52 protein-coding genes and 1 pseudogene (2 of these 53 only partly in view) are annotated in these 55,599 nt (G+C 62.4%); 28 read left to right on the forward strand and 25 right to left on the reverse strand.

Going from position 1 to position 55,599, the window contains the following annotated elements; genetic code table 11:
- On the reverse strand, window positions 1-669 hold the 5' portion of the coding sequence (gene desA / locus BFQ04_RS05755) for a delta-9 fatty acid desaturase DesA (protein WP_057725344.1). 516 nt of this gene lie to the left of the window's left edge; only the first 669 of its 1,185 coding nucleotides appear in the window; the start codon lies at window positions 667-669; its stop codon lies off the left edge, out of view.
- 166 nt (window positions 670-835) lie between these two features.
- On the opposite strand from desA, the gene dibA reads away from it, so the two are divergent.
- The 3 genes from dibA to BFQ04_RS05770 all read left to right on the forward strand — a co-directional run bounded on the left by dibA (window position 836) and on the right by BFQ04_RS05770 (window position 4,389).
- Entirely contained in the window at window positions 836-2,749 is a 1,914-nt protein-coding gene (dibA, locus tag BFQ04_RS05760; protein WP_065949974.1) for a phosphodiesterase DibA, read from the forward strand.
- 300 nt (window positions 2,750-3,049) lie between these two features.
- Window positions 3,050-3,232 carry a sulfur starvation response protein OscA gene (gene oscA, locus BFQ04_RS05765; RefSeq protein WP_010565387.1) on the forward strand — a complete coding sequence of 61 codons (183 nt, stop codon included), beginning with the start codon at window positions 3,050-3,052 and terminating at the stop codon, window positions 3,230-3,232.
- Between the two features lie 146 nt (window positions 3,233-3,378).
- Entirely contained in the window at window positions 3,379-4,389 is a 1,011-nt protein-coding gene (locus tag BFQ04_RS05770) for a sulfate ABC transporter substrate-binding protein (RefSeq protein WP_065949975.1), read from the forward strand.
- Between the two features lie 30 nt (window positions 4,390-4,419).
- Here BFQ04_RS05770 and BFQ04_RS29920 read toward each other — a convergent pair.
- Window positions 4,420-4,536: pseudogene (locus BFQ04_RS29920) on the reverse strand (outer membrane lipoprotein carrier protein LolA); the annotation flags it as partial.
- Window positions 4,537-4,581: 45 nt separating this feature from the next.
- Between BFQ04_RS29920 and cysT the strand changes: the two are divergent.
- Genes cysT through BFQ04_RS05785 form a run of 3 tightly spaced genes read left to right on the forward strand, consistent with a single transcriptional unit; the run spans window position 4,582 to window position 7,270 of the window.
- Entirely contained in the window at window positions 4,582-5,400 is an 819-nt protein-coding gene (cysT, locus tag BFQ04_RS05775) for a sulfate ABC transporter permease subunit CysT (RefSeq protein ID WP_065949976.1), read from the forward strand.
- A 13-nt stretch (window positions 5,401-5,413) separates the two neighbouring features.
- Window positions 5,414-6,286 carry a sulfate ABC transporter permease subunit CysW gene (gene cysW, locus BFQ04_RS05780; RefSeq protein WP_065949977.1) on the forward strand — a complete coding sequence of 291 codons (873 nt, stop codon included), beginning with the start codon at window positions 5,414-5,416 and terminating at the stop codon, window positions 6,284-6,286.
- 3 nt (window positions 6,287-6,289) lie between these two features.
- On the forward strand, window positions 6,290-7,270 hold the full coding sequence (locus tag BFQ04_RS05785) for a sulfate/molybdate ABC transporter ATP-binding protein (protein WP_065949978.1): 981 nt from the start codon (window positions 6,290-6,292) through the stop codon (window positions 7,268-7,270).
- Between the two features lie 125 nt (window positions 7,271-7,395).
- Here BFQ04_RS05785 and BFQ04_RS05790 read toward each other — a convergent pair whose 3' ends face one another.
- Window positions 7,396-7,923 (reverse strand): Mpo1 family 2-hydroxy fatty acid dioxygenase, encoded by a 528-nt coding sequence (locus BFQ04_RS05790; protein ID WP_065949979.1) that lies wholly within the window; start codon window positions 7,921-7,923, stop codon window positions 7,396-7,398.
- An 83-nt stretch (window positions 7,924-8,006) separates the two neighbouring features.
- Here BFQ04_RS05790 and BFQ04_RS05795 point away from each other — a divergent pair, with 83 nt between their 5' ends.
- The gene (locus tag BFQ04_RS05795; RefSeq protein WP_065949980.1) at window positions 8,007-8,693 is read left to right on the forward strand and encodes a Crp/Fnr family transcriptional regulator; all 687 of its coding nucleotides are present in this window, start codon (window positions 8,007-8,009) and stop codon (window positions 8,691-8,693) included.
- On the opposite strand, the gene uraH is transcribed toward BFQ04_RS05795, so the two are convergent.
- Complete coding sequence (gene uraH / locus BFQ04_RS05800) at window positions 8,688-9,098, reverse strand: hydroxyisourate hydrolase (RefSeq protein ID WP_065949981.1); 411 nt, start codon at window positions 9,096-9,098, stop codon at window positions 8,688-8,690. The two genes, BFQ04_RS05795 and uraH, sit on opposite strands and share 6 nt — an antisense overlap.
- 29 nt (window positions 9,099-9,127) lie before the next feature.
- Window positions 9,128-9,601 carry a GlcG/HbpS family heme-binding protein gene (locus BFQ04_RS05805; protein WP_057725353.1) on the reverse strand — a complete coding sequence of 158 codons (474 nt, stop codon included), beginning with the start codon at window positions 9,599-9,601 and terminating at the stop codon, window positions 9,128-9,130.
- A 100-nt stretch (window positions 9,602-9,701) separates the two neighbouring features.
- Here BFQ04_RS05805 and BFQ04_RS05810 point away from each other — a divergent pair, with 100 nt between their 5' ends.
- Window positions 9,702-10,067, forward strand: coding sequence for a response regulator (locus BFQ04_RS05810; protein WP_065949982.1), 366 nt, complete (start codon window positions 9,702-9,704; stop codon window positions 10,065-10,067).
- A gap of 116 nt (window positions 10,068-10,183) precedes the next feature.
- Here the strand turns inward: BFQ04_RS05810 and BFQ04_RS05815 are convergent, their stop codons facing one another.
- Entirely contained in the window at window positions 10,184-11,188 is a 1,005-nt protein-coding gene (locus tag BFQ04_RS05815; protein ID WP_065949983.1) for an AraC family transcriptional regulator, read from the reverse strand.
- 101 nt (window positions 11,189-11,289) lie between these two features.
- Here BFQ04_RS05815 and BFQ04_RS05820 point away from each other — a divergent pair, with 101 nt between their 5' ends.
- Window positions 11,290-12,360, forward strand: a complete 1,071-nt coding sequence (locus tag BFQ04_RS05820; protein ID WP_065949984.1) for a fatty acid desaturase — start codon at window positions 11,290-11,292, stop codon at window positions 12,358-12,360.
- Here the strand turns inward: BFQ04_RS05820 and BFQ04_RS05825 are convergent.
- Together BFQ04_RS05825 and BFQ04_RS05830 are read right to left on the reverse strand one after the other, a co-directional pair.
- Window positions 12,347-13,162, reverse strand: coding sequence for an ABC transporter ATP-binding protein (locus tag BFQ04_RS05825; protein WP_065949985.1), 816 nt, complete (start codon window positions 13,160-13,162; stop codon window positions 12,347-12,349). The genes BFQ04_RS05820 and BFQ04_RS05825 overlap by 14 nt on opposite strands.
- Entirely contained in the window at window positions 13,159-14,733 is a 1,575-nt protein-coding gene (locus tag BFQ04_RS05830) for an ABC transporter permease (protein ID WP_065949986.1), read from the reverse strand. The genes BFQ04_RS05825 and BFQ04_RS05830 overlap by 4 nt, the downstream gene beginning before the upstream one ends.
- A 278-nt stretch (window positions 14,734-15,011) precedes the next feature.
- Here BFQ04_RS05830 and BFQ04_RS05835 point away from each other — a divergent pair, with 278 nt between their 5' ends.
- Window positions 15,012-16,013, forward strand: coding sequence for an ABC transporter substrate-binding protein (locus BFQ04_RS05835; protein ID WP_065949987.1), 1,002 nt, complete (start codon window positions 15,012-15,014; stop codon window positions 16,011-16,013).
- Between the two features lie 104 nt (window positions 16,014-16,117).
- On the opposite strand, the gene BFQ04_RS05840 is transcribed toward BFQ04_RS05835, so the two are convergent.
- Entirely contained in the window at window positions 16,118-17,038 is a 921-nt protein-coding gene (locus BFQ04_RS05840; protein ID WP_065949988.1) for a LysR family transcriptional regulator, read from the reverse strand.
- 181 nt (window positions 17,039-17,219) lie between these two features.
- Between BFQ04_RS05840 and BFQ04_RS05845 the strand changes: the two genes are divergently transcribed.
- Window positions 17,220-18,125, forward strand: a complete 906-nt coding sequence (locus tag BFQ04_RS05845) for a TauD/TfdA dioxygenase family protein (RefSeq protein WP_065949989.1) — start codon at window positions 17,220-17,222, stop codon at window positions 18,123-18,125.
- Window positions 18,126-18,245: 120 nt separating this feature from the next.
- Here the strand turns inward: BFQ04_RS05845 and BFQ04_RS05850 are convergent, their stop codons facing one another.
- Both BFQ04_RS05850 and BFQ04_RS05855 read right to left on the reverse strand, forming a co-directional pair.
- A complete protein-coding gene (locus BFQ04_RS05850; RefSeq protein WP_065949990.1) occupies window positions 18,246-19,853 on the reverse strand; it encodes an alkaline phosphatase family protein in 1,608 nt (535 codons plus the stop codon).
- 183 nt (window positions 19,854-20,036) lie between these two features.
- Window positions 20,037-20,981: a LysR family transcriptional regulator gene (locus BFQ04_RS05855; protein WP_065949991.1), complete on the reverse strand. Its 945-nt coding sequence runs from the start codon at window positions 20,979-20,981 to the stop codon at window positions 20,037-20,039.
- Between the two features lie 155 nt (window positions 20,982-21,136).
- On the opposite strand from BFQ04_RS05855, the gene BFQ04_RS05860 reads away from it, so the two are divergent.
- Window positions 21,137-23,461, forward strand: a complete 2,325-nt coding sequence (locus BFQ04_RS05860) for a TonB-dependent receptor (protein ID WP_065893825.1) — start codon at window positions 21,137-21,139, stop codon at window positions 23,459-23,461.
- Here the strand turns inward: BFQ04_RS05860 and BFQ04_RS05865 are convergent.
- Complete coding sequence (locus BFQ04_RS05865; RefSeq protein ID WP_065949992.1) at window positions 23,432-24,619, reverse strand: CynX/NimT family MFS transporter; 1,188 nt, start codon at window positions 24,617-24,619, stop codon at window positions 23,432-23,434. The genes BFQ04_RS05860 and BFQ04_RS05865 overlap by 30 nt on opposite strands.
- A gap of 102 nt (window positions 24,620-24,721) precedes the next feature.
- On the opposite strand from BFQ04_RS05865, the gene BFQ04_RS05870 reads away from it, so the two are divergent.
- The 11 genes from BFQ04_RS05870 (at window position 24,722) to BFQ04_RS05920 (ending at window position 33,648) form a co-directional block, all read left to right on the forward strand.
- Window positions 24,722-25,588 (forward strand): LysR family transcriptional regulator, encoded by an 867-nt coding sequence (locus BFQ04_RS05870; protein ID WP_065949993.1) that lies wholly within the window; start codon window positions 24,722-24,724, stop codon window positions 25,586-25,588.
- Window positions 25,589-25,810: 222 nt separating this feature from the next.
- Window positions 25,811-26,617, forward strand: a complete 807-nt coding sequence (locus tag BFQ04_RS05875; protein WP_065949994.1) for an energy transducer TonB — start codon at window positions 25,811-25,813, stop codon at window positions 26,615-26,617.
- Window positions 26,618-26,645: 28 nt separating this feature from the next.
- A complete protein-coding gene (locus tag BFQ04_RS05880) occupies window positions 26,646-27,365 on the forward strand; it encodes a MotA/TolQ/ExbB proton channel family protein (RefSeq protein WP_065949995.1) in 720 nt (239 codons plus the stop codon).
- 1 nt (window position 27,366) lies between these two features.
- Entirely contained in the window at window positions 27,367-27,768 is a 402-nt protein-coding gene (locus tag BFQ04_RS05885; RefSeq protein ID WP_065949996.1) for an ExbD/TolR family protein, read from the forward strand.
- 243 nt (window positions 27,769-28,011) lie between these two features.
- Complete coding sequence (locus tag BFQ04_RS05890; RefSeq protein ID WP_065949997.1) at window positions 28,012-28,593, forward strand: alpha/beta hydrolase; 582 nt, start codon at window positions 28,012-28,014, stop codon at window positions 28,591-28,593.
- Between the two features lie 47 nt (window positions 28,594-28,640).
- Window positions 28,641-29,567, forward strand: a complete 927-nt coding sequence (locus BFQ04_RS05895) for a sigma 54-interacting transcriptional regulator (protein WP_065949998.1) — start codon at window positions 28,641-28,643, stop codon at window positions 29,565-29,567.
- Window positions 29,568-29,673: 106 nt separating this feature from the next.
- Window positions 29,674-30,456, forward strand: coding sequence for a MetQ/NlpA family ABC transporter substrate-binding protein (locus tag BFQ04_RS05900; protein ID WP_065949999.1), 783 nt, complete (start codon window positions 29,674-29,676; stop codon window positions 30,454-30,456).
- Between the two features lie 268 nt (window positions 30,457-30,724).
- Entirely contained in the window at window positions 30,725-31,390 is a 666-nt protein-coding gene (locus tag BFQ04_RS05905; RefSeq protein ID WP_065950000.1) for an amino acid ABC transporter permease, read from the forward strand.
- Complete coding sequence (locus BFQ04_RS05910) at window positions 31,371-32,030, forward strand: amino acid ABC transporter permease (RefSeq protein ID WP_065950001.1); 660 nt, start codon at window positions 31,371-31,373, stop codon at window positions 32,028-32,030. The genes BFQ04_RS05905 and BFQ04_RS05910 overlap by 20 nt, the downstream gene beginning before the upstream one ends.
- Entirely contained in the window at window positions 32,027-32,803 is a 777-nt protein-coding gene (locus BFQ04_RS05915; protein WP_065950002.1) for an amino acid ABC transporter ATP-binding protein, read from the forward strand. Before BFQ04_RS05910 ends, BFQ04_RS05915 begins: the two co-directional genes overlap by 4 nt.
- Window positions 32,800-33,648: a transporter substrate-binding domain-containing protein gene (locus BFQ04_RS05920; protein ID WP_065950003.1), complete on the forward strand. Its 849-nt coding sequence runs from the start codon at window positions 32,800-32,802 to the stop codon at window positions 33,646-33,648. The genes BFQ04_RS05915 and BFQ04_RS05920 overlap by 4 nt, the downstream gene beginning before the upstream one ends.
- 141 nt (window positions 33,649-33,789) lie before the next feature.
- Here the strand turns inward: BFQ04_RS05920 and BFQ04_RS05925 are convergent, their stop codons facing one another.
- The gene (locus tag BFQ04_RS05925; RefSeq protein WP_065950180.1) at window positions 33,790-34,950 is read right to left on the reverse strand and encodes an AAA family ATPase; all 1,161 of its coding nucleotides are present in this window, start codon (window positions 34,948-34,950) and stop codon (window positions 33,790-33,792) included.
- A 121-nt stretch (window positions 34,951-35,071) separates the two neighbouring features.
- On the opposite strand from BFQ04_RS05925, the gene BFQ04_RS05930 reads away from it, so the two are divergent.
- The 4 genes from BFQ04_RS05930 to BFQ04_RS05945 all read left to right on the forward strand — a co-directional run bounded on the left by BFQ04_RS05930 (window position 35,072) and on the right by BFQ04_RS05945 (window position 42,694).
- The gene (locus BFQ04_RS05930; protein WP_065950004.1) at window positions 35,072-36,154 is read left to right on the forward strand and encodes an efflux RND transporter periplasmic adaptor subunit; all 1,083 of its coding nucleotides are present in this window, start codon (window positions 35,072-35,074) and stop codon (window positions 36,152-36,154) included.
- Entirely contained in the window at window positions 36,151-37,221 is a 1,071-nt protein-coding gene (locus tag BFQ04_RS05935) for an efflux RND transporter periplasmic adaptor subunit (RefSeq protein ID WP_065950005.1), read from the forward strand. The genes BFQ04_RS05930 and BFQ04_RS05935 overlap by 4 nt, the downstream gene beginning before the upstream one ends.
- Window positions 37,218-40,283 (forward strand): efflux RND transporter permease subunit, encoded by a 3,066-nt coding sequence (locus BFQ04_RS05940; RefSeq protein ID WP_065950006.1) that lies wholly within the window; start codon window positions 37,218-37,220, stop codon window positions 40,281-40,283. The genes BFQ04_RS05935 and BFQ04_RS05940 overlap by 4 nt, the downstream gene beginning before the upstream one ends.
- Window positions 40,284-40,492: 209 nt before the next feature.
- Window positions 40,493-42,694, forward strand: a complete 2,202-nt coding sequence (locus BFQ04_RS05945; protein WP_065950007.1) for a glycoside hydrolase — start codon at window positions 40,493-40,495, stop codon at window positions 42,692-42,694.
- A gap of 109 nt (window positions 42,695-42,803) precedes the next feature.
- On the opposite strand, the gene BFQ04_RS05950 is transcribed toward BFQ04_RS05945, so the two are convergent.
- From BFQ04_RS05950 to BFQ04_RS06005, 12 genes are all read right to left on the reverse strand, one after another.
- Window positions 42,804-43,430 carry a class I SAM-dependent methyltransferase gene (locus tag BFQ04_RS05950; RefSeq protein WP_065950008.1) on the reverse strand — a complete coding sequence of 209 codons (627 nt, stop codon included), beginning with the start codon at window positions 43,428-43,430 and terminating at the stop codon, window positions 42,804-42,806.
- A 38-nt stretch (window positions 43,431-43,468) separates the two neighbouring features.
- A complete protein-coding gene (locus tag BFQ04_RS05955) occupies window positions 43,469-44,113 on the reverse strand; it encodes a methionine ABC transporter permease (protein WP_065893807.1) in 645 nt (214 codons plus the stop codon).
- Window positions 44,103-45,218 carry a methionine ABC transporter ATP-binding protein gene (locus tag BFQ04_RS05960; RefSeq protein WP_065950009.1) on the reverse strand — a complete coding sequence of 372 codons (1,116 nt, stop codon included), beginning with the start codon at window positions 45,216-45,218 and terminating at the stop codon, window positions 44,103-44,105. The genes BFQ04_RS05955 and BFQ04_RS05960 overlap by 11 nt, the downstream gene beginning before the upstream one ends.
- On the reverse strand, window positions 45,215-46,030 hold the full coding sequence (locus BFQ04_RS05965; RefSeq protein ID WP_065950010.1) for a MetQ/NlpA family ABC transporter substrate-binding protein: 816 nt from the start codon (window positions 46,028-46,030) through the stop codon (window positions 45,215-45,217). Before BFQ04_RS05965 ends, BFQ04_RS05960 begins: the two co-directional genes overlap by 4 nt.
- Before the next feature lie 145 nt (window positions 46,031-46,175).
- Window positions 46,176-47,528 (reverse strand): LLM class flavin-dependent oxidoreductase, encoded by a 1,353-nt coding sequence (locus tag BFQ04_RS05970; RefSeq protein ID WP_065950011.1) that lies wholly within the window; start codon window positions 47,526-47,528, stop codon window positions 46,176-46,178.
- The gene (locus tag BFQ04_RS05975) at window positions 47,528-48,721 is read right to left on the reverse strand and encodes an SfnB family sulfur acquisition oxidoreductase (protein ID WP_065950012.1); all 1,194 of its coding nucleotides are present in this window, start codon (window positions 48,719-48,721) and stop codon (window positions 47,528-47,530) included. The genes BFQ04_RS05970 and BFQ04_RS05975 overlap by 1 nt, the downstream gene beginning before the upstream one ends.
- A gap of 39 nt (window positions 48,722-48,760) precedes the next feature.
- A complete protein-coding gene (locus BFQ04_RS05980; RefSeq protein ID WP_065950013.1) occupies window positions 48,761-50,002 on the reverse strand; it encodes an SfnB family sulfur acquisition oxidoreductase in 1,242 nt (413 codons plus the stop codon).
- Between the two features lie 187 nt (window positions 50,003-50,189).
- The gene (locus tag BFQ04_RS05985) at window positions 50,190-50,966 is read right to left on the reverse strand and encodes a hypothetical protein (protein ID WP_065950014.1); all 777 of its coding nucleotides are present in this window, start codon (window positions 50,964-50,966) and stop codon (window positions 50,190-50,192) included.
- 314 nt (window positions 50,967-51,280) lie between these two features.
- Window positions 51,281-52,027, reverse strand: coding sequence for an L-cystine ABC transporter ATP-binding protein TcyN (tcyN, locus tag BFQ04_RS05990; RefSeq protein ID WP_065950015.1), 747 nt, complete (start codon window positions 52,025-52,027; stop codon window positions 51,281-51,283).
- Between the two features lie 3 nt (window positions 52,028-52,030).
- On the reverse strand, window positions 52,031-52,696 hold the full coding sequence (gene tcyL / locus BFQ04_RS05995) for a cystine ABC transporter permease (RefSeq protein WP_032878420.1): 666 nt from the start codon (window positions 52,694-52,696) through the stop codon (window positions 52,031-52,033).
- A complete protein-coding gene (gene tcyJ, locus BFQ04_RS06000) occupies window positions 52,696-53,490 on the reverse strand; it encodes a cystine ABC transporter substrate-binding protein (protein ID WP_065950016.1) in 795 nt (264 codons plus the stop codon). The genes tcyL and tcyJ overlap by 1 nt, the downstream gene beginning before the upstream one ends.
- Before the next feature lie 280 nt (window positions 53,491-53,770).
- A complete protein-coding gene (locus tag BFQ04_RS06005) occupies window positions 53,771-54,766 on the reverse strand; it encodes a D-cysteine desulfhydrase (RefSeq protein WP_065950017.1) in 996 nt (331 codons plus the stop codon).
- Window positions 54,767-54,932: 166 nt separating this feature from the next.
- Here BFQ04_RS06005 and epsC point away from each other — a divergent pair, with 166 nt between their 5' ends.
- Window positions 54,933-55,599: the 5' portion of a serine O-acetyltransferase EpsC gene (gene epsC / locus BFQ04_RS06010; protein ID WP_065950018.1), read on the forward strand. The gene runs 254 nt beyond the window's last position; only the first 667 of its 921 coding nucleotides appear in the window; the start codon lies at window positions 54,933-54,935; its stop codon lies off the right edge, out of view.

Below are 55,599 nucleotides of genomic sequence, written 5' to 3' on the forward strand. Positions count from 1 at the left end.
CCATTTCTTGACCGACAACTTGGCCGAGTTGGGGTAGGTGTGGTGGTTGTTGTGCAGCTCTTCGCCCCCCACGATGATGCCCCACGGCACCAGGTTGGTCGCCGCATCGCGGCATTCGAAGTTGCGATAGCCCACGGCATGGCCCAGGCCGTTGATCACACCGGCGGCCCAGAATGGAATCCACATCATCTGGATCGCCCAGATGGTGATGCCGATGGTGCCGAACAGCAGCAGGTCGATCACGCCCATGAGCGCCACGCCCAGCAGCGGGAAGCGCGTGTAGAGGTTGCGTTCGATCCAGTCGTCCGGGCAGTTCTTGCCGTAGATGCGCAGGGTCTCGGGGTTTTCCGCCTCGGCGCGGTACAGCTCGGCGCCTTTGCGCAGCACGGTGGACAGGCCCTTGATCACCGGGCTGTGCGGGTCATCGACGGTTTCGCATTTGGCGTGGTGCTTGCGGTGGATAGCGGTCCACTCGCGGGTGTTCTGCGCCGTGGTCAGCCACAGCCAGAAGCGGAAGAAGTGTTTCAGGCCGGCATTGAGCTCGAGCGAGCGATGGGCTGAATAACGGTGCAGATAGACCGTGACCCCAATAATGGTCACGTGGGTCATCAACAGCGTGACTGCCACCAGTTGCCAGGCTGACAGGTCAAGAAAACCGTTGTACCACATAGGCTGTATGGCCCTCAGATAAAGTAAAGAACAGCTCATGCATTATCACTAAGCCTACAGAGAAAACCAGCCACCCTTTCAGATAGGAGTGACTGGATGTTTCTTATTCTATAATCCTCAGCCTTCGTAGGGCGATTCTGTTTTTTTGGTAAGGATTACTGACCATATGCTGTTTTCATACCGAGGAGCCCTACGTACGGGGCTGGTATACCTGCTGATTTCCATTGTATGGCTCAGGCTCAGCCACCACTTATTGATCAACTTTATCGATGAACCCCAGGCGTTGGCGCATTGGCTGCAACTGCGCGGCTATGTCTGGGTGGGCCTGAGCGCGCTGGCTATCTACGTGATGGGCGTGCGTTTCGCCCGGGCCCACCAGCTGCAATTGCCCATTAAGGAAAACCGTGAGCGCCTGCAACAAGCCGCTGCGGTCTTTGATTGCACCCGCGAAGGGGTGCTGGTCACCGATGCCGGGGGCCTGATCGTGCACGTCAATCGGGCATTCATGGAGATCACCGGCTATCGGCGCGAAGACGTCATGGGCAAGCCACCCAGCCTGTTCAAGTCCGGGCGCCATTCGTCGCGTTTTTATCAGCAGATGTTCCAGACCCTCGAACGCAGCGGTGAGTGGAGCGGCGAAATCTGGAACCGACGCCAGAGCGGAGAAGTTTACCCACAGTGGCAGACCATCCGCGTCATCCGGGATGAGCAAGGCCACATCAGCCACTATGTCGCGGTGTTTTCGGACATCAGCGCCATCAAGGACTCCGAACACGAACTGGCGCACCTGGCTCATCACGACCCGCTGACCGACCTGCCCAACCGCCTGCTGTTCACCGACCGCGCCGAGCAGGCGCTGGCCTCGGCACAAGTGCACAAACGTGGCTGTGCATTGCTGCTGCTGGACCTGGATCACTTCAAGATCATCAATGACAGCCTGGGCCACAATGTGGGCGATCAACTGCTCAAGCTGGTGGCCGTGCGTCTGACAGGGCTGTTCGGGCCTGGGGTGACCCTGGCGCGCCTGGGCGGCGACGAATTCGCCGTGCTGGCGGAGAGTTGCCCCCAGGTGATGCAGGCTGCGGCCCTGGCGCAGCGCATGCTCGATGCCATGAAGGAGCCGTTTGTGTTTGACGGCAACCAGCTGTTTATCAGCGCCAGCATCGGCATCAGCCTGTTCCCCAGCGATGCGCTGAGCGCCGAGCAGTTGTTGCGCAACGCCGACTCGGCCCTGTTCAAGGCCAAGCACGCGGGCCGTGAGGGCTACGCCTTGTACACCGAGGAACTGACGGCTCACGCGCAGAACCGTGTGGAAATCGCCAGCGAACTGCGTCGCGCCCTCGACCAGCAGGAGCTGCGCGTCTACTACCAGCCGGTGCACGGCCTGCAGGACAGCCGCCTGATTGGCGTCGAAGCGCTGGTGCGCTGGCAGCATCCGGAACGCGGCCTGGTGCCGCCGGGCGAATTTATCCCCATCGCCGAGCGCACCGGGTTGATCGCCGACATCGACGCCTGGGTGATGAACCAGGCCTGCCGCCAGATGTGCCAATGGCTGGCGGACGGCGCGCCGTTGGGGTTTATCGCGGTCAACGTGTCCAGCCGGCTGTTTGCCCGGCGCGAACTCTACGACCACGTGGGCCGGGTGCTTCACGATACAGGGCTGGATCCAGCCTTCCTTGAGCTGGAAGTCACCGAAAGCGCGGTGATGGACGACCCGGAAGTCGCCCTTGAACAACTGCACCGCCTGCGCGAGCTGGGTTTGTGCCTGGCCATCGACGACTTCGGCACTGGCTATTCCTCGCTGTTGCGCCTCAAGCGCCTGCCGGTGCAGAAACTCAAGATCGACCAGGGCTTTGTTGCCGGCTTGCCGTGGGATGAAGACGACGCCGCCATCGTGCGCGTGGTCATCGCCCTGGCCAAAAGCATGGGCATGCAGGTGCATGCCGAAGGGATCGAGCAGGTGGAGCAGGCCCGCTTCCTGCTGGACCAGGAATGCGACATGGGGCAGGGGTACTGGTTTGGAAAGCCGGTGCCGGCTGACGAGATCAATTGGGCACAAGCACCCGCCATCCGAGCTTGAAATGCAGTCCAGGTGTGGGAGGGGGCTTGTCCCCGATGGCAGTGGGTCAGCCAAGAGTCACTAACCTGACACACCGCTATCGGGGGCAAGCCCCCTCCCACATTGGAACTGCACAAGGCTTTATTTCAGTGCTGTGGTTCAAAACCCACGCGCAACCCCACGCCCCGCCAGAAAATTCTTTCTGGTTATATAAACATTCTTAAATAGTATTTTTAAGAATATCCCCGCTTATCTACTATCGCTCTCACGCCGCAAGCAGTGCCGCCACTGCCAGGCACTATTCATTTCAGGAGCGAGACCATGAGCGCATCTCTACGTAGCGTCGACGGCCAGGACGAAGCAGCCATTTTGCGTGAGATCCAGAGCGCCCTGCGCGATCTGCGGTTTGGCGCGGTGGAAATCACCGTACACAACGCTCAAGTGGTGCAGATCGAACGCAAGGAAAAATTCCGCCTGCAGAACCCGGGTAACAAACCCGCCTAAGAATAAGCCACGAGTAGGAGCGAGCTTGCTCGCGAAAAACGCCAACGATAACGCAGCGCATCAGGTTTAACGCGGTGCTCCTGGTTTTTTCGCGAGCAAGCTCGCTCCTGCAGGGTTGCGCCAACATAAGAATTTCAGGAGCTTCTATGTCGTCGATTCGCCGTTATGCCCTGGCCGCGCTGGCCAGTGCCGTGTTTGCCGGTTCCGCCGTTGCCAAGGACTACGAGTTGCTCAACGTCTCCTACGACCCGACCCGTGAGCTGTACCAGGACTACAACGCTGAGTTCACCACCTTCTGGAAGCAGTCCCACCCGGGCGACAACGTCAAGATCCAGCAATCCCACGGCGGCTCGGGCAAGCAAGGCCGCGCGGTGATCGACGGCCTGCGCGCCGACGTGGTGACCCTGGCCCTGGCCGGTGACATCGACGAAATCGCCAAGCTGGGCAAGACCCTGCCTGAAAACTGGCAAACCCGCCTGCCGGACGCCAGCACCCCGTACACCTCGACCATCGTGTTCCTGGTGCGCAAGGGCAACCCCAAAGGCATCAAGGACTGGGGCGACCTGATCAAGAAAGACGTATCGGTGATCACGCCTAACCCGAAAACCTCCGGCGGTGCGCGCTGGAACTTCCTCGCCGCCTGGGCCTACGGCCTCAAGGCTGGCGGCAGCGAAGCCAAGGCTCAGGAATACGTTCAAGCGTTGTTCAAGCACGTGCCGATCCTCGACACCGGCGCACGCGGTTCCACCATCACCTTCGTCAACAACGGTCAGGGCGACGTGCTGCTGGCCTGGGAAAACGAAGCGTTCCTGGCGCTCAAGGAAGACGGCGGCGCCGACAAGTTCGACATCGTCGTGCCGTCCCTGTCGATCCTCGCGGAGCCGCCGGTGGCCGTGGTCGACAAGAACGCCGAGAAAAAGGGCAATACCGAGATCGCTACCGAATACCTCAAGCACCTGTACAGCCCGGCTGGCCAGGAGATTGCGGCGAAAAACTTCTACCGCCCACGCGATGAGAAAGTCGCCGCCAAATACGCCCAACAATTCCCTGAACTGGACCTGGTCACCATCGACAAAGACTTCGGCGGCTGGAAAACTGCCCAACCGAAATTCTTTAACGACGGTGGCGTGTTCGACCAGATCTACACGGCGCAATAAACACACCGATCACTGTAGGAGCGAGGCGGGCGGATAGCCCTTGCTCGCGAAAAACTTCAAGGCACCGCGTGCATTCAGACTGCCCGCGTTATCGTTGACGATCTTCGCGAGCAAGCTCGCTCCTACAGGGGTCAGGAGAGCCCGCATTCGTTTGCGGGTTTTGCATGTCTGTTCCCTTAACCAAGGACTCTTATGTCGCGTCGTATTTCCCCCGTCATACCCGGCTTCGGGCTGACGCTGGGCTACACCGTGGTGTACCTCAGCCTGATCGTACTCATCCCCCTGGCGGCGATGTTTGTACACGCCGCTCAACTCACCTGGGATCAGTTCTGGAACATCATCTCCGCACCGCGCGTGCTGGCGGCGTTGAAACTGAGCTTCAGCACCGCGTTGTACGCCGCGCTGATCAACGGCGTGATCGGCACGCTGCTGGCCTGGGTGTTGGTGCGCTACACCTTCCCCGGACGCAAGATCATCGATGCGATGATCGACTTGCCGTTCGCCTTGCCCACCGCTGTGGCCGGTATCGCGCTGACCGCGCTGTATGCGCCCAACGGTCTGGTGGGCCAGTTCGCCGCCGACCTGGGCTTCAAGATCGCCTACACCCCGCTGGGCATTACCCTGGCGCTGACCTTCGTGACCTTGCCCTTCGTGGTGCGCACGGTGCAGCCGGTACTGGCCGATATCCCCCGGGAAGTCGAAGAAGCCGCCGCCTGCCTGGGCGCCAAGCCTTTGCAAGTGTTCCGCCACATCCTCGTGCCGGCCCTGTTGCCGGCCTGGCTGACCGGTTTCGCGCTGGCCTTCGCCCGTGGCGTCGGTGAGTACGGCTCGGTGATTTTCATCGCCGGCAACATGCCGATGAAAACCGAAATCCTGCCGTTGCTGATCATGGTCAAGCTCGACCAGTACGACTACCGCGGCGCCACCTCTATCGGTGTGCTGATGCTGGTGGTTTCCTTTGTCCTGCTGCTGCTGATCAACTTGTTGCAGCGGCGCATCGAACGTCCATAAGGAGGCGCGGAACATGTCCCAATCGTCTATCTCCGCCGCGTCCTCGGCCAACGCCGCCCGGCGTGGCAGCGCCACCTCGCGACGTACCCTGATCGGCCTCGGCTGGCTGGTGTTCGCCCTGTTCCTGCTGCTGCCGTTGTTGATCGTGGTGTCCCAGGGCCTGAAGAATGGCCTCGGCGCGTTCTTCACCGCGATCCTTGAACCGGACGCGCTGTCGGCGCTGAAACTCACGGTGATCGCCGTGGTGATCTCGGTGCCGCTCAACCTGGTGTTTGGCGTCAGCGCCGCGTGGTGCGTGAGCAAATATTCATTCCGTGGCAAAAGCATCCTGGTGACGCTGATCGACCTGCCGTTCTCGGTGTCCCCGGTGATCGCAGGCCTGGTCTACGTGCTGATGTTCGGCGCCCAGGGCTTTTTCGGCCCCTGGCTGCAGGAACATGACATCCAGATCGTGTTCGCCTTGCCCGGTATCGTGCTGGCGACCATCTTCGTCACCGTGCCGTTCGTGGCCCGTGAGCTGATCCCGCTGATGCAGGAGCAGGGCACCCAGGAAGAAGAAGCCGCGCGCCTGCTCGGGGCCAACGGCTGGCAGATGTTCTGGCATGTCACCGTACCGAACATCAAGTGGGGCCTGATCTACGGCGTGGTGCTCTGTACGGCGCGGGCCATGGGGGAGTTCGGCGCAGTGTCGGTGGTGTCCGGCCATATTCGCGGCGTGACCAACACGCTGCCGCTGCACGTCGAGATTCTCTACAACGAATACAACCACGTCGCCGCCTTTGCGGTGGCCAGCCTGTTGCTGATCCTGGCGCTCTTCATCCTGCTGCTCAAGCAGTGGAGCGAGAACCGAATCAACCGCCTGCGCAACAGCGCCGGTGAGGAATAAGTCATGTCGATCGAAGTCCGTAATGTCAGCAAGAACTTCAACGCCTTCAAGGCCCTGGACAGCATCAACCTGGATATCCAGAGTGGCGAGCTGGTGGCGTTGCTGGGCCCCTCCGGCTGCGGCAAGACCACCTTGCTGCGCATCATCGCAGGCCTGGAAACCCCGGATGCCGGCAGCATCGTGTTCCACGGCGAGGACGTCTCCGGTCACGATGTGCGTGATCGCAACGTGGGCTTTGTGTTCCAGCACTACGCGCTGTTCCGCCACATGACCGTGTTCGACAACGTTGCTTTCGGCCTGCGCATGAAGCCGAAAAACCAGCGCCCGACGGAAAGCCAGATCGCGAGCAAGGTTCACGAACTGCTGAACATGGTGCAGCTCGACTGGCTCTCCGATCGCTACCCGGAACAACTCTCCGGCGGCCAGCGCCAGCGTATCGCCCTGGCCCGGGCCCTGGCGGTGGAGCCTAAGGTGCTGCTGCTGGACGAACCCTTCGGCGCCCTCGATGCCAAGGTGCGCAAAGAACTGCGGCGCTGGCTGGCGCGCTTGCACGAGGATATCAACCTGACCTCGGTGTTCGTGACCCATGACCAGGAGGAGGCCATGGAAGTCGCCGACCGTATCGTGGTGATGAACAAGGGCGTGATCGAGCAGATCGGTTCACCGGGCGACGTCTACGAAAACCCGGCCAGCGATTTTGTGTACCACTTTCTGGGTGACTCCAACCGCTTGCACCTGGGCGAGGACAAACACCTGCTGTTCCGCCCGCATGAGGTGTCGCTGTCGCGGCATGAGCTGGAGGATCACCACGCGGCTGAGGTGCGGGACATCCGGCCGCTGGGTGCGACTACTCGCGTGACCCTGAAGGTCGAAGGCCAGCCCGAGCTGATCGAAGCCGAAGTGGTGAAGGACCACGACAGCCTGACCGGCCTGGCCCGTGGCGAGACCCTGTTCTTCAAACCCAAGGTCTGGCAAAAAGCCTGAGCACGCCCCAGAACCCCATGTGAAAACGGGACCAATGTGGGAGGGGGCTTGCCCCCGATAGCGGTGTGTCAGTCACACATATTCTGACTGATCCACCGCCATCGGGAGCAAGCCCCCTCCCACATTCAGATTCCACTGGGCTTGAGATCGCGGCGCGCCACCGGGCCTGAGCGGTGCTCAATCTGCTGCTTCAGCGCCTGCCGCAACCCCAGCAGAAACGCCAACTCCGCCACCACAAACAACGGCCCCACAATCAGCCCCGACACATCATCCACAAACGCCGGCTTTCGGCCTTCGTAGTAATGCCCGACAAACTGAATCACCCAGCCCACCACAAACATCCCGATACCGCTGCTCAACCACACCATCGTGCTCTGCGCCGCCAGCACGTGCCCGGCCCATACCGACAAGCCCATCAACAGCGTCATCAACAATCCCAGGGCCAGTTCCAGGCGCAGGTAAAACCACGCCGAAAACAGCGCCAGCACTACCGCCGGTGAAACCCACAGCGCGCCCAGCGCCCATTCGGGGCGTGACAGCAGCACGGCGACCGCCACCACGATCAAGGGAATGCCGATGAAATGGCTGGCGATATTGCGTGGGTCGCGGTGGTAGGCGGCGTATTGACTGAGGTGGTCGACGAGGCTTTTCATTGTTGTTCCTCCTGTAGGATGTTTGATCATGCCCTGTCAGTCGGCGCCTAACTGTCAACTGGGCGACAATCTTCGGAGTTCCCATGGACACAGGCAAATGGCACGCGCATCTGCTCAGCGGCCACTGGTTTGGCCATCTGCCAGCAGACCTGCAGCATAGCCTGCTGGCGGCGGCGCGGGTGCGCATGCTGACGGCGGGGCAGTTTCTGTTCAAGCGCGGCGATCCGCCATGTGGCCTGTATGCGGTGCTGGAAGGGGCGGTGCGCATCAGCGCGGTGAATGCCCAGGGCAAGGAAGCGGTGCTGAGCCTGGTGGAGACGCCTTACTGGTTCGGCGAGATCTGCCTGTTCGACAACCTGCCGCGCACCCACGATGCGCTCGCCACGGGCCCTTGCACACTGGCGCAGGTGCCGCAGGCGGCGATGCTCGGCATACTCGAGCGGCATCCGGCGTATTGGCGCGATGTGGCCCTGTTGATGAGCCACAAGCTGCGCCTGTCGTTGATCAATATCGAACAGATGAGCCTGATGCCCGCGTCGGCGCGGCTGGCCCATCGGCTGCTGATGATTGCTCAAGGCTACGGTGAGCGAACGCAAGCGCGCCGGGTGTTGCAACTGCCGCAGGAGGACCTGGCGGCGATGCTCGGCCTGTCGCGCCAGACCACCAACAGCCTGCTCAGGGCGCTGGAGCAACAGGGCGTCCTTGGCCTGAGCTACGGGGCCATCGAGATTCTCGACCTCAATGGCCTGCGGCTGGCTGCCGGCCTATGAACCGCGATAGGTGGAGAAGCCGTAAGGGCTGAGCAGCAGCGGGATGTGGTAGTGCTGGTCGGCCTGCTTGACCTGGAAAATCACCGGCACTTCGGGGAAGAAGGTTTCGCGGTTGGCTTTCTTGTAATAGTCGCCAGTCTTGAACACCACGCGGTACTCGCCCGGTTTCATGCTGCGATCAGCGGGAAACAGTTCGGCGATGCGCCCCTGTTCATTGGTCACGCCCCGGGACAGCGATTGCCATTGGTCGCCCACGTGTTCTTCCAGGGTGACGTTGACGCCGGCGCTGGGCAGGCCGTTTTCCAGGTTGAGCACATGCACGCTCAGCGGGTTGCCGGCGGCCATGGCCAGGGTGCACAGGCCGCTCAGGCTGAGGGCGGCGAGGGTCATGCTGAGGGTTTTCATCGTGAAGTCCTTTTTTGACAGAGGTGGTATCAAGGGGTGATTTTCAGGCCCAGTTGCTCGGCCGCCTGTACCGCGCAGGCTTCGTCCTGCGCGGCGCCGCCGGCACCGGCAATACCCAGCGCGCCGACCAGCTCGGCGTCGGCAAACAGCGGCACGCCACCACCGAGCAACAGCAACTCGGGCAAGCTGTTAAGGTTGGCGGCCTCGGGGTTGTTGCGCGCGCGCTCGGCGAACAGTCGGGTCGGGGTTTTGCTCGACAACGCCGTGTAGGCCTTGCGCTGGCTGGCGAGGCTGTTGTGTGGGCCGACGCCGTCGGCGCGCAGGCTCAGCAACAGGTTGCCGCCACGGTCGAGTACGGTCAGCGCGGCGGTGCAGTGCGCCAGGCCGGCATCGGCCAATTGGCGCGCGGTACGCAGATCCAGCTCGGCGTGGCGTGGCAGTTGCGGCGTGGCCTGGGCGGCAGTCGCCACGGCGAGGCTCAGGAACAAGGCAGTGCGAAACATGGTGAGGGCTCCAGATGGCAGGCCGTCACGGTAGCCAGTGGACGTGGTCAAAAGCCGCACAATTTGATGACAGGTTTGTAATCAAACCCAGAGGTAAGGCATGCAGGTGTTGTTAGTGGAAGACCAGCCGCAACTGGCGCAACGCATGGCCCAGGGCCTGAGCGAAGCCGGTTTCGGCGTGGAAGTCGCGGCCAACGGCATGGCGGCGCAGCGCTTTGTGGAAAGCACCGAGTACGACCTGGTGATCCTGGACGTGATGCTGCCGGGCCTGAATGCGTGGAAGTTGCAGCAGGCGATTCGCCAGCGAGGAGAAACGCCCGTGCTGTTCCTGACCACGCCGGATGGCATTGAAGATCGGCTGCGAGGGTTGGAATTGCATGAGGATGATTACTTGCTCAAGCCGTTTGACGCCAAGGCGTTGGTGGCGCGGGTGAGGAAATTGTTGCGGCGTGATCGGGGGCGGTGATTGCCAGTGACACCGCTATCGGGGGCAAGCCCCCTCCTACATTTGAACTGTGAATACCTTCAAGTGTGGGAGGGGGCTTGCCCCCGATGAGGCCACCACAACCCCTGCAAATCTTCCTAGCGCAACCCATCCCTGAACTGCCCCGGCGTCATCCCCGTCCAGCGCTTGAACGCCCGGTTGAAACTGCTGGTATCGGCAAACCCCAGCAAATGACTGATCTCGGCCAATGAACACTGCGGGTCGCGCAGGTGCAACAGCGCCAGGTTCTGCCGGCATTCATTGAGCAACGCATCAAACCGACACCCTTCATCCGCCAGGTGCCGCTGCAGGCTGCGCAGACTCAAATGCAACGCCTGGGCGATCCGCTCCGCGCCGGGTTCGCCGTCGGGCAGTTGCGCCTCGATGGCGGCGCGCACCTTGCGCTCCCAGGTCAGCGGTTGCAGTTGCGCCAGGGTGCGCTTGAGCACGGTTTCATTGTGTTCGGCCAACTCCGGGTTGGCATCGTCCAGGTGGCTGTCGAAGTCGCGGGCGGCGAACTCCAGGCGGTCTTCCTCGGCGCCAAAGAATACCGGTGCGCGAAACACCCTGTGCCAGGGCGCGGGGTCGGCCGGCGCCGGGCGCCGCAGGTAAACCGCCAGCGGTGCGTAGTCGCGCCCCAGGCGATTGCGGCAGGTACGCACATAGATCGCCGCAAACGCATCGATGGCTTCCAGCGCTGGCGCCGGGCTGCCTTCGGGTTGCAGCAGGCGAAAACGGTAGCAGTCGCCGTGTCGGCTCAACTCCAGGCTCAGCGCATCACTGACCACCTGGTGATAGCGCACGATTCGTTCGAACACTTCGCGCAAACTGCCGCTGGCCACCAGCGCATAACCCAACGCATGAAAGGTCGTGGGGCTGACAAACCGCGACACCCGCAAACCAATCGCCGGATCGCCACTGGCCTGCACCGCCAGTGCCCACAGGCGTGTGGTGGCCGACAACGGGTAGCGTGCGTTCGGGTCGTCCATCAGCAGCGGGTCGAGCCCGGCCTCAAGGCACAGCGCGGCGCTGTCCAGGCCCAGGGCATCGAGTTGTTTGCGCAGGGCGCGGGTCCAGCTGGCGAGGGAGGTGGGTTCAGTCATGGCGATTGGCGCTTGCGGTCAACAGGTTGGCGTGCGGAGCTAGCGGTCTGCGCCAGGGTTGGGTGCAGGATGCAGGCATCACTCCACAAGAGAATGGAAGCATGGACGGTACTTGTGCAAGTCCCCAGCAGATGAACGCGCAACAGCGTTCGGCGCATATCCGCGAGGTGGTGCTGGCCGAGGGCGCGCGCCTGCGCCGACGGCACCCCTCGCTGCTGCATCAGGATGCGCTGGGCGCGGGCATCCTGGCGCTCGCGTTGGTCGGCATGATCGGTTCGGCGGCGCTCTATATCAGCGGTCACATGGCCTGGTGGGTGTGCCTGCTGCTCAATGCCTTCTTCGCCTCACTCACCCATGAGCTGGAGCACGACCTGATCCACAGCATGTACTTTCGCAAGCAGCGCGTGCCCCACAACCTGATGATGGGCCTGGTGTGGCTGGCGCGGCCGAGCACGATCAACCCGTGGATTCGCCGGCACCTGCACCTCAATCATCACAAGGTCTCCGGCACCGAGGCCGACATGGAAGAGCGTGCGATCACCAACGGCGAGCCCTGGGGCATCGCGCGGTTGCTGATGGTGGGGGACAACATGATGTCGGCCATGATCCGCCTGCTGCGCGCCAGGACCTGGCCGCACAAGTTCAGCATCCTCAAGCGCGTGTTGCTGGTGTACGCACCGCTGGCGCTGCTGCATTGGGGCGCGTGGTACATCTTCCTCGGCTTTCATGCCGCCAACGGCATCGCCGGCCTGATGGGCGCGCCTATCGACTGGTCAGCCGGGACGCTGCAGATGATGCAGGTGATCGATATCGCGGCGGTGGTGATCATCGGCCCCAACGTGCTGCGCACCTTTTGCCTGCACTTCGTCAGTTCCAACATGCATTACTACGGCGATGTGGAGCCGGGCAATGTGATCCAGCAGACCCAGGTGCTCAACCCCTGGTGGATGTGGCCGTTGCAGGCGTTCTGTTTCAATTTCGGCAGCACCCACGGCATCCACCATTTTGTGGTGAAGGAGCCGTTCTATATCCGCCAGATGACGGTCAGGGTGGCGCATAAGGTCATGGCCGAGATGGGCGTGCGCTTCAATGATTTCGGCACCTTTGCGCGGGCCAATCGGTTTGAACGCGAGGAGCAACCGGACAGCGAACTCGCGTTCAGCAAGCAATGAATGCCAGCGGCAGGTCGCGGATCTGTTCGCGCACCGGCGGCTGGTAGTGATCGTCGCTGATCAGTTCATGCAGCAGTTCTTCGCGCAATTGGTGGAATTCAAAGCTGCTGCGCTGGCGCGGGTGGGGCAGGGCGATCTCGACCACCTGCTTGATCCGCCCGGGCCGGGGCTCCATCACCACCACGCGGTCGGCGAGGAAGATCGCCTCTTCCACATCGTGGGTCACCAGCACCGTGGTGATTTTGGCGCGGGCGCGAATCGCCAGCAGTTCGTCCTGCATCTGCTGGCGGGTCAGCGCATCCAGTGCGCCGAACGGCTCGTCCAGCAGCAGAATCCGTGGGCTGGCCACCAGGCCACGGGCGATCGCTACCCGTTGCGCCATACCGCCGGACAGTTGGTGGGGATAGGCGCGGGTGAAGTCGGCGAGGCCCACCAGTTCGATAAAGTCGCCAATGCGTCGGCTGCGCTCGGCCTCGCTCAAGGGCTCATTGACCAGGCCCAGGCCGATGTTCTGCGCCACCGTCAGCCAGGGGAACAAGCGGTGTTCCTGGAACACGATGCCGCGTTCGCTGTCGATGCCGCTCACGGCTTTGCCATCGACCTGAATCTGCCCGCGAAACTGCGTATCCAGCCCCACCAGCAAGCGTAAAAGCGTGGACTTGCCGCAGCCGCTCGAACCGACAATCGCCACAAATTCGCCCTCGGCAATCTCCAGGTTGAATTCGCGGATGGCTTCCAGCTCGACGCCATCCACCTCGAAGGACTTGCCCACATGGTTGAAGCTGACAATCGGTGCGTTCATGCGTGTCTCCAGCCGGTGACGCGGCTTTCAAGGCGTTGGCCGATAAGGTTGAGGGTGGCGCCGGTGAGGCCGACCAGCAGCATGCCGCTCATGATCAAATCCATGCGCAGCAACTGCTGGGCGCCGATCATGAGGCTGCCGATGCCGCCATTGGACGGCATGAAGTATTCCGCGCCGATGGTGCCCAGCCAGGCGTAGATCAGGCTCAGGCGCAGCCCGGCGAAAATGCCCGGCGCGGCACCGGGCAGTATCAGGCGGCGCAGCCGTTGGAACAGGTTCAGGCGCAGCACCTGCGCGGCTTCGTTCAGTTGCGGTGACAGGTTCAACACGCTGCGCTGGGTGGCGATAAACAGCGGGAAAAACGCCGCCAGGCCAATGAACACCCACTTGGCCAATTCCCCCAGGCCAAACCAGGCCGTGAGCAACGGCACCCAGGCAAAGATTGCGATCTGGCGCAAAGCCGCCAGGGTAGGGCCGAGCACCCGCTCGCTGCGCGGTGACAAGCCCAGCCATAAGCCGATGGCAAACCCCAGGCTGGCGCCCAATGCCAGGCCACCCAGGGTGCGCCCCAGGCTTTTGCCCAGCGCGCCCGACAGCGTGCCATCCACGACGCCCGTGGCGGTGGTCTGCAGCACAGTCCATGGGCTCACCAGGATATTCGCGTCGACCCAGCCCTGCTGCGTCGCCACTTGCCACAGCGCCAGCAACCCCAGCGGCAGCAGCCACGGCTGCAGGCGCTGCCAGCCCTGGTAACGCGGGCCGCGCCGGATGTGCGCGGTGGCCGGATGCGGCCAGTGCACCCATTTGCGGTCCAGCCAGCCGACGCTACGGTCCATCACCACGCCCAGCACGCCGATGACCACGATGCACACAAAGACAATATCGAGCATGAACAACTGGCGTGCCCACACCATCAGGTAGCCGATGCCTTCACTGGAGGCCAGCAACTCCACCGCCAGCAGCGACGTCCAACCGGCCGCCAGGGCCAGGCGCACACCGGCCATGAACGCCGGCAGTGCGGCGGGCAGGATCAGTCGGCGGATCAGCAGGTGGGTGGGCAGGCGCAGCACGCGGGCAGCTTCGCGCAACTGCGGCTGGGCATCGCGCACGCCGACCAGCGTATGCAAGGTCACGGGTACCACGATGGCCTTGACCAGCACCACCAGTTTCAGGGTTTCGCCGATGCCGAAAAACACCATGAACAACGGGATCCACGCCAGGGTCGGCACTTGCGCCAGCGCGCTGAACGTGGGAAACACCAGGCGCTCGGCGCGCGCACTGAAGCCCAGCCAGGCGCCGAGCAACGCACCGGCGCCGATGCCCGCCAGCAAGCCCCAGAACAAGCGCTGCACACTGATCGCCAGATGGCTCCATAGCTCGCCGCCCGCCAGTTCCACGGCGCTGCTCCACACCAGTGCAGGCGGCGGCAGGATTTGTTCGCTCATCCACTGATGACGGCTGGCCAGCCACCACAAGGCTAATAGCGTCAGCGGTAACAGCCAGGGGCTGAGCGCCGGCCAGCGCAGTGTGGGGGTGGTCAGAGGCGGGCTTAACCGTGCGGTCCGGGCCATCGGGGACCTTCCTTTCGTTATGTGATTCCGATCTTATAAAAACGTAATCAAGATGATTGTGCGATAAGAGAGTCCATTTAAAGCCCGTGCCCGGCACGCATCCAATGCATTCGGAGAATATTTTCGATGCTGTTTATGCATAGCCCGCTGCAGCCTGCGGTTTGTCTCGCATAGTTCAAAAAGTTATTAAATTGTGAATTTATAGTATTTAAAGTTTCTATCTGCCTATGGCTACTTTCAGCTCCCCAGGCGACCGTCGCCCACCAGGAGCTGCCCTTATGAAACTGCCCTTCAAACGTCTGATCACGCTGTTCGCCGCTACCGCGCTGGCGGGTCTGGTGCAGGCCGCCGAGCTCAAGGAAATCCGCATTGCCGTGCCAGACCTCAGCGCCGGGAGCCAACACAGCGGCGGCGGCATCACCGATGTATTGCGCCAACAGCAGATCTTCGAAAAGGCCTTTGCCGACCAGGGCATCACGATTCAATGGAATTACTTCAAGGGCGCGGGCCCGGTGATCAATGAAGCCTTCGCCAATGGCCAGGTGGACCTCGCTTATCTCGGCGACCTGGCGGCCATCATCGGCCGTTCCAATGGGCTGGATACCCGCCTGCTCAGCGCTACCGCGCGTGACATCAAGCAGTACCTGGGCGTGGTGCCGGGCTCGGGCATCAAGACCCTGCACGACCTCAAGGGCAAGCGCGTCGCGGTGTTTCGCGGCACGGCCAGCCAATTGTCATTCGACAGCGCATTGGCCAGCCAGGGCCTGAGTGAAAAGGACCTGAAAGTCATCAACCTGGATTACAACGCTGCCGGTGCGGCGTTGGCCGCCAAGCAGATCGACGCGACCTGGGGCGGCTCCAACCTCACGGCGCTGCAAGCCAAGGGGCTGGCCGAGATCGCCCTGACCACCAAGGACCTGAACGGCGCCGGCAGCATCCAGGCGGTATTGGTGGGTAGCAAACAGTTTGTCGACGGGCATCCCGACGCGGTGGCCAAGTTGCTCAAGGCCCAGCAGCAGGCGGTGCAATGGTTGACCGATGACAACAACAAACAGGCCTACATCGAGCTGGTGTCGGGGCTGGCCAGTTATCCGCCAGTGATCCTGGGCAATGATTTGAAGGACCAGCAGCTCAGCCAGATTTTCCCGGCGACGCTGGACCCGGTGTTCCTGGGCAAATTGCAGGATGCGGTGGATCTGGCTTCCAGGGAGAAGTTGATTCGCCGCTCGTTTCAGGTGAGTGATTGGGTGGCGCCTGGGTTGGCGGCGGCGGGGCTTTGAGTCTGGTGGTGCCTGGGCTATAGCTATCGGGGGCAAGCCCCCTCCCACACTTTGAAGGTATTCACAGTTCAAATGTGGGAGGGGCTTGCCCCCGATGAGGCTGTTCAGACCGCCACACTCACCTCCTGCCTGTCGACCTCCACCAACACCTCAATCATCGCTTTAGCCGCCGGCGACAACCGCGCCCCCGTGCGGCTGACGATTCCGCACCGCGCACTCAGGGTCTCCATGTTCTGCGGCAGATTGCGCCAGTGCAGCAGCACCAGCGCGCCGCTGGCGATGTCCTCGGCGAACGCTTCCTCGGTGCCCACGCCGATGGCGTTGGACTGCAGCACGATTTTCACCAGCGCCGGGAAGTGTTCGGTCTGGATGCTCGGCGAAAAATCCATGCGCCCGCTCAGGTTTGCCAGCAGTTTGCGAATGCCCTGGGAGATCAGCGGCGCCGCCAGCGGGTAGTCGAACATGTCATTGGTCGACAGGCTGTCCTTGGCCAGCAGCGGGTGCCCCGGGCGGCAGAAAAACACGCCGCGTTTGGCGGTCAGCGCACGGGTCTGGAAGTTCGGGTCGGCTTCGAACTGGCGGATGTCGGCAATGAAGAATTCGATCTCCTCGCGGCTCAGGGCGCGGCTGAGTTTTTCCCAGTTATCCACCTGGAAACTGGTGCGGATTTTCGGGTGCGCGCCGATAAACCGCGCCACCGCATCCGGCACCAGTTTCACCGCCGGCGCCGGTCCGCAGCCGAAGCGCAGGTCGCCGGCATCGAGTTTGGTCATGCGCGTGACTTCACTGCTCAGCAAGGCGGCGCCGTGCACCAGGCTCAGGGCGTGTTGCAACACCACCTGGCCTTCGGGTGTGGGGCGCAGGTCCTTGTGGCCACGGTCGACCAGCACGCAGCCGAACTCCTGTTCCAGCCCCTGGATACTGCGGCTGAACGCCGGTTGAGTGATGCCCATGGCGTCCGCCGCGCGTACGAAACTGCGGTGTTCGTTGAGGGCAATGAGGTAGCGCAGTTGACGCAGATCCATATGCATTCCCGGCATTTGAAAAATAGGTCGAAGGCATTTGCGAGCGACGGAGCTGAGGTTTTAAATGCAAGCTCTTATTCCGTCAACGAAGCATTAGTTCATTTGCTAGATCTAAAATGCATATGAATAGAGCGTTGCCGGCGAGCGTTCCACCATCCGCAGGCACATGAGGGTCACCACAATGAGCAACGCCGCATTAGCTGTTCAACCCATCGCCCAGGCACTGGACATTCATCCGGTTGCCGGCCGCATCGGCGCCGAGATCCGTGGCATCAAGCTGTCGGGTCATCTCGATGCCGCCACTGTCGACGCCATCCAGCAAGCGCTGGTGCAGTACAAGGTGATCTTCTTTCGCGAACAGTCCCACCTCGACGACCAGAGCCAGGAAGCCTTTGCCCACCTGCTCGGCGAACCGATTGCCCACCCGACCGTGCCGGTGCGTGACGGCACGCGTTTCCTGATGGAGCTGAACGGCACGCGCGGCCAGCGCGCCAACTCCTGGCACACCGACGTGACCTTCGTCGATGCCTACCCCAAAGCTTCGATCCTGCGTTCGGTGCTGGCGCCCGCATCCGGTGGCGACACTGTGTGGGCCAACACCTCGGCGGCCTACAACGACCTCAGCGTCGAGCTGCGAGCCCTGGCGGATAACCTCTGGGCCATCCACAGCAACGAATACGACTACGCCGCGCTCAAGCCGGATGTGGCGGTGGAACGGCTCGAGGAGTACCGCAAGGTGTTCACCTCGACGGTGTATGAAACCGAGCATCCGGTGGTGCGCGTGCACCCGGTCAGCGGTGAGAAAACCCTGCTGCTGGGGCACTTCGTCAAGCGCCTCAAAGGCTATTCCCAGGCCGACTCGACGCAACTGTTCAACCTGTTGCAAAGCCACGTCACCCGCCTGGAAAACACCGTGCGCTGGCGCTGGAACAGCGGCGACGTAGCGATCTGGGACAACCGCGCCACCCAGCATTACGCGGTGGACGACTACGGCACGCAGGAGCGTATCGTGCGCCGGGTGACGCTCAAGGGCGATGTGCCGGTGGGTGTGCACGGACAATCCAGCAAAACCACCAAAGGCCGCTAAGCAAACACAAATCCAAATGTGGGAGGGGGCTTGCCCCCGATAGCTGAGTGTCAGTCAACCTTTCGGTGGCTGACACACCGCCATCGGGGGCAAGCCCCCTCCCACAGTGATTTGCATCGTCTACCAGACGCCGATCTGCACCACCTTCTCCGCCTCCGGCTCACCGTAGCGAAACCACTGGCCACGCACTTCGATCTCGGTGTGGCTGATAGTGGTTCGCCGCTTCAACCCGCGCAGCCAGTCGAACAGATAACCCAGGTGCACCTCGCGCACGTCGGCATAGGCCGGGTCGGCGCCCAGGTCGTGTACTTCCTGCGGGTCGTTGTGCAGGTCGAACAGCTGCGGGCGGAAGCCATCATACGCCAGGTATTTCCAGCGCTCGCTGCGCACCATGGTCATGCGGCAACGGTCGATCGGCTGGCCCAGGCGCTCGCGGGCGGGGGCCTGGAAGGCGTAGTCGTACTCGGCAATCGCATAGTCACGCCAAGGGGTCGGTTCACCGTGCAGCAGCGGGATCAGCGAGCAGCCTTCCAGGCGGTGCTCGGCGGCGGGCAGGCCCAGGGCGTCGAGGAAGGTTGGCAGCGCGTCGATGGTCTCCACCAGGCGCGCGTCCACCGAACCACGGCTGATATCGGCACTGGCACGCGGGTCGCGCACGATGAGGGGAATGCCCACGGCAGGTTCGAGCAGGAATTCCTTTTCACCGAGGAAGTGGTCGCCGAGGAAGTCGCCGTGGTCGCTGGTGAACACAATCAGCGTGTCATTCCAGCGCCCGTTGCTTTGCAGGAAATCGAACAGCCGCCCGAGCTGGTCGTCGATCTGTTTGATCAGCCCCATGTAGGTTGGAATCACCGTGAGCCGCACCTCGTCGTGGGAGAAGTTCAGGCTCTCCTGGTGTTGACGAAACGCCTGGTAAACCGGGTGATCGCTGGTGTGCGCCGGTTGAATCGGCGCCTGGATATGCTCGGCGCCATACAGCGCGTGGTACGGCGCCGGGGCGATATAGGGCCAGTGCGGCTTGATATAGGACAGGTGCAGGCACCAGGGTTGTTCGGCCTGCTCCTGGATAAAGTCGATGGCGCGGTCGGTGGTGTAGACGGTTTCCGAGTGCTGCTCGGCAACCCGCGCCGGCAACCCGGCGTTGCGCATGTGCCAGCCGCTGAGCACTTCGCCGTTTTCACCTTGCGCGGCATTGGCCCATTCATGCCACGGGTTGCTGCCGCTGTAGCCCTGCTCGCGCAGGTAATGGGTGTAGGGCGCGGACTCGCGTTTGTCCTCGAACAGCGGGCTGTCGGGGTAGATGCCGTCGTGACGGAAATAGGTGTCGAAGCCCACTTCGTTCAGCACCTCGGCCTGGGCGCTTTCAGGGTCGATATTCAGCCGCTGCAGGGCGTCCAGATTTGGCGTGGCGTGGGTCTTGCCCACCAGCGCGGTGCGGATGCCGTGGGGACGCAGGTAGTCGCCGATGGTCAGCTCTTCCAGGGGCAGCGGTACGGCGTTCCACGCCACCTGATGGCTGCTGACATAGCGCCCGGTGTAGGCCGACATCCGCGACGGGCCGCAGATGGTGCCCTGGGTGTAGGCGCGGCTGAAACGCACGCCGGCTGCGGCGAGGCGGTCGATGTTCGGGGTGTGCAAGTGGGCGTGGCCGTAGCACGACAGGTAATCGCGGCGCAGTTGGTCGCACATGATGTAGAGCACGTTGCGTACGGGTTGGGGTTGGGACATGGAGGCTCACCGGATGGAAGATAGGTGAGGTTTTTTCGCTGTTTGGGTGGGGCGCTGGCAAGTGCATTTGAGGTCTGGGTTTCATGCAATGAATGCATGGGTGTTGCCATCGGGGGCAAGCCCCCTCCCACACTTGAAATGCATTCCAAATGTGGGAGGGGGCTTGCCCCCGATGGCGCCGGTTCAGACCGCGATATTCTCAAGCGTACAAATATCTTCATCCAACTCATCTACTTCCTTGATCTGCTCAATCATCGCCTCCGCCAACGGCGACAGCCGATACCCCGCACGGCTGACAATCCCGTAGCGGGTGTAGCGCTCCTCCAGATTTTCATCCAGCCCCTCGATCTTCAAACACACCAACTCGCCCCGGGCCATGTGCAGCACGTCGCTGTTGGCGCTGACGATGCCGATGGCGTCCGAGCGAAGTACCACGCCCAGCAGGCTGTAGCCGTTTTCGCATTCGACGTTGGGCTGGTAATCCGGTCGGCCGCTGAGGTCGACGATGACTTTGCGCAGGTTCGGCGGGCGGATGGTCACGGCCAGCGGGTAGCTCATCAGTTCGGCGGGGCTGACGCTGTCGTGGGTGGCGAGGGGGTGCCCGATGCGGCAGCAGAAATACCAGCGGCGCGGGCGCAGGCGGTGGGTGTGGTAGTCGGGGTTGGCTTCGAAGTGGCGGGTGTCGGCGACGAAAAACTCGAACTCTTCACTGAGCAGGCGTTTGCTCAGGCTTTCCCAGTCGTCCACCTGGAACTGTACGCGTGCCTTGGGGTAGTGCCCGATAAAACTGCCGATGGCGCGGGGGATCAAGCCACCGGCCGGCGCCGGGCCGCAACCGAAGCGCAACTCGCCGGCCTCCAGGCCGTTGAACTGGCTGATCTCATTGGCCAGTTGCTGCGCGCCGCTGACCAGGCGCCGGGCATGTTCGAGCAGCACCTGGCCTTGTTTGGTCGGCGCCAGGTCTTTGCGCCCACGGTCGACCAACTGGCAGCCGGTGCTGTGTTCCAGCGCCTGGATGCTGCGGCTGAAGGCCGATTGCGACAGGTTCACCGTCAACGCCGCCGCGACGAAACTGCGCTGTTCGGCGAGGGCGATGAAGTGGCGAAGTTGGCGCAGGTCGATATGCATTTTTCACATCAAAAATATCCGGGAAATGCATTGGCTATGCATTAGGTCGACTCCTTATAAAGGCTATCTCTTATGCAGTAAATGTTCTTAAAACCATAAATAAATAACCTTAAGGAATATGCCTTGCTGGATATTCCTGGGTTCCGGAGCCGCCCATGAGTCTGTTCAAGCCCGTTGTACCCTTCAAGCGCCTGCCCCTGGCGATGCTGCTGGCGGGCAGTGCCAGTTGGACCCCCAGTCATGCTGCCGAGCCGGCTCCGGCAGGCGAGAGCGCCAGTGGCCAGTTGGAAACCGTCACGGTCACCGCGCGGCGGCGCACCGAGAGCGCCCAGGCGGTACCGACGCCCATGAGCGTGGTCGGCGGCCAGGCGCTGGAGAGCCAGCGGGTGTATCGCATTCAGGACCTGCAGCAGCTGGTGCCCAGCGTCAACGTCGCCTATATGCATGCGCGCCAGTCCAGCGTGTCGATTCGCGGCCTGGGCAACAACCCGGCCAGCGACGGCCTGGAGGGCAGCGTGGGGTTGTATATCGACAACGTCTACCTCGGGCGCCCCGGCATGGCGGTGTTCGACCTGATGGACATCGAGCAGCTTGAGGTATTGCGCGGCCCGCAGGGCACCCTGTTCGGCAAGAACACCACGGCGGGGGTGATCAATATCAGCACCCGCGCGCCGAGTTTCACCCCGGAGCGCAGCATCGAAACCTCGTTGGGCGAGGACGGTTATTTCCAGACCAAGGGCACGATTTCCGGGCCGCTTACCGATGAGTTGGCCGGGCGTTTTTCCGCCTATCGCACGCGCAGCGACGGCGACATCAAGAATGAACATGACGGCCACGACCTCAATGGCGGTTCGCGCCAGGGCTTTCGCGGGCAGCTGCTGTACAAGCCCAATGAGGCCTTCAACCTGCGCTGGATCGGCGACTACAACGAGGAGGATTCCAGCGCCGGTACACGTGTGCTCTACAGCACCGGGCCGACCATCAACGGCACCAACCTCTATCAGTCCCGGGCCAACGCCGCGGGTGCGACCCTGGTCGATGGCACCCACCGCAAGGTCAACCTGGACAACGACCAGCACGTCACCGTGTTTCAGGGCGGCACCTCGCTGGAGGCCAACTGGACCTTGCCGAGCGATTTCACCCTGACGTCGGTCAGTGCCTATCGCTGGTGGAATTTCACCCCGCGCAACGATGACGGTCTTAACGTGCCGGCCTCGTATAACGCCGGCGTATCGGTGGAGGACAAGCAGTGGTCCCAGGAATTTCGCCTGGCTTCACCCCAGGGCGGGTTTTTCGATTACGTGCTCGGCGCCTACTACTTCGGCTCTGACCTGGATAACAAGTCCTTCGCCTATTACGGCCCCCAGGCCGACATCTGGAACGGCACGCCGAGCGGCGCGTTGAGCAACGTGAGCAGCATCGGCAACGGGCATATCCGCACCGACAGTTTTGCGCTGTTCGCCCAAGGCACCTGGCACCTGACCGAACGCCTGGATTTCACCGCCGGCCTGCGCGGCACCTATGAAGAAAAAAGTGCCTGGGTAACACGCAATGCGCCGCTTGGCGGCGCTGCGGTCAGCGGCGCCGCAGCCACGGCGCGACGCGGGCGTACCGGGGCGTATGACTCGGGTGACCTGACGCAGTACAGCGCCACCCCGTCGGGGCTGCTCAACCTCAGTTATCACTTCAATGACAACCTGCTGGGCTACGCCACGCTGTCCCACGGCGAGAAGTCCGGCGGCGTCAACCTGGCGGTGGGCTCGGCGCCGACGGCGGGGGCCGACTCGCTGTTGATCGGCACCGAGCGCGCCAACAACGCCGAGTTGGGTTTCAAGAGCACGTTGTGGGATCGCCGCCTGCAGCTCAATGCCAACCTGTTCTGGACCCAGGTCAATGGCTACCAGACCAACGCCTACGACCAGGACAACCGTGTGCAGTACCTCACCAACGCCGGCTCCGTGCGCTCGCGGGGGGTGGAAGTGGAAAGTACGCTGGTGCCGATCAAGGGCCTGACGCTGAACCTCAACGGCTCCTTCAACGATGTGAGTTACCTGTCTTACAAGGACGCGCCATGCCCGCCGGAAGTCAGCCTGCGCCCCGGCGCACCGACGTCCTGCGACCTCACCGGCCACCAGGTGGTGGGCGCGTCGAAATGGATCGCCAACGCCAACGGCGAGTACAAGTGGAACCTGGATAATGGCTTTGAACCCTACGTCACCGCCAGTTATGCCTTCCGCTCCAAGGCAGTGGGCACCGTGGAGGACTCCGACTACGGGCAGATCCCGGCCTATGCGCTGGTCAACCTCTCCACCGGCCTGCGCGGCAACTACCAACAGGGCCAGTGGGACGTGTCGCTGTGGCTGAAAAACGCCTTCGACAAAACCTACTACACCACCCTGTGGACCGGCGGCAACGGCGGATACGAAGGCCTGCTGGGCGCCCCGCGTACCCTAGGCGTGACCGGGCGCTACGACTTCTAGCCCGCTGCGGTAGGTGGCCGGGCTGAACACCCGCGTCACCAGCAGCATGGCCAGCACGGTCAGTGTCAGCACGATCCAGGCGCTGACAAAGTTGCCGGTCAGTTCGCGCAGCCAACCGGTCAGCCACGGCGAAACGGCGTTGATCAAAAAGCCCACGCCCTGGACGAAGGCGGCCAGTTGCCCGGCCTGGCGTGGGTCGCGGTGATGGTCGAGGGTCAGCAGCAGGCTCAGGGCGAAGCACGCGCCCAGGCCGAAGCCGCACAGGGCCACCCACACGTGGGGAAAGGCCTGCGGCGCGATGATCAGGCCGAGGTAGCCGAGGGTTTGCGCCACCAGGCTGATGCCGAGCAGTGGGCGGCGGTCGATGCCGCGTTGCGCCAGCACCGGCATCAGCAGCGCGGCGATCACCTGGAAAATGGTCATGAACGCCAACAGCGAGCCGCTGGGCAGCACGCCCCACCCGAGCTGCTGATAGTAGGCGGGCAGCCAGGCGACCATGCTCATATAGCCGCAGTTGACCAGGCCGAAATACAGCGCAAGCAACCACGCGCGGCGGTTGCGCAAACCCTTGAAGGCGGGGGCGACGTGTGGGTTCCTCGCGGCGCCCAGCGGCAACCATGCCCAGAGCAGCAAGGCGCCAAGGGCCGGCAACAGCCACACACCCAACCCGGCCTGCCACTGCTGGAAGTGCGTCGCCACCACCGGGCTGAGCAGCGCGGCCAGCCCGCCGCCGGCCATCAGTGAGGCCGAATACACGCCCATCGCCACCGGTACGCGGTGATGAAACTCGCGCTTGATCATCGCCGGCACCAGCGCCTGGATCAGCGCCACGCCCGCGCCGCCGAGCAACGCGGTGACCAGCAGCGCCGACGCCTGGCCCATCAGCCAGCGCGCCAGGCACGCCAGCAGAATCATCACCAGGCCCAGGGCGATGCCGCGTCGTTCACCGAGCCGCGCTTCCACGCGCACGCCCACCAGCGCCACCAACCCCATGCAGATCACCGGCAGGCTGGTCAGCAGGGCGCTGCTCTGGAAGCTCAGGCCGGTGGCCTGGCGGATTTCACCGAGCAATGGGCTGATGGAACTGAGGATCGGCCGCAGGTTGAGGCCGAGCACTACGAGCAGGCCCCAGCCGGCAAAGGATTTATTGAGGGTCATGCAGCGCCTGTGCACTCGGTAAAAGAGGCGTGAGTATGGCCAGCGTCCCGAGTATTCTGAAATTAAATATAACCATGCCTATCAGTGGCAAAGAGAATGATCATGTTCGATCCGGTATTGCTGCGCAGCTTTGTCGCCGTGGTGGACTGCGGCAACTTCACCCGCGCCGCCGAGCGCCTGCATTTGACCCAGTCCACCGTCAGCCAGCAGATCCGCCGCCTGGAAGATGCCGTGGCGTGCCAATTGCTGGACCGCGATCAACGGCGTGTCGTCGCCACTGCCGAAGGCGAGCGCTTGCTGGCCTATGCGCGACGCATCCTGGCGCTGCATGAAGAGGCCGCCGATGTGATGATCAGCCAGCAAAGTGACGGGGTGCTGCGCCTGGGTGTGCCGGAAGATTTTGCGGCGCAGCGGCTGATGCCGCTGCTGTCGGCGTTTGTGCTGGCCTATCCACGGGTGCGCCTGGAGGTCACCAGCGGCCTGGGCCCCGAATTGCAACGCCAATACCGCAGCGGGGAGTTCGACGTGTTGCTGGTCAAGCAGATGGGCAGCAGCGATGACTGCCTGGCCTCGTGGCCCGAGCCGCTGTGCTGGGTGGACAGCCGCAGCACGCCGTGCCTGGGACGCGATCCGTTGCCACTGGTGGCGTTTCCCGTGGGCGGCCTGTACCGCAATGAAATGCTGCACCACCTTGAAGTGGGCGGCTGGCGCTGGCGTATCGGCTATTCCAGCGCAAGCCTGGCCAGCGTGTGTTCGGCCGTGGCGGCGGGGTTGGGCGTGAGTCTGTTGCCATTGCGGGTGGTGCAGGCCGGGCATGTGGTGTTGGGCGCAGAAAGCGGTTTGCCCGTGGTGCAAGGCGTGCGCCTGGCGTTGTATGCCCGCAGCGGCCTGAGTGCGGCAGGGCAGTGCTTACAGGCTGAACTGTTCGATTTGTGCGCAAACAGCCCCGTTGAACCATGCCTCTACTGAATATTTTGCATGCCTGAAACGCATTGGAAAATTCGACCTCGGCGCCAGGCCGCGCAAACTGTGGCTTTGGCGTATGAGTCAGTTTTGTATATTCAAATTAAGCATAAGCATAACTTTAAAGATTACTTTAAGAGATAAGCGCCCAGCCCGATGATTCAACCCTGGACGGCCTGCCACGCAGGTCCGCCGGTTTTTTGGTTGAAGACCGTAGGGAGTGAATCAATGGGCAATGTCCAGACCGCCGCCCGTGCCACCGAGGCGCAAGGGCGCCTGGCACCGAGCGGTGAGTTGGTCGACCTTGGCCGGCCGCACCGCGCGCCGTTGGGGCAGTTGCGCCTGCAGCAGACCCCCAAGCGTTTTTCCAGCCGGCGCGAAGGCGTGCTGTTGGGATTGTTGGTGCTGGCCTTGCACGGCGCGGTGATCTACTGGGTGAGCCAGAAGCCCACCCCGGTGCTGCCGGTGGTGCCGCCGGAAATCCCGCCGATGACCATCGAGTTTTCCCGGCCGGCGCCGCCGGTGGTTGAACCACCGCCGCCGGTGCCGCCGCCACCTCCGGTGCTCGAGCCACCGCCGCCGGTGGTGGATGAGTTGGCCGCCAAGCCGGCGCCGCCCAAACCGGTGGTCAAGCCCAAACCCAAGCCGCTGCCAAAACCTGAGCCCAAGCCAGCACTCAAGGCCATCGAACAGCCGCCCGCGCCGCCTGTACCGGCGCCCCCGGCACCGGTTGCTGCACCCGCGCCGGCGCCGGTGACGCCCGCTTCGGCCAACGCCGCGTACCTGAAGAATCCGGCGCCGGAATACCCGTCACTGGCTCAGCGGCGTGGTTGGGAGGGCACCGTGTTGCTGCGGGTACACGTATTGGCCAGCGGCAAACCCGGTGAAATCCAGCTCCAGAAAAGCAGCGGTCGCCAGCAACTCGATGACGCCGCATTGGCCGCCGTGAAGCGTTGGAGCTTCGTGCCGGCCAAGCAGGGTGAGGTGGCCCAGGACGGTTGGGTCAGCGTACCGATCGATTTCAAGATTCATTAATTATTCAGCGGCACAGAGGGAAAACATCATGGCTTTGGCATCTCCACTTGAATCCATCGAAAGCGCGGTGATCTGGTTGCTGGTGGTCTTTTCAGTCGCCACCTGGGGCTTGGCATTGTTGAAGGGCGTGCAGTTCGGGCGTCTCAAGGCCCAGGATCGCAAGTTTCACAAACAGTTCTGGGCCGCATCGAGCCTCGACGCCGCGGCCGAGTTGGCCGACACCCAGCCGGGTGCGGCGGCACGGGTGGCCCAGGCCGGGTATGCCGCGATCCAGGTGGGCGATACCCCGCACGCGGCTGACCTGAGCCAGGCGATCAATCATCAGGACCGCCTCGAGCGCGCCTTGCGCCAGCAGATCGTGCGTGAGCGCCGCTCCCTGGAAACCGGCTTGGCGGTGGTCGCCAGTATCGGCAGTACCTCGCCGTTTATCGGCCTGTTCGGCACCGTATGGGGCATCATGGAGGCGCTCAAGGGCATCAGCGCCGCCGGTTCAGCCAGCCTGGAAACCGTGGCGGGGCCCATCGGTGCGGCACTGGTCGCGACGGGGGTGGGGATTGCCGTCGCGGTGCCGGCGGTGCTGGTCTACAACTATTTCCTGCGCCGCCTGAAGCTGACGGCTGCCGACCTTGACGACTTTGCCCACGACTTCTACAGCCTGGCGCAAAAGAACGCCTTCCGCGTGCTGCTGCATCCGGCGCTGAACAAAGCCAGCGTCGGCAACCCGCAGAAAGTGAAGGAGGCGTCCTGAGATGGCCTTTTCCACGCAAGACAGTGATGAGGTGCTGAGCGAGATCAACGTCACGCCGCTGGTGGATGTGATGCTGGTGCTGCTGGTGGTGTTTATCGTCACCGCGCCGCTGCTGACCAACTCGATCCCGATCAACCTGCCCAAGACCGAGGCCGTGGCGCCGGTCGAGCAGAAAGACCCGCTGGTGGTGAGCATCGACGGTGCCGGCAAGCTGTTTATCAACAAGGACGAAATCCAGCCGGACCTGCTGGAATTCAATCTGCAGGCGGCCAAGGCCAAGGACCCCGATGTGCGGGTGCAACTGCAGGCTGACGATGGCGTGAACTACGGCGAAGTGGCGCGCGCCATGGCGTCTATCGAGCGCGCGGGGATTACCAGGCTGTCGGTGATAACGGCGCGGTAGGGCGCAGCGGCAAGTTTCAAGCTGCAAGTAAAAGCAGGTTTGTTTGCAACGCATAGCGCGATGCCGTTTTTCAGGCCGTCTCCTTGGCAGGGTGCGGCCTTTTTTTTGCCTCTAACTTGCAGCTTGCAGCTAACCACGTGAATCTTTTTTTGGTTATTAATAAATAGCTTCTTATTCCTTAACGAATATAAACCGCATCCCTATACTGATCAGCAACGTTAAACGCTGCAGGAGGGCACACCCATGCACAGCGAGTCGATTCGTTACCTGATCGTGCCGGGCTGGCAAGGATCGCCAGAAGAACATTGGCAAAGTCACTGGCAGAACAGCCTGCCCAACAGTGCGCGCGTGGAGCAGGACGATTGGCTGACCCCGCGCCGCGAAGACTGGGTGGCCGCGTTGGCTGAGGCCATCGCCGCCGACAGCACGCCGGTGATCCTGATCGCCCACAGCCTGGGTTGCATCACCGTGGCGCACTGGGCGGCCACTGCGCCTGTGCATTTCCTGCGCCAGGTACACGGTGCGTTGCTGGTGGCTCCGGCGGATGTCGAACGTCCGGCCTGTGCCCCCGCCCTGCGCAACTTTGCGCCGATTCCTACCGACCTGCTGCCGTTTCCCAGCCAGGTGGTCAGTTCCGACAACGACAGTGCCGTCAGTGCGCCACGGGCATTGGAGCTGGCGCGTCATTGGGGCGCCGAAGCCGGAATATTGTCGGGCGCCGGGCACATCAATGTGAAGTCCGGCCACCAGCGCTGGGAGCAAGGCTTCGCCTACCTCTATCGCCTGCAAAGCCGCCTTGAGCATCACGCGCGACGCCGCGCATAAAATATTTCAACGCCCCATCCCTTGAGTGGATGGGGCGGGAGCCTGCCATGAGTCTGCATGAAACCTACGGCCAGCCGTTGCTGACCTTCCCCGACGCCGAAAAGAGCCCGCTGAGCATCCGCGCCAAAGCGTTGGTGTTCGTCGACCCACGTTCGCGGCAGCTGCGCGAGGACCTGGAAAACCTGGCACCGCGTGCGTTGCCCGTGTTGATTCGTGGCGAGACGGGGAGCGGCAAGGAGCTGCTGGCGCGGCATATCCACCGGGGCAGTGACCGCACGGGCCTGTTTGTGTCGGTCAACTGCGGTGCGATCAGCCCGACGTACGCCGACGCGGAATTGTTCGGCTATGCCGCCGGCAGCCACAGCGGCGCGGCGAGCAGCCGGGCCGGGTGGTTCGGTTCGGCCAATGGCGGCACCTTGTACCTGGATGAAATCGGCGATTTGCCGTTGCCGATCCAGGTCAAGTTACTCGCCGCCCTGGAAAACCACGAAGTCACCCGTGTCGGTGCCCAGCAGCCAAGCCCGGTGGACGTGCGCCTGGTGGCAGCCACCAGTATCGACCTGGCCCAGGCAGTGGCGGCGGGCAAGTTTCATGAGCGCCTGTTCCATTACTTGAGCGAAGGTCAATTGGACCTGCCGGCGCTGCGCGAGCGGGTCGGCGACATCCTGTCCCTGGCCGAATACTTCCTGGGTATCTACAGCCAGCGCCTGGACCTGCCGGTGCCGCTGATCAGCGACGCCGCCCAGCGCGTGCTGGAGCACCACAGCTGGCCGGGCAATACCCGCGAGCTGGAAAACGTCATTCACTTTGCGCTGTTGGTGAGCAGCGGCGATGAAATTCTGCCGGAGCATCTGAACCTGCCCAGCGCCGGTTCGCCGCTGGAGCAGGTGCGGCGGATTTTCGCGAGCGCCAGTCCCGCGGAACAGGAGGCCCTGCGAAAATTCCTGTATGAGCAAAATGGAATATCAACGTGAATAAAAGATATTGTTCGGGAATAAAAAATCTAGGTATTGTCCACCCCACGCCGCGATAGCACTTCGCTGGCACCTCACATAAAAACGGTCGTTAGAAGGACATTGCATGAAAAAGGTTCTGTTGTTTACCGCACTGGCGGCTGCCCTGACGGCCAGCTTCGCCCAGGCCAACGAGAAACTGGTGGTGGCCGCCACCCCGATCCCCCACGCCGAAATCCTCGAGCTGATCAAGCCAACCCTGGCCAAGGAAGGGGTGGACCTGCAGATCAAAGTCTTCACCGACTACGTACAACCGAACGTGCAAGTGGCCGAGAAGCGCCTGGACGCCAACTACTTCCAGACCCTGCCGTACCTGGAAAACTTCAACAAAGGTAAAGGCACCAACCTGGTGACGGTGGTCGGCGTGCACGTCGAGCCTATCGGTGGTTACTCGAAAAAAATCAAAAATATTTCCGAGCTCAAAGATGGCGCCACCGTGGCCATTCCGAACGAAGGCTCCAACAGTGGCCGCGCCCTGTTGCTGCTGCAGAAGAGCGGTTTGATCACCCTGAAAGATCCGACCAACGCGCTGTCCACGCCGAAGGACATCAAGGACAACCCGAAAAACCTCAAATTCAAAGAGCTGGAATCGGCTCTGCTGCCGCGCGTACTCGACCAGGTTGACCTGGATGTGATCAATACCAACTACGCACTGGAAGCCGGCCTGAACCCGGCCAAGGATGCGCTGATCATCGAAGACGCCAAATCCCCCTACGTGAACTTCCTGGTTGCTCGCCCGGACAACAAGGACAGCGACGCTATCCAGAAGCTGTCCAAGGCGTTGACCAGCCCGGAAGTCAAAGCTTTCATTGAGAAGAAATACAACGGCGCGGTGGTGCCGGCGTTCTGATGTAAGCCAACACCCCTTCAAGGTTTCAACGCCGACGGCTACTACAGCGTCGGCGTTTTTTTTGCCCTGAATTTTTTAGCGCAACCCAAATGTGGGAGGGGGCGCTGCGAACCAGAAATCCACAGGTTAGCTTTTTGAGTGATATCTATATGTAATTTCGGTATTTAAAGTTTGCTTTTTATACCTTTAAAGTTCGCGCTACCCGACGTTATCCACGCCGGAACGGACTGCGCTCGCGGCATTACCCATGCGGCGATATGGACTGCACATGACCTTCGATTTGGCTTTTATCCTCAGCACCTTGCCCGCGTTTCTGAAGGCGGTCGGGGTGACGCTGCAAGTCGGCTTGATTGCGATTGCCAGCTCCATGCTGGTGGCGCTGATCAATGCGGCGCTGCTGGTGTTTCGCACACCCTTTCTGTCGCGGCTGGTCGCTCTGTACGTGGAGCTGGCGCGTAACACCCCGCTGCTGATCCAACTGTTCTTCGTGTACTTCGCGCTGCCGGCCCTGGGCGTGAATATCTCCGGGTTCTGGGCGGCGATCATCACCATGACCTTTCTCGGCGGCGCGTATCTCACCGAGGTGCTGCGCGCCGGCGTGGAGGCGGTACTGCAGGCGCAGATCGAGTCGGGCAAGTCCATCGGCCTGTCCGACTGGCAACTGCTGCGCCATGTGATTTTGCCCCAGGCCGGCATTCTCAGCCTGCCGGCGTTGTTCGCCAATTTCATCTTTCTGCTCAAGGAGACCACGGTGGTTTCCGCCGTGGCGGTGCCGGAGATTCTTTACACCACCAAGAGCTACATCGCGCTCTACTACAAGACCTACGAAATGCTTGCCGTGCTGACACTGATTTGCGTGCTGCTGTTCCTGCCGTTGTCGCTGCTGCTCAGCCGCCTGGAACGGAGGCTCCAGCATGGCCAGTTCGGGTCTTGAGTTGTTGTGGGTGTCGTTGCCGCAACTGGGCAAGGGCGCTGCGCAAACCCTGTCGATTTCATTTTTGAGCATCGCCTTCAGTACGGTCGGCGGCGTGCTGTATGGCGTGCTGCGGACTCTGAACAACACGGTGATCAACGCTGTGCTGCGGGTGTACCTGGAGCTGTTCCGGGCGATACCGGTGCTGGTGTGGTTGTACCTGCTGTTCTTCGGCCTGCCGATCTTCTTTGGTTTGAGCCTGCCGAGTTTCTGGTGCGCGGTATGGGTGTTGTCGCTGTGGGGCGCCAGTGAGGTCGGTGAAGTGGTGCGTGGCGCATTGCATTCACTGCCGCGTGGCCAGCGTGAAGCGGGCTTGTCGATCGGGCTGTCCGCCCCGCAGTTGTACGGCTATGTACTGCTGCCCCAAGCCCTTAAACGCATGACGCCGCCGACCATCAACGTCTACACGCGCATCATCAAGACCAGTTCGCTGGCGGTGCTGATCGGTGTGGTGGATGTGATCAAGGTCGGCCAGCAAATCATCGAGCGCACCTACGAGTCGGTATTGATCTACGGCGCGCTGTTCCTGTTTTTCTTCTTTATCTGCTACCCGTTGTCGGCCGCCTCCAAGGTGCTGGAACGGCGCTGGGCCCAAGCATGAGCGCATTGATCGAGTTTCAGGGTTTCAACAAATTCTTCGGCCAGGCGCAGGTGCTCAAGGGTATCGACCTGAGTGTGCAAAGCGGCGAAGTGGTGGTGATCCTCGGCCCCAGCGGTTGCGGCAAAAGTACCTTGCTGCGCTGCCTTAATGGGCTGGAAGTCGCCCACAGCGGCAGCTTGCGGTTTGCCGGCCTTGAGCTTCTGGGCAAGCACACCGACTGGCGCCAGGTGCGCCAGGACATTGGCATGGTGTTCCAGAGCTACCACCTGTTCCCGCACATGAGCGTGCTCGACAATATTCTGCTCGGCCCGCTCAAGGTGCAAAAACGCGACCCGCGTGAAGCCCGCGCGCAAGCTGAAAAATTGCTCGAACGCGTGGGCCTGGCCGACAAGCGCGATGCCTTCCCACGCCAGCTTTCCGGCGGTCAGCAGCAACGCATCGCCATCGTCCGTTCGTTGTGCATGAACCCGCAGGTCATGCTGTTTGATGAAGTCACTGCCGCCCTCGACCCGGAGATGGTCAAGGAAGTGCTGGAAGTCATCCAGGGCCTGGCCCGCGATGGCATGACCCTGCTGATTGTCACCCACGAAATGGCCTTCGCCCGCGCCGTCGCCGACCGCGTGGTGTTCATGGAGGCCGGTCGCATCCTCGAACACAACACCCCCGAGGCATTCTTTACGAACCCGCAGACCGCACGCGCGCAGCAGTTCCTGGAGAAGTTCTCCTTTGTTTCAACACTGCCCAAAAAGCGCAAGGAACCGGAGCTGATATGAAAAAGTTACTGCTGCCACTGTTGGCCGTCGCGTTACTGGCCGGCTGCGATAAAAAGGCCGAAGAGCCCACCAAACCTGCGGCTGTCAGCTACATCGACAAAATCAAGGCGCGGGACAAGCTGATCGTCGGCGTCTTCACCGACAAGCCGCCGTTCGGTTTTGTGGATGAGGCCGGGCGTTACGTCGGCTTCGATACCGACCTCGGCCGCCAATTTGCCAAGGACCTGTTGGGCGATGAAAACAAAGTCGAATTCGTCGCCGTGGAGCCCGCCAGCCGCATCCCGTTCCTGCAGAGCGACAAGGTCGACCTGATCCTCGCCAACATGACGGTCACGCCGGAGCGCAAGGAAGCGGTGGACTTCACCAATCCCAACCTGAAAGTCGCGGTACAGGCACTGGTGCCGAACGACAGCGCGGTAAAGAGCCTGGATGATTTGGCGACCCGCACCACCATCGTCACCACTGGCACTACCGCCGATATCTGGCTGACCAAGAACCACCCGGACTGGAAACTGCTCAAGTTCGAGAAAAACTCCGAGTCGCTGCAGGCGCTGTCGGCCGGCCGTGGCGATGCTTACGCGCAGGACAACCTGGTGCTGTTCAGCTGGGCCAAGCAGAACCCCGGCTACCGTGTGCTGGAGCAGAAACTCGGTGATGAAGCACCGATTGCCCCGGCGGTGAAGAAGGGCAATATCGAACTGCGCGACTGGGTGAATGCGGAGTTGGCGAAGTTGGGTGAGGAGAAATTTTTGCTCAAGCTGTATGACCACTATGTGCGTAAAGAGCTGAGCGATGACACCAAGCCTGAGAGTGTGATTGTTGAAGGCGGGAAGTGGCAGGGCTGAAACCTGATTTTTGTGCTGACTGTACTGGCTCATCGGGGGCAAGCCCCCTCCTACACTGGACCGGACTCACAAAATCTGACGTGTGAATACAGTCCAATGTGGGAGGGGGCTTGCCCCCGATAGGGCCGGTACAGCTACCACCTACTCCGGCCAATGCCACGCCGGCGCATCCAGCATCCCTTGCCCGACAATCCGCGTCTCCCCCAGCACCTTCTCCAGCACAATCGAATTGCACCCTTCATCGTGCTGCAACGCCGCAATCAAGCGGCTGGCATGGGACACCACCCACACCTGGCACTGCTTCGACGCTGCGATGATCAAGCGCGCCAACGCGGGCAACAGGTCCGGATGCAGGCTGGTTTCCGGTTCGTTCAGCACCATCATGGTGGGCGGCCGTGGTGTCAGCAGCGCGGCAATCAGCAGCAGGTAGCGCAAGGTGCCGTCCGACAATTCGGCCGCCGACAACGGCCGCAGCAAGCCTTCCTGATAGAACTCAATCGCAAAGCGCCCGCCCTGCAGCGGCTGGATATTCAGGCGCGCGCCGGGGAACGCATCGCTGACCGCGCGCTGTAACGCCTCGGGGTCGCCAATCTCGCGAATGGTCTGCAAGGCCGCCGCCAAATCACGCCCGTCGTGGTGCAGCACGGGTGTGCGGGTGCCCAACTGTGGCTGGCGCACGGGCGCGTCGACGTCGCTGCGAAAGTGATCGTAAAAGCGCCAGCCACGAATGCTCTCGCGCAGCAGCAGCACTTCCGGCGAGCCACGCAGGCTGCCGACCTGGTCGAACAGGCTGTGGTAATTGGGCGTGTGCTGGGCCAGCACATTCCAGGCGCGGCCCTCGCGAGCGCGCACCATCGGCCCGCAACGTTGCACCAGCAGGCTGGCCGGGCGGTAGAGGTGCCCGGCCCATATGCACTCCTTCTTCACTTGCGGATCAAGGCTGAAAAACGACTTGGAGGGTTCCGGCAATCCCAGGGAAATGGCGTAGCTGAAATCTTCGGCGGCAAACCCCAGGCGCAGGCGCTTGACGCCCTGGCGCACGGTGGACTCGATCGGCACTTCGCCGCTGCGCATACGCCGACTGATGGTTTCCGGCCCGGCCCAGAAGGTCGAGTCCAGCCCGCCTTCGCGGGCCAGGGCGTTGATCACCCCGCCCTGGGCGGTTTCGGCGAGCAGGCGCAGGGCGCGGTACAGGTTGGACTTGCCGCTGCCATTGGGACCGGTGATCAGATTCAGCCGGTCCAGGGGCACCACCAATTTATTGATCGAGCGGTAATTGGCCACCGCGAGGGTTTTGAGCATATGCATTTAGTCGGCATGGGAACCATTGGAGTATGGGATCCTCCATGCAGATAAGGAACCCTGAACTACGCTCACAGTCGCATACACACTGGCAAGTCGGCATCACGCAAAAGGAGCCTGCATGGGCGGTCGCATTTCGACATTTTTACTCGGATTTGGCTTACTGACGCTGCTTGGCGGCTGTGGTCAGGAAAAGACCGAACCCAAAGCCCATTCCCGGGTGTTCGTGCAAACCGTGCAGCCAGCGGATTTCGCCGCGGCGGTCACGCTGACGGGGGATATCCAGGCGCGGGTGCAAACCGATTTGTCCTTTCGCGTGGGTGGCAAGATCATCCAGCGCATGGTCGATGTGGGCGACCGGGTGACGGCCAGGCAAGTGCTGGCCAGGCTCGACCCCAAGGACCTGCAGACCAACGTCGACTCCGCCCAGGCCCAGGTCGTGGCCGAGCAGGCACGGGTCAAGCAGACCGCCGCTGCGTTCGTGCGCCAGGAAAAACTCTTGCCCAAGGGCTACACCAGCCGCAGCGAATACGATTCCGCCCAGGCCGCGCTGCGCGGCAGCCAGAGCGCCCTCGCCGCCGCCCAGGCCCAGTTGGCCAACGCCCGTGAACAACTGGGCTACACCGCGCTGATCGCCGACGCGCCGGGCATCATCACGGCGCGCCAGGCCGAAGTCGGCCAGGTGGTACAAGCCACCATGCCGATCTTCAGCCTGGCCCGTGACGGCGAACGCGATGCGGTGTTCAACGTCTATGAATCCCTGCTGGTAGAACCGCCGTCGGATGCGCCGATTACCGTCAGCCTGCTGGACAACCCGAGCATCAAGGCCGTGGGCAAGGTCCGTGAAGTCACCCCGGCCGTGGCCGCCAATACCGGCACCGTGCAGGTGAAGATTGCCCTGCAAAGCCTGCCCAATGGCATGGAGTTGGGCTCGGTGGTCAGCGCCACCGCCAATGGCCCGGCCAGGGCCAGCATCGAGTTGCCGTGGTCGGCCTTGACCAAAGACCTCAGTGAACCCGCCGTGTGGCTGGTGGACGGTGACGGCAAGGCGCACTTGCATAAGGTCACGGTGGCGCGTTACCTCACCGGCAAAGTGATCATCGGCGATGGCCTCAACGGCGGCGAAAAAGTCGTAGTGGCCGGTGGGCAATTGCTGCACCCCGGCATGCCTGTTGAAATCGCCGAGCAAGGAGCCCAACCATGAAGCAACTGACGGTCATCGTCGCCGCCAGCCTGTTGCTGATGGCCTGCTCCAAAGAAGAAGCACCGCCCGAACCGGTGCGCCCGGTGCTGTCCATGGAGGTTAAGGCCGAAGACCAGGAAAACCTCGGTCGCTTTGCCGGCACCATTCAGGCGCGCTACGAAAGTAACCTGGGTTTCCGTGTACCTGGCCGTATTGCGCGTCGCGCCGTGGACGTGGGCGCTGAGGTGCAGAAGGGCGCCTTGCTTGCCGTGCTCGATCCCACCGACCAGCAGAACCAATTGCGCGCCGCCCAGGGCGACCTGGCACGCGTGCAGGCGCAGTTCATCAATGCCCAGGCCAATGCCCGCCGCCAGCAGGAACTGTTCAACCGTGGCGTCGGTGCCCAGGCTCAGCTCGACGTGGCCCAGACTGACCTGAAAACCACCCAGGCCACCCTCGATCAGGCGCGCGCTTCGGTCAACCAGGCCAAGGACCAGCTCAACTACGCCGAATTGCGCACCGACCACGCCGGCATCGTCACCGCCTGGAATGCCGAGGCCGGCCAAGTGGTCAGCGCCGGCCAGCAAGTGGTGACCCTGGCTCGCCCGGATATCAAGGAAGCGGTGATCGACCTGCCCGCCGGGCTAGCCGAGCGCTTGCCCGCAGATGTGGTGTTCCTCGTCGCCGGGCAACTGGACCCCAGCGTGCAGACCACCGCCATCGTGCGCGAGATCGAGCCCCAGGCCCAAAGCGCCACGCGCACCCGTCGCGCACGCCTGAGCCTGACCGAAACCCCCGCCGCGTTCCGCCTGGGCACCGCCATCAGCGTCACCCTGAGCAGCGCCATCGCGCCGCGCATCGAACTGCCCCTGAGCGCGTTGCAGGACGTCGACGGCAAGACCCGCATCTGGCTGCTCGACACCCAGAGCCAGACGGTGCAGCCGCGTGACGTCACGGTCGTCAGCCGGGATGCCGACAGCGCCGTGCTCAACGGCAGCGTCAAACCCGGTGAACGCATTGTCACCGCCGGTGTGAACAGCCTGAAACCCGGGCAAAAAGTCAAAATCGACGAGGACAGCCCGCGATGAAAGGGAGCTTCAACTTATCCGACTGGGCCCTCAAGCATCAGTCCTTCGTGTGGTACCTGATGTTCGTCGCGCTTTTGATGGGCGTGTTTTCGTACATGAACCTGGGGCGCGAGGAAGACCCCTCGTTCACCATCAAGACCATGGTGATCCAGACCCGCTGGCCGGGCGCGACCCAGGAAGAAACCCTCAAGCAGGTCACTGACCGCATCGAGAAAAAACTCGAGGAACTCGACTCCCTCGACTACGTGAAAAGCTACACCCGGCCAGGCGAGTCCACGGTGTTCGTGTTCCTCAAGGACACCACCAGCGCCAAGGCTATCCCGGAGATCTGGTACCAGGTTCGCAAGAAGATCGACGATATTCGCGGCACCTTCCCCCAAGGCTTGCAGGGGCCATCATTCAACGACGAATTCGGTGATGTGTTCGGCTCGGTATACGCCTTTACCGGCGACGGCCTGTCGATGCGCCAGTTGCGCGACTACGTGGAGCAGGTGCGCGCCGAGATCCGCTCGGTGCCGGGGCTGGGCAAGGTCGAGATGATCGGCCAGCAGGACGAAGTGATTTACCTGAATTTTTCCACGCGCAAACTGGCGGCACTGGGCATTGATCAGCGCCAGGTCGTGCAAAGCCTGCAGTCGCAGAACGCGGTCACGCCCGCCGGGGTGATCGAGGCCGGGCCGGAACGGATTTCGGTGCGCACCTCCGGGCAGTTCGCCTCGGAGAAGGACCTGGCCAACGTCAACCTGCGCCTCAATGACCGCTTCTATCGCCTGGCTGACATTGCCGACATCAGCCGTGGCTACGTCGACCCGGCGCGGCCGATGTTCCGTTTCAACGGCAAGCCGGCGATCGGCCTGGCGATTGCGATGCAGAAGGGCGGCAATATCCAGTCGTTCGGCAAGGCGCTGCACGGGCGCATGGATGAGCTGACCGCCGACCTGCCGGTGGGCGTCGGTGTGCACAAAGTCTCGGACCAGGCCGAAGTGGTGGAAGAGGCCGTCGGCGGCTTTACCAGTGCGCTGTTCGAAGCGGTGATCATCGTGCTGGTGGTGAGCTTTATCAGCCTGGGCATGCGCGCCGGGCTGGTGGTGGCGTGCTCGATTCCGCTGGTGCTGGCGTTGGTGTTCGTGTTTATGGAATACAGCGGCATCACCATGCAGCGGGTGTCATTGGGCGCCTTGATCATCGCCCTCGGCCTGCTGGTGGACGATGCGATGATTACCGTGGAGATGATGATCACACGCCTGGAAAAAGGCGAAACCAAGGAGCAGGCCGCGACCTACGCCTATACCTCCACGGCGTTCCCGATGCTCACCGGCACGCTGGTGACCGTGGCCGGTTTTGTGCCGATTGGTCTTAACGCCAGTTCGGCGGGCGAGTACACCTTCACACTGTTCGCGGTCATCGCCGTGGCCATGCTGGTGTCGTGGGTCGTGGCGGTGCTGTTTGCGCCGGTGATCGGCGTGCATATCCTCAGCGCCAAGGTGAAGCCGCACGACGCCGAACCGGGGCGCATTGGTCGCGCCTTCAACGGTGGCATGCTCTGGGCCATGCGCAACCGCTGGTGGGCCATCGGCATCACCGTGGCGCTGTTCGTGGCCTCGGTGTTTTCCATGCAGTTCGTGCAGAACCAGTTCTTCCCGTCGTCGGATCGCCCGGAAATCCTGGTTGACCTGAACCTGCCGCAGAACGCCTCGATCAACGAGACGCGCAAGGCAGTCGACCGCCTCGAAGCCATCATCAAGGACGACCCGGACATCGCTCGCTGGAGTACCTATATCGGCCAGGGCGCGATCCGTTTCTACCTGCCGCTGGACCAGCAGCTGGAGAACCCCTACTACGCGCAGCTTGTGATTGTGAGTAAAGGCCTGGAAGAGCGCGGCGAGTTGATTACGCGTCTGCAGAAGCGTCTGCGCGATGACTTCGTCGGCATCGGCAGCTTTGTACAGCCGCTGGAAATGGGCCCGCCGGTGGGTCGGCCGATCCAGTACCGCGTGTCCGGCAAAGACACCGACCAGGTGCGCAAGCACGCCATCGAACTGGCGACCTTGCTCGATCAGAACACCCACTTGGGCGAAATCATCTACGACTGGAACGAGCCGGGCAAAGTCTTGCGCATCGACATCGCCCAGGACAAGGCGCGGCAACTGGGGCTGTCGTCCGAAGACGTGGCGCAGTTGATGAACAGCGTGGTCAGCGGCGCGTCGGTCACTCAGGTGCATGACGATATTTACCTGATCAACGTGGTCGGCCGCGCCGAAGACGCCGAGCGCGGTACGCCGGAAACCCTGCAGAACCTGCAGATCGTCACACCCAACGGCACCTCGATTCCGTTGCTGGCCTTCGCCACGGTGCGTTACGAACTGGAGCAACCGCTGGTGTGGCGTCGTGATCGCAAGCCGACGATTACCGTCAAGGCTGCGGTGCGTGACGAGATGCAGCCGACCGACCTGGTCAAGCAGCTGGCGCCGACTATCCAGAAGTTCAACGACGGCCTGCCGGTGGGCTACAAAGTCGCCACCGGCGGTACCGTGGAAGAAAGCGGCAAGGCCCAGGGCCCGATTGCCAGCGTGGTGCCGTTGATGCTGTTCCTGATGGCGACCTTCCTGATGATCCAGTTGCACAGCGTGCAGAAGATGTTCCTGGTGGCCAGCGTTGCGCCGCTGGGGCTGATCGGCGTGGTGCTGGCGCTGATTCCCACGGGCACGCCCATGGGCTTCGTGGCGATCCTGGGTATCCTCGCGCTGATCGGCATCATCATCCGCAACTCGGTGATTCTGGTGACGCAGATCCATGAGTACGAAGTGGCCGGTTATACGCCGTGGGATGCGGTGGTGGAAGCCACCGAGCATCGGCGCCGGCCGATCCTGCTCACGGCCGCGGCAGCCAGCCTGGGCATGATCCCGATTGCCCGGGAAGTGTTCTGGGGGCCGATGGCCTACGCAATGATTGGCGGGATCATTATCGCCACGTTGCTGACGCTGTTGTTCCTGCCGGCGCTGTACGTGGCCTGGTACAAAATCCGCGAGCCCAAGCAGGATCAACAGGAACAACGCAGTTAAAAACTGTGGGAGGGGGCTTGCCCCCGATAGCGGTATGTCAGCCAAGCATCAGGTGACTGAACCACCGCCATCGGGAGCAAGCCCCCTCCCACATTTGGATCTTCATCTCGATTGAGGCTGTGGGAAGCTTCCTAAACCGCCGCTTGCCGTCCCGGCGAGACTGCGCATGTTTTACTCTTTCGGCCTTCTTCTCATTCAGGTCGATTCCCATGCAGTGCCTGCGTCCGCTCTTTTTACTCGGCGCGCTTCTCCTCGCGCCCTCAGTCTTGGCCTCCACCGTGCTGGAAAACGCCCTGTGGCGGGTTGACCTCGACCCCGCCACCCTGGCGCTGCGCGTCACCCCCGCGGGCGAGGCCTCGGTACAAGCTTCCAGCGGTGTCACCGCGCATGCGGTCAACGCGCTGCAGGCCGACGCCGAACAGGTTTCCTGGCAGTGGGACAGCGGCGCCTATCGCCTGACGGCCCGGCTTGAGCAGCGCGAATTGACCCTGACAATCAATGCCCGTGAAGCGGGTGAGCTGGCCCTGCTGCGCCAGCCGGCCAGGGCCATGGGTCAAGGGCTGATCTGGCCGTTGGCCGAGGGGCATTACGTGCCGGCCGATAATGCCGTGTGGAAAGATTTTCTGATCGGGCGGGGCGAGCTCAATACGACCCAGGACCTCAGCTTGCCGCTATGGGGGCTGGATCACGGGCGCTTCACGCTCAACTGGCTGCTGACCAACCCCTATCACAATCGCCTCCAATGGCAAGCGGACGGCCAGGGCGTGGCGCTGTCCGTGTCCCATGAATTCACCTCGCTCGAGCCGCAGGCGCCGATGACGCTGCTGTTGCACCTGGGCGATGCCGACCCGTTGGCCGGCGCCAAACGCTATCGTCAGTGGCTGGTCGAGCAGGGCCGTTACGAGTCGCTGGCGGACAAGCTGCGGCAAACGCCGGAGGCGGTAAAATTGCTCGGTGCCAGTCACGTTTACCTCTGGGGCAACGGCTTGCTGAAGCTCGATGATGTGGTTGATTGGCCCGCGCTGATCAAACGGTTGCGCACGCATGAGCTCAGTGGGCTGATGGACAAGGAGCCTGCGCAGGTGCTCGCGCAGACACGTGCATTGAATCGCTATGAGCAAACCCTGCTGTTGCGTGGCTTCAATGCGGCCATCAACACGAAGGTTCGGCAGGCTTGGCAGGTAGAAGAGCCCGACATGAATCGCCTTGCCGCTCGCTACGGCGAGTTGCGTCGCGAGCTGGCCCTGGATTTCGCCGGGGCCTTGGGGGATCGCCCCGAAACCTGGGGTCATTCGAGCATCCAGGCCTTGCGCGACGCTGGGCTCAAGCGTCTGCTGCTGACACTGGGCGAAGGTTGGGAAGGCGGCCTGTGGCATCCCGAGGCGATTCGTGCGGGGGTGGATGCCGGTTATCTGGTGGCGCCTTATGATTCGTATGAAACGGCTTTGTCCGCAGCTGAAAACGCCGATTGGACCACTGCTCATCTGGGCGGCAAGGCCTATCGCGACTGCGCAATCGTGTTGAAAAGCGGCGCACTCAAGGTCGGCTTCCAGCAATCCGGCCACTACACCGATCCACGCTGTGTGCGACCTTTGTTGCAGACACGGGTGAAAGCGGTACAGGCCGCAGCCGGTTTCAACGCCTGGTTTCTCGACGCTTATGCCGCCGGAATGGTTTTTGACAGTTACCGCGACAGTGCGCCAATGACCCAGGCGCAAAACGCCCAAGGCAGTATCGACGCGTCGCGCTGGATCAACACCTCGCTCAAACTGCCCGCAGGCTCCGAGGACGGCAACGCCATCACCGCCCAGGGCATCCTGTTCGCCCATGGCATGCAAACACCGGTGATGGGCTGGGGGGACCGCGAGATGACCCAGGACCCACAGTCAGCCTACTACGTCGGCAACTGGTACCCGCCGGAGCAACCGGCCGTGTTCTTCAAACCGGTGCCCTTGAAAGCGTCGCTGCGCACGGTGTATCTCGATCCGACAATGCGCCTGCCGCTGTATCAGACGGTGTTCCATGGCTCGGTGATTACCACCCATCACTGGTTGTTCGACAGCCTGAAGTTAAGCAATGTGCAGGCGGAGAATGAGCTGGCCCAACTGCTCTACAACGTGCCGCCGCTGTATCACGTGAGTGCAGCAACGCTCAAGGAACGGCTGCCGGTGATTCAGCGCCAGGAGCGGTTTTTCCGCCCGCTGCATGAGCGCTTGGCGACTCAGGCGATGACTGGTTTTCGCTGGCTGACGGTGGACAAACTGTTGCAGCAAACGACGTTCGCCGATGGGACGCGGTTGGTGGCGAATTTTTCGCGCGTGCAAAAAGAAGGGTATGCCGGGCGCAGTGTGACGGCGCTGGTGGAGGGTGAGAAACCGGTGGTGTATCAGGTGGATCGACGTCGCCCTTGAGATCATCGGGGGCAAGTCGAATCGTCGCACCGCCCCTCCCACATTTGGAATGCGTTCCCCTGTGGGAGGGGGCTTGCCCCCGATAGCTTCAGCCCAGGCGATAAATCACTCAAACCTTGCGCCACACACTGGCCAACCAAGGCTGCTGCTCCCTTGGCAAACCCGCCGGTCGATAGTAATGCTCCAGCTCTTCAAACCCGGCCTCAACCAGCAACCCCCGCCATGCCTCCAGATCGTGATAAGACCCATACCGCGGCCCGTTCCAACCTTCCCGGTTGTCACCCCGAGGATTGGAGCTGAACAGCACGCCGCCAGGTTTCAACGTTCCATGCAGCTCTTTGAGCACCCGTGGCAATTCCTGCCTGGGTATGTGAAACAGCACCGCATTGGCGAAGATCCCGTCAAAGCGCTCGGCAGGCAGGTCCAGTTTCAGGAAGTCTTGCTGCAACACCTCGCAACCGCTGTCTTCGCGCGCCATCTGCGCAAACCGCTCGGAACCGTCGAGCCCCACGGCGATATGCCCCATGCGTGTAAACGTCTGCAAATCCCGCCCCGGCCCGCAGCCGAAATCCAGCACGGTAAACGGCGCCGCGCCCTGGATATGCCGCAGCAGCGCATCGATGTTCTGGCTCACATCGTGATCGCGGGTGCCTTCACGGAAGTCTTCGGCCACGTTGTTGTAATGGCCGAGGGTGGTGGCGGTGATCTGGTTGAGGTCGTCGGGCTTGAGGGTCATGACAGGCAATACCGGGCGCTGAAATGCCCGACTATACCTCACCGCTTGTTCAGTACCCGCGCCAACCGATCCCCGCCCAGTTGAATCACCGCCACCAGCACCACCAACAGCACAATCACCGTCAGCATGATCTGCGTATCGAAACGCTGGTAGCCATAGCGGTACGCAATGTCGCCCAAGCCACCGGCGCCAATCGCACCGGCCATGGCCGATGAGTTGATCATGGTCACCAGGGTGATGGTGAACCCGCCGACGATCCCCGGCAGCGCTTCCGGCAACAGCACGTGCCAGATGATGTGCCAGCGGCGGCAACCCATGGCCTGCGCCGCTTCGATCAGTCCATGGTCGACCTCGCGCAGGCTGACTTCGGCGATACGCGCAAAGAATGGCGTGGCTGCAATGGTCAGCGGGACGACTGCCGCCCACACGCCATAGGTGGTGCCCACGATCAGGCGGGTGAACGGGATCAGCGCCACCATCAGGATCAGAAAGGGAATTGAGCGGAACAGATTGACGAAGGCGCCCAGCACCCGATTCAGCGTCGGCGCCTGGTAGATGCCGCCTTTGTCGCTGGTGACGAGAAACACGGCCAGCGGAATCCCCACCAGCAGGGCGATCAACGACGACACGCCCACCATCAATAACGTGTCGATGGCGCCCTGTACTAAACGATCAAACCACATGGCCCAGCACCTCCACCTGTTGCGCCCAGTTCGCGGCGCGGTTGCGCAGTTCTTCGGCGCTGTGCGGCGATCCATTCACCGCCAGCAGTAATTGCCCCAGGGCATGGCCCTGGATGCGTTCCACCCCGCCTTGGAGCAAGCGCACGCGGCCGCCGAGGGCCTTGAACAGGGCGGCCAGGTCGGGCTCATCGGCGTCGCTGCCGGTGAACTGCAAGCGCAGCACCAGCGCGGCGTCGGCCGATGGGGAAGTGGGTTGCAGGCGGCTTTGCAATTCAGGCGGTAGCCCGTGTTGCAAGGGGGCGAGCAGGGTTTTGCTGACGTCATGCTGCGGATTGCCGAACACGTGCCACACCGGGCCTTGCTCGACGATACGCCCGTGTTCCAGCACCACCACGCGGTCGCAGATGTCGCGGATCACCGCCATCTCATGGGTGATCAACACGATGGTCAGGCCCAGGCGCTGGTTGATCTCGCGCAGCAGGCCGAGGATCGATTGGGTGGTCTCCGGGTCCAGGGCCGATGTGGCCTCGTCGCACAGCAGAATTTCGGGGTCGTGCACCAGCGAACGGGCGATGCCCACGCGCTGTTTCTGCCCCCCGGAAAGCTGCGCCGGATACGCTGTGTGCTTGTCCTGCAAACCCACCAGTTCCAGCAGCTCGCGCACCTTTTGTTCACGCTGCGGCTTGGGCACGCCGGCGACCCTGAGGGGCAGCTCGACGTTCTGCCACACGGTCTTGGCCGACATCAGGTTGAAGTGCTGGAAGATCATGCCGATGCGTCGGCGCAGTACGACCAGGCGGTCCTCGTCGAAGCCGCCGATATCCACCTGATCGATCAGCACCCGCCCGCTGCTGGGTTGTTCCAGGCGATTGATGGTGCGAATCAGCGACGACTTGCCGGCGCCGCTGCGGCCAATGATGCCGAACACTTCGCCACGCTGGATCGCCAGGTCGATGCCGTGCAAGGCATGCACCGTGCCGTCATAGGTTTTACCCAGGTTGATGAACCGCACGTGGGCACGGTGCAAATCCGCATGCAGTTCGGTCTGCCAGGCGTCCCTGGGCGGTGTGTCCAGGTCGCGCAGTCGGGCATTGGTCGCGGTCATTTTTTAGCTTCCCAGCCGACTTGGTAAAGCGTACCGAGGGATTTATCCAGGGCGGCGCGTACCACTGGCGAGTGCTGGTAGATGTCGACGAACTTGATCAGCCGTGGGTCGGTTTTGCTCTTGGGCTGAATCACGAACTGGATCACGTATTCCGGGTGGTCCAGGCCGTCGAACAGCAGCGCCGATTGCGCATCGAAGGTCTTGGACAGGCGGATATACGCGGGGTAGCCCTGCACCAGGTCGGCGTCGTCATAGGCGCGCACCAGTTGCACGGCTTCCACTTGCAGAATTTTGATTTTTTTCGGATTGCTGACGATGTCTTCTTCGGTGGCCTTGTAGCCCACGCCCGGCTTGAGGCTGATCAGCCCGGCCTTGGCCAGCAGCTGCAGGCCGCGACCGCTGTTGATCGGGTCGTTGGCGATGGCCACGCTGGCGCCTTCGGGCAGGTCGTTGAAGCTTTTGTACTTTTTCGAATACAGCCCGACGTTGTTGATGATGCCCGGCGCGTAAGGCACCAGGTCAAACCCGGCAGCGGCCTTGGCGTTTTCCAGGAACGGAATGTGCTGGAAGTAGTTCACGTCGATATCGCCGGCGGCGAGGCTGACGTTGGGGGCGATCCAGTCGGTGAACTCCACCAGCTCGACGTTCAGGCCTTGTTTGCCGGCCTCTTCAACGGCCGCTTCCAGCGGGATGGCGAAGGCGGCGGTGGTGCCGACTTTCAACGGCGCATCGGCGGCGAATACGGCTGTGCTGAATAATCCGAAGGCCAGGGCCAGTGCTTTGACTGGGTGGGTGAGCAGTATTTTTTTCATCATCAATTTCCAGTCATAAGGTATTAGGACAAACAATGCAGATCCCATGTGGGAGGGGGCTTGCCCCCGATAGCGGTGTGTCAGCGAACCAATCCGGTGACTGATTCACCGCCATCGGGGGCACGCCCCCTCCCATATTTTTGGTTCAGTGTCGGTAGGTCGAGCCGGTGTGTTGTTCGGGTAAGCGAGCGGTGCCGTGGAAGACTTTTTCGCGCAGCGTGCCCTGCTCATACTCAGTCTTGTACGAGCCGCGTCGTTGTAATTCCGGTATCACCCAGTCGATGAAATCCACGTAGCTTTCCGGCGTGACGATGCGCGTCAGGTTGAACCCATCAAGCCCGGTTTCGCTGATCCAGGATTCCAGCTCATCCGCAACCTGCTCAGGCGAGCCCACCAGCGTGATATAGCGCCCGCCGAGGGCGTGCTGCTCCAGCAATTTGCGCCGGGTCCAGTCGTTGTTCTGCAGGTTTCTGGTGGCCGACTGGATCGCATTGCTCTTCACATACTGGATCGGCTCGTCCAGTTCGTACTCGGAAAAATCGATTGCCGTGGACGCCGCAAAGTGCGCCACGCCGGCCTCGGCGCTGGCATGGCTGAGGTACTCGGCGTGCTTGGCCCAGGCCAGTTCTTCGGTCGCACCGACGATGACGTTGAGGCCCATGAACACTTTGATGTCATGCGGATTACGCCCGGCCGCCACTGCGCTGGCACGCACCTTGTCCACCTGGATCCTGGTCGAGGCCTTGTTCTGCCCGCTGATGAATACGCACTCGGCATGACGTCCGGCGAACTGCAGGCCACGGTCCGAACTGCCGGCCTGGAACAGCACCGGCGTGCGCTGCGGCGAGGGTTCGCACAGGTGATAACCCTGGACCTGGTAGAACTCGCCGTGATGCTCGACCTTGTGCACCTTGGCTGGCTGCGCATACACCCGCGCCTTGGGATCGTTGACGACCGCGTCATCTTCCCAGCTGCCTTCCCAGAGTTTGTACAGCACCTGCAGGTATTCATCGGCCTGGTCGTAGCGGCGATCATGCTCGACTTGTTCGTTCAGGCCCATGGCCTTGGCGGCGCTGTCGAGGTAGCCGGTGACGATGTTCCAGCCCACTCGGCCGCGGCTCAGGTGGTCGAGGGTGGACATGCGCCGGGCGAACAGATAGGGCGGCTCGTAGGTCAGGTTGGCGGTGAGGCCGAAGCCGAGGTTGCGGGTGACGGCCGCCATGGCCGAGACCAGCAGGAGCGGGTCGTTGACCGGCAACTGGATCGATTCCCTGAGCGGCACGTCGACAGACTTCTGGTACACGTCATACACGCCGACGATATCGGCGATAAACAAGCCGTCGAACAGCCCGCGCTCCAGGGTTTGCGCCAATTCGGTCCAATACTCGAGGGTCTTGTACTGGGTGGACGTGTCCCGTGGGTGGGTCCATAAGCCGTGGTTGATGTGCCCGATGCAGTTCATGTTGAACGCATTGAGCAGGATCTTTTTCTTGCTCATCAGATCGTCCCCCGCAGCGGCGGGTTTTCGGCGTTGAGGTAGTAATTGCCCACGGCGTGATATTTCCAGCGCACCGGGTCGTGCAGGGTGTGAACCCGTGCGTTGCGCCAGTGGCGGTCCAGCCCGTGCTCGGCCAGGGTCGCCTGGCTGCCGGCCAGTTCGAACAGCGTGCTGCCGGCGGCGAGGGAGATTTCGGTGCTCAGGGCGCGCACTTCGGCGACGGCGATGGAGGCGGCCGCGACGGTCTGGGCCGTGCTGTCGGCCTGGGCGCGATCAAGGAATTCGCCCGAGCGCTCCAGCAACGCCTCGGCGGCGTGCAGGCGGATACTCAGGTGGCCGAAGCTTTTCAAGGTCAACGGGTCATCGGTGGCCTTGTCGCTGCCTGAGTCGATCCAGGGGCGGGTCTTGGTGCGCACAAAATGCAGCGCATCTTCGAAGGCGGCGCGGGCGATGCCGGTGTCGATGGCGGCGTGAAGAATCTGCGCCAGGGGGCCGACGGTGGTCGGGCGTTCGAAGGCGCTCTGGAACGGGATCACGTCCCGGGCGTCCACCCAGACGTTGTCGAACACCACAGAACCGCTGCCGGTGGTGCGCTGGCCAAAGCCGCTCCAGTCGTCGATCACCGTCAGGCCGGCGCTGTCGCGGGGCACGAAGGCCAGTTGCTGGACACCGTGTTCATCCACCACCGACGTGGGGATGCGCTGGGCATAGATCGCGCCGGTGGCGTAGAACTTGCGCCCGCTGATGCGAAAACCCTCGCCGTCGCGGCTGAGGCGGGTGACGCGGTCGTGGGCGGTCTTGGTGCCCAGTTCCGCCAAGGCGTTGCCATAGCGCTGGCCGGCCAGCACTTCTGCGTACAGGCGCTGCTGTTGTTCGGGGTTGCCGTTGACGCGCAGCACTTCAAGGGCATAGAAATGGTTTTGCGGAATCTGGCCCAGGGAGGCGTCGGCCTGGGCAATCAGCGCAATGACCTTGGCCAGGGTGACGTTGGACACGCCGGCACCGCCGTAGGCCTTGGGCACGCTGATGCCCCACAGGCCGGAGCGGGAAAAGACATCCAGCTCGGGCAACGGCAGGCGGCGTTCGCGGTCGCGTTGGGCGCTGTCGCGGCGCAGGTCTTCGGCCAGGTCGCTGGCGACAATAAGGGCTTGTTCATCGCTGGTAATGACCGCGACGTGATTGGAAAGCGTCATGTGTTCTCCAGAAGCTCGTGGAAAAAGTGTTCTGGGCGGTCAGATCCAGGAATGTCGAGCCGGCAACGTGCCGTTCAAGCGGTACGCACCGATGGCGTGATACTTCCAGCGCACCGGGTCATGCAGCGTGTGGACCCGCGCATTGCGCCAGTGCCGGTCAAGGTTGAATTCGGCGAGGGTGGCGCGGCTGCCGGCCAACTCGAAGAGCTTTTCGCTGACCAGCAATGACACCTCGGTGGTGAGGACCTTGGCCTCGGCGACTGCGATCGACGCGCGCGCGGCGGACTGCGCGGTGATCGGTGCGGCGCTGACCTGGTCCAGTACCTGGCCGGCCTTGCGCAGCAGCGCCTGCGCGGCATGCAGCTCAATCTTCAACTTGCCGATATCGGCGATGACATACAGGTCGTCGCTGGCCCGTTCGACCTTGGCATCGATCCAGGGGCGTGAACGTTCACGGACAAAGGCGATGGTGTCTTCCAGGGCGCCCTGGGCGATGCCGGCGTCGATGGCGGCCTGGATCAGTTGCGATACGGCACCCTGGATATTCGGGCTTTCGCCCAGGCGCCAGTTGTCCACCACCCACTGCGCGTCCACCGGTACCCGGTCGAGCAGTACGGTGCCGCTGGCGGTGGTGCGTTGGCCAAAGCCCGACCAGTCATCCACGATGCGCAGCCCCTCGCTGCCACGGCGCACAAACGCCATGACTTGCTTGCCGTCCTCATTGAGGGCCTTGATGGCCACCCAATGGGCGAACAGAGCGCCGGTGGAGTAGAACTTCTGGCCGCTGACCACATAGCCGTCGCCCTCGGCGGTGATCCGTGCCTTGAGTTCCAGGGTGTTTTTCGTGCCGCGTTCCGGGCCGCCATTGCCGATGCGCCAACCCTCAAGCACGCTTTGGAACAGGTGTTTTTTCTGGCGCTCGCTGGCGGTGCTCTGCAGCAGGTGCAGGATGCCGAAATGGTTCTGCGGGATTTGCCCGAGAGCCGGGTCGGCCGCGCTGATGATGGCGAAGACCTCGGCCAGGGTCACGAACGAAACCTGTGGACCGCCGTATTCTCGAGGAATGGAAATACTGCCCAACCCGCTGCGGGTGAACTGTTCGATCTGCGCCCATGGCAATTGCCGTTGCTGGTCGCGCCTGGCGGCTTGCAGGCGCGCGGCGTCAGCCAGTTCATGGGCGGCGCTCAACGCCTGGGCGTCGTTGCGCAGCACGGTGGCCGGCAACAACAGTGGTGCCACGTCCAGATCACTCTGGGGGGGTGTTAGAGCCAAATTAGACATCAGCGCCGCTCCTTGGCTGCACGTAATGCCCTGGCGTTATGCACCGGGGTAATTCTGACCATACCGACCTCGCATTCAATGAAATGAAAACAGAAAATTCAGGAATGTCCGGTGGTCCGGTGCATATACCCTAAGCGTGTTTATTTTTTAAATAAACTAACTTTTAGGAATATGCATAGAAGGGTCGTCACCCCGGTTCGCAGGGGGAGCCGAACGGGCGAGGTTGATACGTGGCCTTGGCCGCGTCCGAGCCCATGGGAATCCAGGCGGCAATGCGCAAGGTACGGGCCGGTGCCCAGCGCGAATTGTTACCGACGCGATCCAGGATGCAGTACGTCACCTCCAGGCGGCAGTCGTCACCGCCTTCGATAATGACCGCCGAAGGCACCCAGACCTGAACGGGCATGCCCACGCTCCCGGCCTGGATTTTCGGCAGATCCATGCGTACGTCACCCCAGCGCAGCGTGATGGCGTCGCCGCTGGCCATGTTCGCGTAAGGCTCGATGGACAGCGGAATACCGCGTTGCACCTGGCGACTGTTGACGCCGTGGCGGCGGATGGTCTCGGGCAGGCTGACGGGTGCCAGGTTCTGGTTCTCGTCGCTGTACAGATTCGACGGCTGCCCGCCAGGGTAGTTGGTCTTGACCCGTACCTGGGTGGTGGCAGAGCGCGCGGGGCCGTGACCGATCTGCATGATCTGGTAGTGAACCCGGGCCGGGCCATCCTGTACAAAGCTTTCCGGCACCCGCAGGTGGGTCGGGGTACCGATTTTGCCGGCCGTCACCCGGCGTGAAGCGGCAAAGCAGTTGTTCCAGAACAGCTCGATCAGGTCGCCTTCCTCCATGCCGGGGTAAGGTGCGATGTCGACCTGCAGTTGAGCGGCCGCGTGGGCACTGATGCCGTTTCGAACGGCCTGGGGCAGGGTGGGTGCGGTCAGCATGGCCGGGATAGTAGTGTGCGTCATATGTGATCTCCTTGATGCAGCCAGCAGCAATCGTTCCGGGCCTTGGGCGCGGGTGCGCAAAGGGGCCGAAAGAACGATTCAGTGAGTAGCCGGGATAGGATCCAATCCTCTGGACGCTAGATAAGAGGGTTGCGCCGGGGGCGTCAATGGCGGCAAAGGGCTAAACGGCGGGTTGGAGTAGATTCAGAAGGGTCTGACTGGAAGGGGTATTGCAGGAGGGGCCTGGCAGAGTGTTTTACAAGCAGCAGCGGCGATTCTTTGTAGGAACCGCTTCTGTGGCGAGCGAGCGTGTGCGCCGGCCACAGAAGACCGATTCAATGGGCGAGAAATTTGCTCAGGAACTGCCGGGTGCGCTCTTCCCTGGGGTTGGCGAACAGCGCCTTGGCTTCACCCTGCTCAACGATCACGCCCTTGTCGAAAAAGATCACGCGGTTGGCTACATCCCGGGCAAAGCTCATCTCGTGGGTGACGATCACCATGGTGCGGTTTTCTTCGGCCAGGCTGCGGATGGTCGCCAGCACTTCACCGACCAGTTCCGGGTCGAGGGCCGAGGTGGGTTCGTCGAACAGAATCACCTCAGGCTCCATGGCCAGGGCCCGAGCGATCGCCACACGCTGTTGCTGGCCGCCGGACAAGCGCCGTGGATAAGCCGCCTCCTTGCCTGCCAGGCCGACCTTGGCCAGTAACTTGCGACCCAGATCGGTCGCCGCGTCGCGTGGCATCTTCTTGACCACGATCGGACCTTCGATGACGTTTTCGAGTGCGGTGCGGTGGGGGAACAGGTTGAAGTTCTGGAATACAAAACCCACGTGCTGGCGCAGACGTCGCACCAGGCTTTGTTGCTGGTTGAGCGGCTTGTTGCTGTCGATTTCGATATCGCCCACCTTGATACGGCCGCTGGTGGGTTCTTCGAGAAAATTCAGGCAGCGCAGGAAGGTGGTCTTGCCGGAGCCGCTGGGACCGATAATGGCCACGACTTCGCCGGCCTTGACCTCAAGGTCGATGCCGTTGAGCACCACCTGACCGTTGAATTTTTTGGTCAGTTTTTCAACCACGATCATGCTTCAAGACTCCAGGTCATGCCGGTTGACCCGGTCTTCCAGACGATTTTGCAGATGCGCCAGGATGCTCGCCAGGATCCAGTAGATCAGGGCGGCGGACAGATACATGGTGAAAATTTCGAAGGTGCGCGCCGAGACCAGTTGGGCCTGCCGGAACAGCTCGGGCACCTGGATGGTGGCGGCCAGCGCCGTGTCCTTGACCAGCGAAATAAAACTGTTGCCCAGCGGCGGCAGTGCGGTGCGCATTGCCTGCGGCAGGATGGCGCGGCGCAATGTCTGCGCGCGGGTCATGCCGATACTCGCGGCGGCTTCCCACTGGCCCCGCTCGATGGACGCGATGGCGGCCCGCAGGATTTCACAGGCGTAGGCGGCCATGTTCAGCGAAAAGCCGATCATGGCGGCCGGGATCGGGTCCAGCTCGATACCCACTTGCGGCAAGCCGTAGTAGATCAGGAACAACTGCACCAGCAAGGGCGTGCCGCGAAAGAACGACACGTAGACCCGCGCCGTCCAACTCAGCAGCTTGAAGCGCGACAGGCGCATCAATGCCAGGCCGAAACCCAGCAGCAGGCCGAAGAACATCCCGCCCAGGCTGAGGATCACCGTGTAATACGCGCCCTTGAGCAGAAAGGGCGCGGAGTCCAGTGCGAGTTGCAAACCTGCTTCCATTATTGAGTGACGTCAGCGTTGAAGTACTTCTCGGACAGCTTCTTCAAGGTGCCGTCGGCGCGCAGCTTGTCGAGGGCCTTGTTCACCGCGTCGAGCAGCTCGGGTTCGCCTTTGCGCAGGGCAATACCCGATTCCTGGCGAGAGAAGGCCTCGCCCGCAGCGGCGGTGTCCTTGGCTTTCTTGGCGTATTCCAGAGCGGCCAGGCGGTCGATCAGGATCGCGTCGATGCGGCCGATGCGCAGGTCCTGGAATTTGGTCGGGTCGTCGTTGTAGGTCTTGATGATGGCTTTGGGTTGGTTGTCCTTGAGCCATTGTTCGTAGTTGGTGCCCAGGCCCACACCGACTTTCTTGTCGGCCAGGTCGCCGGCGGTCTTGATGGTGTCGACGTTCTTCTCAAGGGTCAGCGCCTGGATACCGGAGATGGTGTAGGGCTTGGAGAAGTCATACTTCTTTTTGCGCTCTTCGGAGATCGTCACCTGGTTGACTACGGCGTCCAGGCGCTTGGAATCGAGGGCGGCGAGGATGCCGTCCCATGGCGTGGCCTGCAGCTTGACCTTGACGCCCAGCTCCTTGGCCAGCGCCTCGGACAGCTCCACCTCGAAGCCGCTGAGCTTGCCGCTTTCATCGACAAAGCTGAACGGTGGATAGGTGCCTTCCAGGCCGATCTTGATCTCGCCGGCTTTCTTGATGGCATCCAGTTGTTCGCCGGCAATCGCCTGGCCGAGCATGCCTGCGCCGAGCGCCAGACCCAATGTGCCGACCAGCAATGTGCGACGCAATACAGAAATAGTCATGAAGAGCCCCTATGGTTTTTTATGGTGAGCGAAGCCGGTGACGCAGTAGCCGTATCCTGCCTTAAAGCGAGAACCGCGTCTTCGCCTGCGGCGCGATGATAAGGTGGGTTTTTAAGACTTGAAAATAATAAAAATACAACTTCATATTCTATTTTTGAATATGCAAGAGGTCCGATGTGGGAGGGGGCTTGCCCCCGATGGCGCAGTGTCAGTCAATTCATCTGTGCCTGACCCACCGCTATCGGGGGCAAGCCCCCTCCCACAGTCAGTCCGCATTCAGTCAGCTGAATGCTGAGTCATAGGCAAACAGCGCCGGTGCCCCGCCCGTATGCAGGAAAATAATCGGACCGTCCCCGAACCGCTGACGCCCGATGCCGTCCAGCAAGCCTGCCATGGCCTTGCCGGTGTAGACCGGGTCGAGCAACAGACCTTCCTGGCTGGCCAAAAGTTTGATCGCCGACAACGTGCCCGCGTTCGGTTCGCCATAACGCGGGCCGAAGTATTCGTCCCACAGGATCACTTTGAATGCCTCGGGCACCGCCACGCCGAGCAGCTCGGCGGTACGCTCGGCCAGGCCCTGGACTTTCGGGCGCTGGGCTTCGTCGGTGCGCGACACGGTGACGCCAATCACTGGCAGGTTCGGCAGCGCTTCGCTCAGCGCCAGCGCAAGGCCGCTGTGAGTGCCTGCGCTGCCGGAGGCCAGTACCACCGCCGCACAGTCGAGGCCGCTGTCTTCGATCTGCGCTGCCAGCTCCAGGCCTGCACGCACATAACCCAGCGCGCCGAGGGCATTCGAGCCGCCGATAGGCACCAGATAGGGCTTCTTGCCGTTGCTGCGCAGGCGGTCGGCGAGGGCGTTGAGCTGGTCGTCGGCATTATCGAGGTTCTCGACCCGCTCCACCTTGGCGTCGAACAGTTCGAGCAACAGACGGTTACCGTTGCCCAGGTAGTTGGGGTCGTCAGTGCCGGTAGGGTTTTCCAGCAGGGCGACGCAGCCCAGGCCGAGCCTGGCGGCCAGTGCGGCGGTCTGGCGCACATGGTTGGACTGGATAGCGCCGGCGGTAACCAGGGTGTCGGCGCCCTGGGCGATGGCGTCGGCGGCCAGGTATTCAAGTTTGCGCAATTTGTTGCCACCCATGGCCAGCGGGGTGGTGTCATCGCGCTTGACGTAGATGTCCCTGCCCAACCAGGCCGACAGCCGCTCGAGTTTTTCCAGGGCGGTGACGCCGCCCAACAGGTCCAGACGGTTAAAGCGGTCAAGTTGTTGACTGATCATGGCTACGCACGGTGGCTGAGTAATCGGACGACTATAGGCAGGCACTTTTCATCGGGCAACGGCAAATCGCTTATGTCGGAAGGTTCTTAGCCTCATACCATTGGTTCTTAAGGGTTGCCGGGGCGCATACCGTAAAGTGATGGCCATTTCGTCAGGAGTGAATACCGTGAGTGAGCGTTCCAGCCATTGGCAATTGCAGACCATCGTCAGCCAACTGCGCAGCGCCCGGGACCAGTGGCGAACGCGCAACGGTCGCTTGAGCGGCGAGCATGGTGGTCGCGAATTACCGTCCCGCGAGGCCGTGGCGCAGATTCTCGAAGCGTTGTGCGGTGCACTGTTCCCGATGCGGCTGGGCCCGGTGGACCTGCGCGAAGAAAGTGAAGACTTTTACGTCGGGCATACCCTTGACGTCGCCCTCAACGCTCTGCTTGCCCAGGCCCGGCTGGAGCTGCGCTACGCCGCGCGTCAGGGCGGCCAGGATGACAGCCAGGTCGACGCCCATGCCATTCGCCTGATCCAGGATTTCGCCCTGGCATTGCCTGCCTTGCGCAGCCTGCTGGACACCGACGTACTGGCCGCCTACCACGGTGACCCGGCCGCGCGCAGCGTGGATGAGGTGCTGCTGTGCTACCCCGGCATCCTGGCGGTGATTCACCACCGCCTGGCACACCACCTGTACCGCGCCGGTTTGCCGTTGTTGGCGCGGATCAGCGCGGAAATCGCCCACTCGGCTACGGGAATCGATATCCACCCCGGCGCGCAGATCGGCCCGAGTTTCTTTATCGACCACGGGACCGGTGTAGTGATTGGCGAGACGGCGATCATTGGTGAGC

Source organism: Pseudomonas sp. 37 R 15 (assembly GCF_900004865.1).
Taxonomy (GTDB): Bacteria; Pseudomonadota; Gammaproteobacteria; order Pseudomonadales; family Pseudomonadaceae; genus Aquipseudomonas; species Aquipseudomonas fluorescens_AM.

Bases quoted from the DNA above. Each gene is read 5' to 3' on its own strand.
- dibA (WP_065949974.1), top strand. From the start codon at position 836: ATGCTGTTTTCATACCGAGGAGCCCTACGTACGGGGCTGGTATACCTG.
- oscA (WP_010565387.1), top strand. From the start codon at position 3,050: ATGAGCGCATCTCTACGTAGCGTCGACGGCCAGGACGAAGCAGCCATT.
- BFQ04_RS05770 (WP_065949975.1), top strand. From the start codon at position 3,379: ATGTCGTCGATTCGCCGTTATGCCCTGGCCGCGCTGGCCAGTGCCGTG.
- cysT (WP_065949976.1), top strand. From the start codon at position 4,582: ATGTCGCGTCGTATTTCCCCCGTCATACCCGGCTTCGGGCTGACGCTG.
- cysW (WP_065949977.1), top strand. From the start codon at position 5,414: ATGTCCCAATCGTCTATCTCCGCCGCGTCCTCGGCCAACGCCGCCCGG.
- BFQ04_RS05785 (WP_065949978.1), top strand. From the start codon at position 6,290: ATGTCGATCGAAGTCCGTAATGTCAGCAAGAACTTCAACGCCTTCAAG.
- BFQ04_RS05790 (WP_065949979.1), bottom strand. From the start codon at position 7,923: ATGAAAAGCCTCGTCGACCACCTCAGTCAATACGCCGCCTACCACCGC.
- BFQ04_RS05795 (WP_065949980.1), top strand. From the start codon at position 8,007: ATGGACACAGGCAAATGGCACGCGCATCTGCTCAGCGGCCACTGGTTT.
- uraH (WP_065949981.1), bottom strand. From the start codon at position 9,098: ATGAAAACCCTCAGCATGACCCTCGCCGCCCTCAGCCTGAGCGGCCTG.
- BFQ04_RS05805 (WP_057725353.1), bottom strand. From the start codon at position 9,601: ATGTTTCGCACTGCCTTGTTCCTGAGCCTCGCCGTGGCGACTGCCGCC.
- BFQ04_RS05810 (WP_065949982.1), top strand. From the start codon at position 9,702: ATGCAGGTGTTGTTAGTGGAAGACCAGCCGCAACTGGCGCAACGCATG.
- BFQ04_RS05815 (WP_065949983.1), bottom strand. From the start codon at position 11,188: ATGACTGAACCCACCTCCCTCGCCAGCTGGACCCGCGCCCTGCGCAAA.
- BFQ04_RS05820 (WP_065949984.1), top strand. From the start codon at position 11,290: ATGGACGGTACTTGTGCAAGTCCCCAGCAGATGAACGCGCAACAGCGT.
- BFQ04_RS05825 (WP_065949985.1), bottom strand. From the start codon at position 13,162: ATGAACGCACCGATTGTCAGCTTCAACCATGTGGGCAAGTCCTTCGAG.
- BFQ04_RS05830 (WP_065949986.1), bottom strand. From the start codon at position 14,733: ATGGCCCGGACCGCACGGTTAAGCCCGCCTCTGACCACCCCCACACTG.
- BFQ04_RS05835 (WP_065949987.1), top strand. From the start codon at position 15,012: ATGAAACTGCCCTTCAAACGTCTGATCACGCTGTTCGCCGCTACCGCG.
- BFQ04_RS05840 (WP_065949988.1), bottom strand. From the start codon at position 17,038: ATGGATCTGCGTCAACTGCGCTACCTCATTGCCCTCAACGAACACCGC.
- BFQ04_RS05845 (WP_065949989.1), top strand. From the start codon at position 17,220: ATGAGCAACGCCGCATTAGCTGTTCAACCCATCGCCCAGGCACTGGAC.
- BFQ04_RS05850 (WP_065949990.1), bottom strand. From the start codon at position 19,853: ATGTCCCAACCCCAACCCGTACGCAACGTGCTCTACATCATGTGCGAC.
- BFQ04_RS05855 (WP_065949991.1), bottom strand. From the start codon at position 20,981: ATGCATATCGACCTGCGCCAACTTCGCCACTTCATCGCCCTCGCCGAA.
- BFQ04_RS05860 (WP_065893825.1), top strand. From the start codon at position 21,137: ATGAGTCTGTTCAAGCCCGTTGTACCCTTCAAGCGCCTGCCCCTGGCG.
- BFQ04_RS05865 (WP_065949992.1), bottom strand. From the start codon at position 24,619: ATGACCCTCAATAAATCCTTTGCCGGCTGGGGCCTGCTCGTAGTGCTC.
- BFQ04_RS05870 (WP_065949993.1), top strand. From the start codon at position 24,722: ATGTTCGATCCGGTATTGCTGCGCAGCTTTGTCGCCGTGGTGGACTGC.
- BFQ04_RS05875 (WP_065949994.1), top strand. From the start codon at position 25,811: ATGGGCAATGTCCAGACCGCCGCCCGTGCCACCGAGGCGCAAGGGCGC.
- BFQ04_RS05880 (WP_065949995.1), top strand. From the start codon at position 26,646: ATGGCTTTGGCATCTCCACTTGAATCCATCGAAAGCGCGGTGATCTGG.
- BFQ04_RS05885 (WP_065949996.1), top strand. From the start codon at position 27,367: ATGGCCTTTTCCACGCAAGACAGTGATGAGGTGCTGAGCGAGATCAAC.
- BFQ04_RS05890 (WP_065949997.1), top strand. From the start codon at position 28,012: ATGCACAGCGAGTCGATTCGTTACCTGATCGTGCCGGGCTGGCAAGGA.
- BFQ04_RS05895 (WP_065949998.1), top strand. From the start codon at position 28,641: ATGAGTCTGCATGAAACCTACGGCCAGCCGTTGCTGACCTTCCCCGAC.
- BFQ04_RS05900 (WP_065949999.1), top strand. From the start codon at position 29,674: ATGAAAAAGGTTCTGTTGTTTACCGCACTGGCGGCTGCCCTGACGGCC.
- BFQ04_RS05905 (WP_065950000.1), top strand. From the start codon at position 30,725: ATGACCTTCGATTTGGCTTTTATCCTCAGCACCTTGCCCGCGTTTCTG.
- BFQ04_RS05910 (WP_065950001.1), top strand. From the start codon at position 31,371: ATGGCCAGTTCGGGTCTTGAGTTGTTGTGGGTGTCGTTGCCGCAACTG.
- BFQ04_RS05915 (WP_065950002.1), top strand. From the start codon at position 32,027: ATGAGCGCATTGATCGAGTTTCAGGGTTTCAACAAATTCTTCGGCCAG.
- BFQ04_RS05920 (WP_065950003.1), top strand. From the start codon at position 32,800: ATGAAAAAGTTACTGCTGCCACTGTTGGCCGTCGCGTTACTGGCCGGC.
- BFQ04_RS05925 (WP_065950180.1), bottom strand. From the start codon at position 34,950: ATGCTCAAAACCCTCGCGGTGGCCAATTACCGCTCGATCAATAAATTG.
- BFQ04_RS05930 (WP_065950004.1), top strand. From the start codon at position 35,072: ATGGGCGGTCGCATTTCGACATTTTTACTCGGATTTGGCTTACTGACG.
- BFQ04_RS05935 (WP_065950005.1), top strand. From the start codon at position 36,151: ATGAAGCAACTGACGGTCATCGTCGCCGCCAGCCTGTTGCTGATGGCC.
- BFQ04_RS05940 (WP_065950006.1), top strand. From the start codon at position 37,218: ATGAAAGGGAGCTTCAACTTATCCGACTGGGCCCTCAAGCATCAGTCC.
- BFQ04_RS05945 (WP_065950007.1), top strand. From the start codon at position 40,493: ATGCAGTGCCTGCGTCCGCTCTTTTTACTCGGCGCGCTTCTCCTCGCG.
- BFQ04_RS05950 (WP_065950008.1), bottom strand. From the start codon at position 43,430: ATGACCCTCAAGCCCGACGACCTCAACCAGATCACCGCCACCACCCTC.
- BFQ04_RS05955 (WP_065893807.1), bottom strand. From the start codon at position 44,113: ATGTGGTTTGATCGTTTAGTACAGGGCGCCATCGACACGTTATTGATG.
- BFQ04_RS05960 (WP_065950009.1), bottom strand. From the start codon at position 45,218: ATGACCGCGACCAATGCCCGACTGCGCGACCTGGACACACCGCCCAGG.
- BFQ04_RS05965 (WP_065950010.1), bottom strand. From the start codon at position 46,030: ATGAAAAAAATACTGCTCACCCACCCAGTCAAAGCACTGGCCCTGGCC.
- BFQ04_RS05970 (WP_065950011.1), bottom strand. From the start codon at position 47,528: ATGAGCAAGAAAAAGATCCTGCTCAATGCGTTCAACATGAACTGCATC.
- BFQ04_RS05975 (WP_065950012.1), bottom strand. From the start codon at position 48,721: ATGACGCTTTCCAATCACGTCGCGGTCATTACCAGCGATGAACAAGCC.
- BFQ04_RS05980 (WP_065950013.1), bottom strand. From the start codon at position 50,002: ATGTCTAATTTGGCTCTAACACCCCCCCAGAGTGATCTGGACGTGGCA.
- BFQ04_RS05985 (WP_065950014.1), bottom strand. From the start codon at position 50,966: ATGACGCACACTACTATCCCGGCCATGCTGACCGCACCCACCCTGCCC.
- tcyN (WP_065950015.1), bottom strand. From the start codon at position 52,027: ATGATCGTGGTTGAAAAACTGACCAAAAAATTCAACGGTCAGGTGGTG.
- tcyL (WP_032878420.1), bottom strand. From the start codon at position 52,696: ATGGAAGCAGGTTTGCAACTCGCACTGGACTCCGCGCCCTTTCTGCTC.
- tcyJ (WP_065950016.1), bottom strand. From the start codon at position 53,490: ATGACTATTTCTGTATTGCGTCGCACATTGCTGGTCGGCACATTGGGT.
- BFQ04_RS06005 (WP_065950017.1), bottom strand. From the start codon at position 54,766: ATGATCAGTCAACAACTTGACCGCTTTAACCGTCTGGACCTGTTGGGC.